The 53,115-nt window shown below is 52.4% G+C and carries 50 protein-coding genes, 5 tRNA genes and 1 pseudogene; 17 read left to right on the top strand and 39 right to left on the bottom strand.

Features of this window, described 5'->3' with window-relative positions; all coding sequences use genetic code 11:
* A partial coding sequence (locus Q0Z71_RS12155; RefSeq protein WP_298022992.1) for a hypothetical protein occupies positions 1 to 2,523 on the bottom strand: 2,523 nt, incomplete at its 3' end.
* A 969-nt stretch (positions 2,524 to 3,492) separates the two neighbouring features.
* Here Q0Z71_RS12155 and rd point away from each other — a divergent pair.
* Both rd and Q0Z71_RS12165 read left to right on the top strand, forming a co-directional pair.
* The gene (gene rd / locus Q0Z71_RS12160; protein WP_298022996.1) at positions 3,493 to 3,654 is read left to right on the top strand and encodes a rubredoxin; all 162 of its coding nucleotides are present in this window, start codon (positions 3,493 to 3,495) and stop codon (positions 3,652 to 3,654) included.
* 61 nt (positions 3,655 to 3,715) lie between these two features.
* Positions 3,716 to 4,579 carry a nitroreductase family protein gene (locus Q0Z71_RS12165; RefSeq protein ID WP_298022999.1) on the top strand — a complete coding sequence of 288 codons (864 nt, stop codon included), beginning with the start codon at positions 3,716 to 3,718 and terminating at the stop codon, positions 4,577 to 4,579.
* Positions 4,580 to 5,044: 465 nt separating this feature from the next.
* On the opposite strand, the gene Q0Z71_RS12170 is transcribed toward Q0Z71_RS12165, so the two are convergent.
* Positions 5,045 to 5,926, bottom strand: a complete 882-nt coding sequence (locus tag Q0Z71_RS12170) for a LysR family transcriptional regulator (protein ID WP_298023002.1) — start codon at positions 5,924 to 5,926, stop codon at positions 5,045 to 5,047.
* A gap of 126 nt (positions 5,927 to 6,052) precedes the next feature.
* Between Q0Z71_RS12170 and Q0Z71_RS12175 the strand changes: the two genes are divergently transcribed.
* Genes Q0Z71_RS12175 through Q0Z71_RS12195 form a run of 5 tightly spaced genes read left to right on the top strand, consistent with a single transcriptional unit; the run spans position 6,053 to position 10,080 of the window.
* A complete protein-coding gene (locus Q0Z71_RS12175) occupies positions 6,053 to 6,301 on the top strand; it encodes a hypothetical protein (RefSeq protein ID WP_298023004.1) in 249 nt (82 codons plus the stop codon).
* Between the two features lie 16 nt (positions 6,302 to 6,317).
* On the top strand, positions 6,318 to 7,286 hold the full coding sequence (locus Q0Z71_RS12180) for an alpha/beta hydrolase (RefSeq protein WP_298023007.1): 969 nt from the start codon (positions 6,318 to 6,320) through the stop codon (positions 7,284 to 7,286).
* 13 nt (positions 7,287 to 7,299) lie between these two features.
* Positions 7,300 to 7,839 (top strand): flavodoxin family protein, encoded by a 540-nt coding sequence (locus Q0Z71_RS12185; protein WP_298023010.1) that lies wholly within the window; start codon positions 7,300 to 7,302, stop codon positions 7,837 to 7,839.
* A 16-nt stretch (positions 7,840 to 7,855) separates the two neighbouring features.
* Positions 7,856 to 8,614, top strand: coding sequence for a carboxymuconolactone decarboxylase family protein (locus Q0Z71_RS12190; RefSeq protein ID WP_298023013.1), 759 nt, complete (start codon positions 7,856 to 7,858; stop codon positions 8,612 to 8,614).
* 14 nt (positions 8,615 to 8,628) lie between these two features.
* A complete protein-coding gene (locus Q0Z71_RS12195; protein ID WP_298023016.1) occupies positions 8,629 to 10,080 on the top strand; it encodes a flavodoxin in 1,452 nt (483 codons plus the stop codon).
* Positions 10,081 to 10,682: 602 nt separating this feature from the next.
* On the opposite strand, the gene Q0Z71_RS12200 is transcribed toward Q0Z71_RS12195, so the two are convergent.
* Genes Q0Z71_RS12200 through Q0Z71_RS12210 form a run of 3 tightly spaced genes read right to left on the bottom strand, consistent with a single transcriptional unit; the run spans position 10,683 to position 13,561 of the window.
* Complete coding sequence (locus tag Q0Z71_RS12200) at positions 10,683 to 11,348, bottom strand: DUF6320 domain-containing protein (protein WP_363316712.1); 666 nt, start codon at positions 11,346 to 11,348, stop codon at positions 10,683 to 10,685.
* A gap of 11 nt (positions 11,349 to 11,359) precedes the next feature.
* Positions 11,360 to 12,631, bottom strand: a complete 1,272-nt coding sequence (locus Q0Z71_RS12205) for a hypothetical protein (protein WP_298023019.1) — start codon at positions 12,629 to 12,631, stop codon at positions 11,360 to 11,362.
* Positions 12,632 to 12,637: 6 nt separating this feature from the next.
* Positions 12,638 to 13,561 carry an alpha/beta hydrolase gene (locus tag Q0Z71_RS12210; protein ID WP_298023022.1) on the bottom strand — a complete coding sequence of 308 codons (924 nt, stop codon included), beginning with the start codon at positions 13,559 to 13,561 and terminating at the stop codon, positions 12,638 to 12,640.
* A 415-nt stretch (positions 13,562 to 13,976) separates the two neighbouring features.
* On the opposite strand from Q0Z71_RS12210, the gene Q0Z71_RS12215 reads away from it, so the two are divergent.
* A complete protein-coding gene (locus Q0Z71_RS12215; RefSeq protein WP_298023025.1) occupies positions 13,977 to 14,141 on the top strand; it encodes a hypothetical protein in 165 nt (54 codons plus the stop codon).
* A gap of 106 nt (positions 14,142 to 14,247) precedes the next feature.
* Here Q0Z71_RS12215 and Q0Z71_RS12220 read toward each other — a convergent pair whose 3' ends face one another.
* From Q0Z71_RS12220 to Q0Z71_RS17150, 29 genes and pseudogenes are all read right to left on the bottom strand, one after another.
* A complete protein-coding gene (locus Q0Z71_RS12220) occupies positions 14,248 to 14,499 on the bottom strand; it encodes a type II toxin-antitoxin system RelE/ParE family toxin (protein ID WP_298023028.1) in 252 nt (83 codons plus the stop codon).
* Complete coding sequence (locus tag Q0Z71_RS12225) at positions 14,499 to 14,714, bottom strand: hypothetical protein (RefSeq protein WP_298023031.1); 216 nt, start codon at positions 14,712 to 14,714, stop codon at positions 14,499 to 14,501. Before Q0Z71_RS12225 ends, Q0Z71_RS12220 begins: the two co-directional genes overlap by 1 nt.
* Positions 14,715 to 14,730: 16 nt before the next feature.
* Positions 14,731 to 14,943, bottom strand: coding sequence for an Arc family DNA-binding protein (locus Q0Z71_RS12230; protein WP_298023033.1), 213 nt, complete (start codon positions 14,941 to 14,943; stop codon positions 14,731 to 14,733).
* Positions 14,944 to 16,204: 1,261 nt separating this feature from the next.
* Entirely contained in the window at positions 16,205 to 16,642 is a 438-nt protein-coding gene (rhuM, locus tag Q0Z71_RS12235; protein ID WP_298023035.1) for a RhuM family protein, read from the bottom strand.
* A 326-nt stretch (positions 16,643 to 16,968) separates the two neighbouring features.
* Positions 16,969 to 17,880, bottom strand: a pseudogene (locus Q0Z71_RS12240) (NAD-dependent epimerase/dehydratase family protein).
* 141 nt (positions 17,881 to 18,021) lie between these two features.
* Entirely contained in the window at positions 18,022 to 18,288 is a 267-nt protein-coding gene (locus tag Q0Z71_RS12245; RefSeq protein ID WP_298023038.1) for a death-on-curing protein, read from the bottom strand.
* A 211-nt stretch (positions 18,289 to 18,499) separates the two neighbouring features.
* Entirely contained in the window at positions 18,500 to 19,693 is a 1,194-nt protein-coding gene (locus tag Q0Z71_RS12250) for an NAD-dependent epimerase/dehydratase family protein (RefSeq protein WP_298023041.1), read from the bottom strand.
* Between the two features lie 30 nt (positions 19,694 to 19,723).
* Positions 19,724 to 20,893, bottom strand: a complete 1,170-nt coding sequence (gene wecB / locus Q0Z71_RS12255) for a non-hydrolyzing UDP-N-acetylglucosamine 2-epimerase (protein WP_298023044.1) — start codon at positions 20,891 to 20,893, stop codon at positions 19,724 to 19,726.
* A 10-nt stretch (positions 20,894 to 20,903) separates the two neighbouring features.
* Positions 20,904 to 21,962, bottom strand: coding sequence for a polysaccharide biosynthesis protein (locus Q0Z71_RS12260; protein ID WP_298023046.1), 1,059 nt, complete (start codon positions 21,960 to 21,962; stop codon positions 20,904 to 20,906).
* Between the two features lie 41 nt (positions 21,963 to 22,003).
* On the bottom strand, positions 22,004 to 23,302 hold the full coding sequence (locus Q0Z71_RS12265) for a flippase (RefSeq protein WP_298023047.1): 1,299 nt from the start codon (positions 23,300 to 23,302) through the stop codon (positions 22,004 to 22,006).
* A gap of 157 nt (positions 23,303 to 23,459) precedes the next feature.
* Positions 23,460 to 24,647: a glycosyltransferase gene (locus tag Q0Z71_RS12270; RefSeq protein ID WP_298023050.1), complete on the bottom strand. Its 1,188-nt coding sequence runs from the start codon at positions 24,645 to 24,647 to the stop codon at positions 23,460 to 23,462.
* An 11-nt stretch (positions 24,648 to 24,658) separates the two neighbouring features.
* On the bottom strand, positions 24,659 to 25,765 hold the full coding sequence (locus tag Q0Z71_RS12275) for an EpsG family protein (protein WP_298023052.1): 1,107 nt from the start codon (positions 25,763 to 25,765) through the stop codon (positions 24,659 to 24,661).
* Positions 25,766 to 25,791: 26 nt separating this feature from the next.
* Entirely contained in the window at positions 25,792 to 26,757 is a 966-nt protein-coding gene (locus tag Q0Z71_RS12280) for a glycosyltransferase (protein ID WP_298023055.1), read from the bottom strand.
* Positions 26,744 to 27,868, bottom strand: coding sequence for a glycosyltransferase family 4 protein (locus Q0Z71_RS12285; protein WP_298023058.1), 1,125 nt, complete (start codon positions 27,866 to 27,868; stop codon positions 26,744 to 26,746). Before Q0Z71_RS12285 ends, Q0Z71_RS12280 begins: the two co-directional genes overlap by 14 nt.
* Before the next feature lie 471 nt (positions 27,869 to 28,339).
* On the bottom strand, positions 28,340 to 29,371 hold the full coding sequence (locus Q0Z71_RS12290) for a GNAT family N-acetyltransferase (RefSeq protein ID WP_298023060.1): 1,032 nt from the start codon (positions 29,369 to 29,371) through the stop codon (positions 28,340 to 28,342).
* The gene (locus tag Q0Z71_RS12295; RefSeq protein ID WP_298023063.1) at positions 29,364 to 30,407 is read right to left on the bottom strand and encodes a hypothetical protein; all 1,044 of its coding nucleotides are present in this window, start codon (positions 30,405 to 30,407) and stop codon (positions 29,364 to 29,366) included. Before Q0Z71_RS12295 ends, Q0Z71_RS12290 begins: the two co-directional genes overlap by 8 nt.
* A gap of 33 nt (positions 30,408 to 30,440) precedes the next feature.
* On the bottom strand, positions 30,441 to 31,001 hold the full coding sequence (locus Q0Z71_RS12300) for a sugar transferase (RefSeq protein ID WP_298023128.1): 561 nt from the start codon (positions 30,999 to 31,001) through the stop codon (positions 30,441 to 30,443).
* A 104-nt stretch (positions 31,002 to 31,105) separates the two neighbouring features.
* The gene (locus Q0Z71_RS12305; RefSeq protein WP_298023066.1) at positions 31,106 to 32,197 is read right to left on the bottom strand and encodes an NAD/NADP-dependent octopine/nopaline dehydrogenase family protein; all 1,092 of its coding nucleotides are present in this window, start codon (positions 32,195 to 32,197) and stop codon (positions 31,106 to 31,108) included.
* A 61-nt stretch (positions 32,198 to 32,258) separates the two neighbouring features.
* The gene (locus Q0Z71_RS12310; protein ID WP_298023070.1) at positions 32,259 to 33,551 is read right to left on the bottom strand and encodes a hypothetical protein; all 1,293 of its coding nucleotides are present in this window, start codon (positions 33,549 to 33,551) and stop codon (positions 32,259 to 32,261) included.
* Between the two features lie 511 nt (positions 33,552 to 34,062).
* Positions 34,063 to 34,761, bottom strand: a complete 699-nt coding sequence (locus tag Q0Z71_RS12315; RefSeq protein WP_298023130.1) for a sugar transferase — start codon at positions 34,759 to 34,761, stop codon at positions 34,063 to 34,065.
* Positions 34,762 to 34,900: 139 nt separating this feature from the next.
* Positions 34,901 to 36,181, bottom strand: coding sequence for a DegT/DnrJ/EryC1/StrS aminotransferase family protein (locus tag Q0Z71_RS12320; protein ID WP_298023073.1), 1,281 nt, complete (start codon positions 36,179 to 36,181; stop codon positions 34,901 to 34,903).
* Between the two features lie 49 nt (positions 36,182 to 36,230).
* Entirely contained in the window at positions 36,231 to 38,234 is a 2,004-nt protein-coding gene (locus tag Q0Z71_RS12325) for a nucleoside-diphosphate sugar epimerase/dehydratase (RefSeq protein WP_298023075.1), read from the bottom strand.
* A gap of 220 nt (positions 38,235 to 38,454) precedes the next feature.
* Positions 38,455 to 39,477, bottom strand: a complete 1,023-nt coding sequence (locus Q0Z71_RS12330) for an LCP family protein (RefSeq protein WP_298023078.1) — start codon at positions 39,475 to 39,477, stop codon at positions 38,455 to 38,457.
* A 1-nt stretch (position 39,478) separates the two neighbouring features.
* Positions 39,479 to 39,754 (bottom strand): hypothetical protein, encoded by a 276-nt coding sequence (locus tag Q0Z71_RS12335; RefSeq protein ID WP_298023081.1) that lies wholly within the window; start codon positions 39,752 to 39,754, stop codon positions 39,479 to 39,481.
* A gap of 33 nt (positions 39,755 to 39,787) precedes the next feature.
* Positions 39,788 to 40,576: a class B sortase gene (locus Q0Z71_RS12340; RefSeq protein WP_298023084.1), complete on the bottom strand. Its 789-nt coding sequence runs from the start codon at positions 40,574 to 40,576 to the stop codon at positions 39,788 to 39,790.
* Positions 40,573 to 41,271: a CpsB/CapC family capsule biosynthesis tyrosine phosphatase gene (locus tag Q0Z71_RS12345; protein ID WP_298023087.1), complete on the bottom strand. Its 699-nt coding sequence runs from the start codon at positions 41,269 to 41,271 to the stop codon at positions 40,573 to 40,575. The genes Q0Z71_RS12340 and Q0Z71_RS12345 overlap by 4 nt, the downstream gene beginning before the upstream one ends.
* Positions 41,268 to 42,044: a CpsD/CapB family tyrosine-protein kinase gene (locus tag Q0Z71_RS12350; protein ID WP_298023091.1), complete on the bottom strand. Its 777-nt coding sequence runs from the start codon at positions 42,042 to 42,044 to the stop codon at positions 41,268 to 41,270. The genes Q0Z71_RS12345 and Q0Z71_RS12350 overlap by 4 nt, the downstream gene beginning before the upstream one ends.
* On the bottom strand, positions 42,041 to 42,802 hold the full coding sequence (locus Q0Z71_RS12355) for a YveK family protein (RefSeq protein ID WP_298023095.1): 762 nt from the start codon (positions 42,800 to 42,802) through the stop codon (positions 42,041 to 42,043). Before Q0Z71_RS12355 ends, Q0Z71_RS12350 begins: the two co-directional genes overlap by 4 nt.
* A gap of 1,269 nt (positions 42,803 to 44,071) precedes the next feature.
* Entirely contained in the window at positions 44,072 to 44,281 is a 210-nt protein-coding gene (locus Q0Z71_RS17150; protein WP_363316713.1) for a nucleotidyl transferase AbiEii/AbiGii toxin family protein, read from the bottom strand.
* A gap of 476 nt (positions 44,282 to 44,757) precedes the next feature.
* Here Q0Z71_RS17150 and Q0Z71_RS12365 point away from each other — a divergent pair, with 476 nt between their 5' ends.
* The 9 genes from Q0Z71_RS12365 to Q0Z71_RS12405 all read left to right on the top strand — a co-directional run bounded on the left by Q0Z71_RS12365 (position 44,758) and on the right by Q0Z71_RS12405 (position 52,299).
* The gene (locus tag Q0Z71_RS12365) at positions 44,758 to 45,147 is read left to right on the top strand and encodes a sigma-70 family RNA polymerase sigma factor (RefSeq protein ID WP_298023100.1); all 390 of its coding nucleotides are present in this window, start codon (positions 44,758 to 44,760) and stop codon (positions 45,145 to 45,147) included.
* Between the two features lie 274 nt (positions 45,148 to 45,421).
* The gene (locus tag Q0Z71_RS12370) at positions 45,422 to 45,769 is read left to right on the top strand and encodes a hypothetical protein (protein WP_298023103.1); all 348 of its coding nucleotides are present in this window, start codon (positions 45,422 to 45,424) and stop codon (positions 45,767 to 45,769) included.
* Positions 45,766 to 45,981 (top strand): AlpA family transcriptional regulator, encoded by a 216-nt coding sequence (locus Q0Z71_RS12375; RefSeq protein ID WP_298023106.1) that lies wholly within the window; start codon positions 45,766 to 45,768, stop codon positions 45,979 to 45,981. Before Q0Z71_RS12370 ends, Q0Z71_RS12375 begins: the two co-directional genes overlap by 4 nt.
* On the top strand, positions 45,978 to 46,718 hold the full coding sequence (locus tag Q0Z71_RS12380; protein ID WP_298023109.1) for a helix-turn-helix domain-containing protein: 741 nt from the start codon (positions 45,978 to 45,980) through the stop codon (positions 46,716 to 46,718). The genes Q0Z71_RS12375 and Q0Z71_RS12380 overlap by 4 nt, the downstream gene beginning before the upstream one ends.
* Positions 46,719 to 47,087: 369 nt before the next feature.
* On the top strand, positions 47,088 to 47,513 hold the full coding sequence (locus Q0Z71_RS12385; protein ID WP_298023112.1) for a hypothetical protein: 426 nt from the start codon (positions 47,088 to 47,090) through the stop codon (positions 47,511 to 47,513).
* Complete coding sequence (mobP3, locus tag Q0Z71_RS12390) at positions 47,501 to 49,144, top strand: MobP3 family relaxase (RefSeq protein WP_363316714.1); 1,644 nt, start codon at positions 47,501 to 47,503, stop codon at positions 49,142 to 49,144. Before Q0Z71_RS12385 ends, mobP3 begins: the two co-directional genes overlap by 13 nt.
* A gap of 262 nt (positions 49,145 to 49,406) precedes the next feature.
* Positions 49,407 to 49,700 carry a DUF6809 family protein gene (locus Q0Z71_RS12395; RefSeq protein ID WP_363316715.1) on the top strand — a complete coding sequence of 98 codons (294 nt, stop codon included), beginning with the start codon at positions 49,407 to 49,409 and terminating at the stop codon, positions 49,698 to 49,700.
* A 2-nt stretch (positions 49,701 to 49,702) separates the two neighbouring features.
* Positions 49,703 to 50,908: a site-specific integrase gene (locus tag Q0Z71_RS12400; protein ID WP_298023118.1), complete on the top strand. Its 1,206-nt coding sequence runs from the start codon at positions 49,703 to 49,705 to the stop codon at positions 50,906 to 50,908.
* Positions 50,866 to 52,299: a site-specific integrase gene (locus Q0Z71_RS12405; RefSeq protein WP_298023122.1), complete on the top strand. Its 1,434-nt coding sequence runs from the start codon at positions 50,866 to 50,868 to the stop codon at positions 52,297 to 52,299. Before Q0Z71_RS12400 ends, Q0Z71_RS12405 begins: the two co-directional genes overlap by 43 nt.
* Before the next feature lie 163 nt (positions 52,300 to 52,462).
* Here Q0Z71_RS12405 and Q0Z71_RS12410 read toward each other — a convergent pair.
* The 5 genes from Q0Z71_RS12410 to Q0Z71_RS12430 form a co-directional block, all read right to left on the bottom strand.
* A tRNA-Thr gene (locus tag Q0Z71_RS12410) sits at positions 52,463 to 52,538 on the bottom strand.
* A gap of 6 nt (positions 52,539 to 52,544) precedes the next feature.
* Positions 52,545 to 52,621, bottom strand: a tRNA-Asp gene (locus Q0Z71_RS12415).
* 59 nt (positions 52,622 to 52,680) lie between these two features.
* Positions 52,681 to 52,756 (bottom strand) — tRNA-Trp (locus Q0Z71_RS12420).
* A gap of 38 nt (positions 52,757 to 52,794) precedes the next feature.
* Positions 52,795 to 52,871, bottom strand: a tRNA-Ile gene (locus Q0Z71_RS12425).
* 56 nt (positions 52,872 to 52,927) lie between these two features.
* Positions 52,928 to 53,003: transfer RNA gene (locus Q0Z71_RS12430), tRNA-Asn, on the bottom strand.
* Positions 53,004 to 53,115 lie beyond the last annotated feature (112 nt).

The raw sequence follows: 53,115 nt of genomic DNA on the forward strand, positions 1-53,115 counted from the left end.
ATCGCTCCAAACATCCAGGGATTGCTGTGCCATTTTCTCTCTTTGACTTCCTTTAACTGCGTGTTTGGACACTCCCACGGTGAGCGTCTTCGGGTTCTTGTACTCCACAGTGATGGTCTTGCCGTCCTGGACATAGGTAGCGGTCTTCTTGGCAGTATCCACCGTTACGGTAACGCCGTCACCGAGGCCATACTGCTCCTTGACCATTGCCTGGACCTCGGCCTCTTTCAAAGTGGTCTCCGTGGTCTCGATGGTGTAGGTGGTGTCGCCTTCGGTGTGGCTCGTCTCGCCCTTATTGAAGTGGATCGTCTTGCTGCCGTCCCGATAGTCATAGCCGCCGTCCGCAGCCTGCGTCAGGCCGTCCACCTTGATGATGGTCTCGACTTCTTTACCTTCCGGCGCTGTGACTTCGGTTTTCACATCAATGGTCCAGGTGACCTTGGTCAGGCCCTCGAGTTCAGCGCCCGCGGCGTCCTGATTTTCCAAGAACGCATCCATTTCCTGGGGAGTCAATGGCACGCCGGTGGTGAAGGTGTAGACCTTGGTGGTGATGGTATCGTTGCCGTTCTTGTCCTTGCCCGTGCCCTCGGTGGTTATTGTGGTAACATTGCCATTTACAACGACAGTCTTGACCGTTGCGCCGTCAAACTGAGCCCCCTCATGGGTGGTGACGTTGATATCAACGCCCCCTTCGTCAGTGTACGTAAAGTAAGCCTCATACGTCTTGCTGGGGTCCTCGCTGCCGCTCCACACCACGGTCTCGCCGCTGACATAGGCGCTGCCGTTGACGGTGTGGGTCGTGCCGCCGGCGATCGTCTCGGGATCAACGCCCGCGACTTCCTTATTCACGGTCCAGGGAGTCTCTCCGCCGTCGGTGGTCTCCTTGGCCTGAACGGTATAGGTATAGGTCCTGCCGTCGGTCCCTGTCACGGCCACCGTCCAGCTGTCGCCGGAATCGCTCGGCTGAAGAAGCGTCTTGATATACGCCTTATACGCCTCATCAGTCTGTTCCACTCCGGCCACAGTGACTTCGTCCGCCTTGATCGCCGTCAGCGCCGCGTCGATGACCGCCTTATTCGTGGCATCCGCCGCGGCCTGGTCCTTTTCCGCCTGCGTCGCGTCGTGGTTCTCTTTATCGCCATGGGGATCAGGCACTGTCACGGTCACCTTCACGGCCTTCTTGACCAGCGCGCTCTGGGTCTCCGCAAGGGTCAGCTCATATTTCTCCCCGTCAACGATCTTGTAGATCTTGCCGTCGGTCTCATGATACTCATAGCCGGTGTCGGGCAGCAGTTCAAAAAGCTGCGCATTGCTCAGTTTCGCGATCTCACCGTCCGTCAGGTCCTCATATTTGACGGTATAGGTCTGGCCGTCCTTGACCACCGTCTTTGTGCCGTCCGGGTTTTCGGTGACCGTGGAGTTGCTGAAAAGCGCCTCGATCTTCGCGGCATCGCCGGTGTTCGTACTGTCATAGATGATGACGCCGCCGGTCTGGATCTGGACGTTATCCTCCTTGTCCTCCGCGGCCACCGTGGTGGTGGTCTGGCTGACCTGGATGCTGTAGGTGGTGGTGGAGCTCTCGCTGCTCTTGTCGCTGGTCACCCGAACGGTCACGTCAGCGCCGTCTTTGACGTAAGTGTAGTAGACAGCGCCTTGCTCGTCCCGGTGCTCGTTCAGCGTCACGCCCAGGATCACGCCCAGCTCGCTGGAGCTCAAAGGCGCGCTTCCTTCCTCGCCCTGTTCCTCCACGACCTTCTCAAAGGTGACGGTGGTGGTTTTGACCGTGGTTTTTTCGTCGGGCTTAGACTCGTTTTCCTTCTTCTCCTTCACTGTAAAGCCGCCGACCTCTTGATTCTCCTCGAGGTCGGACAGGTTTTTGTCGCCGAGTCCCGCAGTGAGGGCACCACCCTGCTCCGTCTGCTCCTCTTCGGTCAGTCCGCCGGTGACGGGATCAGACGTGACCTGGCCGGTGACATCGGTGGTGGAGCTGGAGGTGGTGGTCTCGGTGGTGGAGGTCTGGGTGGTCTGGACCGTGTCGCCGTTCTCGTTGGTGCCGGTGGTGACCGTGGTGGTGGTCTCGGTGGTGGTGGCGCTGCCGTCCTCGTTGACCTCGGTCTTTTCGGTCACGGTGGTCTGGACGGTGCTGCCGTCCTCCTTGGTTTCGGTGGTCTGGCCGGTGGTGTGCTCGGCCTCGGGCTGCTGGCCGGTGGGCGCGGGGCTCTCCACCTTCGTGACGCTGCCGTCATCGGTCGTCTCGACCGCGCCGTCCTCCGTCTCCTTCGTGTCAGGATTGACGGTCATGTCGGTGGTCGTGGCCCCGGTCTGCGGGTCGGTCTCGGGCGTGCCGACGGCCGACTTGATCTCCGTGGAAGGGGCGGCGGTCTCCTTCTGCTGATCCACCGTGTTGATGTCGTCCGGGGTGTTGGGGTCCACATTTTCCACAGCTTGGGCCTCCATGGTGCCCGCGCTGGCGATGACCAAACCTGCGACTGCCGCTGGTACCAGTTTTTCTAGTTTATTCATAGTTACAATCCCTCTCTCATCCTGTTCCACGGATCGGTTCTGATTTTGAAGAATCCCGCATCATTTCAGGCCTTCCCTCCATAGATGCAGGCCCGCTTATGTGGTTCATGCTTCGGGAGCGTCCACCGCAGGCACCGCGTCATAGGCGGGGTCTGCCGCAGCCGCTGCTGTCAGCGCATTGGCCGGAAGCGTTCCAACAAACATGGTCAATGTGCCGAGAGAAAATGCTTTATCCGCTGCTTCGTTCTTGCAAATTTTCCTCCTTTTTCACCCAGCCGACACATACGAACATCCCACTTTAGGGATGCGGAGTTCTTCCCTTTGCCAATGTCATCCACTCATCCATATTCCGCCCCGCGCCGCGATAGACGAAATTAAAATTTTGTCTATCTCCGACAGGCAAAGTTACAAATATGTTCCTAATATAGCTATATGAAATATACCACACTCCGGTTCCCGGTGCAAGAGCTTTCCCCCAAATTTTGTAAGAAAAAACTGTACTGAAATCCTGCAGGATTTGAGGATTTTTGCAGCTTTTGAGCCAATGTCCGCACACGGTCCCCCAAAAGGGCGGCGGGGCGTGAGCCGCCTGCCGCAGTCCGGTCAGGTGTAAGACGAATTTTTAATTTTGTCTATCTTTTGGGGAAGCCGGGGCGGCATCCGCACGGGCGGATGCCGCCCTCATGAAAGCAGAGCCGCGCCGGCCGTCTGCGTGGTCAGAAGATGCCTCTCAAGCCCGTTTTTCCCAGTAGTTGCGATTATGATATAATATATGATATAATATATTTATACTCCCTCCAAATTTTGTATTCTGTCGTTTTTGCAACATGTGCTTTCAAAGAAGTATATTATAATATACTTATAAACAAATCATTCGCTCAAACACCTGTAACTTCTACTGCGCAAAATCGTTGGACAGAAAGCAGAAAGATTCCATAAATGCCACACTATGATGAGGAGATAAAAACGATGAAAAAGTATGTATGCGACGTTTGCGGCTGGATCTATGACGAGGCCCTGGGCGACCCCGATAACGGCATTGCTCCCGGCACGAAGTTCGACGCCCTCCCCGACGACTTTGTCTGCCCCCTTTGCAGCGTCGGCAAGGACGAGTTCTCTGAGGTGCAATAATCCGCAGTCACAAAACAACGGACAAACCCCCATTTCTTTATTCAACTTTAGGAGGTTTCTTATGAATTACAGCGCATTGATTCAAAACAGAAAATCCGTCCGTGAGTTTACGGATCAGAAGGTTTCCGCAGACGTACTGGCGGAGATCACGGCATATCATCAGAAGTCCTGCCAGCGCCTGATCCCTGATTTGAAAACGGAGCTGCGTGTTTTCGGCGAAGATGCCGGCGAGGCTCTGCTCGGCGCCGCGGGCTACCAGTCCTTTTTGATTGGCGCGCCGCAGTATCTGGTCCTGCTGTCCGCCCAAGATCCCCACGCGGGTGAAAACGCCGGTTACATCATGGAGGATCTGATCCTGAAGCTGACCGATATGAATCTGAGCTGCTGCTGGCTTACCTTCACCGACAGCGCACAGGTGAAGCTGGCGCTGCATATCACCTCCGATATGGATGTAGCCGCCATCGTCGCTTTCGGCTATGGCGCAAAGACCACCAAGCGCCTGCGCTTGAATATTCTGAGCATGTCCAATGTGGATATCTGTGCGCAGCGGCAGTACTTCGCGCCGAAGAACAGCATCCATGATATGGTGTTTATGAACACCTGGGGAAACCGTGATGGCGTGGATGAGTTCATCGGCTTCTACGATGACATGCTGTGGGAGGCATTCTATGCCGCCAGCCTCTCCCCCAGCTATCTGAACAGACAGCCCTATGGCTTCGTGATCCGCGACGGCAAGCTCATTCTGGTGCGAAAGCCTGACAGCTACACTACGGAAATTGACGGCAAGCTGGATCTGGGTATCGTGCTGCTGCACTTCGCCAGTGTAGCCTCCCAGTGGGCCGGCAAAATCACCTGGAGCTTTGCGGATGACGAACAGCTTCAGCTTCCGGAAGGCCACACGGCCGTTGCTTCCTGCGCTCTGTAAGAAAACAGCCGGTTATCAGGAACCCCCTTGGAGACACTGTTCTCCAAGGGGGTTCTGCATTCGGTCACCGATTAGAGACATTCAGTTGGTACAGGAGGCCGCAGGTCACGCCACCTCCGCCATGGCTTTGCAATCCTATCGGAAAGGCCGCTTCTGTTGTGGAGCGGGTCTATTCTGCACAGGCTGTAAAGTTCAAAGCCCGCCATCCATTCGCCGCAAGGCTTTGATGGTCCCGCGCGGTCTAGAAGTCACGCAATGAGCTGCAAAACGGCTATTTCCATTGTCCTTGCTCTTTGGCACTTCTCAGAAGCGGGTCCCGTTGTTCCCATGGCCGTCCTTGGCAGGTCATGTGGTCAAGAAAGCCGCTCCCCGCCTATGGTATGAGCCATAAACGAGGAGCGGCTTTGCCTTTGTGTTGCCCCGGTTCTGATCTGCCGCGCCCTATCAAAGCGTATCGGCTGCGCGTTACACCCGGCCGAACTGCTCCCGCACCTCCTCCAGCAGAACCTCCGCCGCGGGGGAAAAGACCTGGTACTTTTTCCAGATCATATACATCTTCGTTTCCAGCGGCGGCGTCAGGGGGCGGAAAGTCAACTCGCTCTCCGGACTGGTATCCGCCAGCTTGTCGAAGGTGAGGGCGTAGCCCACTCCCTCCCGCACCAGGACGCTGGCGTTGTAGGCCAGATTGAAGGTGGCGACGATGCGAAGGGCGTCCATCTTCTCTTGAAACACCTTGGGGTAATCCTCCGTGATGCCCTGGCGGGAACAGATCAAGGGCAGATCCAATAGATCATCCACCCGGACAGCCTCCTTACCCGCAAGGGGGCTGTCCTTTCGCATAAGGACCCCGTAGCGGTCGGTGGCGGGCAGCTCCAGATAATTGTACTTGGACAGGTCTACCTCATGGACGATGATGGCGAAATCCAAAAGCCCCCGGTCCAGCCGCTCGGTCACGTCGGCGGAATTGCCGCTTTGCAGGTGGAGCCGCAGGCCGGGATACCGCTCCAACAGGGCCATGTAACACCGGGCCAGGTGCTTGATGCCGTCGGACTCGGCGCAGCCCACCCAAATATCCCCGCCGGTGAACTCGCCCAAGGACTTGAACTCATCCAGCGTCTTGTCCGCCATGTTCAGGATATCCTCCGCCCGTTTGCGGAGCAGCATCCCCTCATCGGTCAGTTTCACGTCATGGCTGCCCCGGACAAAGAGCTTCTTGCCCAGTTCCCCCTCCAGATCCTTAAGCTGCTTGGAAAGGGTGGGCTGGGAGATGTGCAGCCGCTCCGCCGCCCGCGTGACGCTCCCCTCACGGGCCACTTCCAGAAAATAGCGCAAAACCCGAAGTTCCATATGACCGCCTCCTAAGGACAGTATAGCAGTCCATGTTATTCCATTCAAGAATAACATGAAATAGAAAACGAGTATTTGCTATTTTGAGAGGGGGAAAATATAATCAAATCATCAGGAGGTGGTCCTATGCCGCATATCGCGGACACCCGGGGTATTCTGCGTGAAAACCTCTCGGATGCCGGATGTGATCTGGAGATGATCGAGCAATTTATGACGCTAGTCGAGCAGGGAAACAGAGAAGAAGGGCTGGCGCTCCTTGCCAAACACCGGAAGCGCCTGCTGGATTGCTGCCACGCTGAGCAGAAGAAGCTGGACTGCTTGGACTACTTGGTTTATCAAATGAACAAACAAGGGAAGAAACCCTCTCGATTTTGAAAGGACGGGAACGCATATGGAATTGAAATTGACGGCTGAATGGGACAAAACTTTCCCCCAGAGCGACAAGGTGGAGCACCGCAAGGTGACGTTCCGCAACCGCTACGGCATCACCCTGGCGGCGGACCTGTACCAACCCAAGGGCGCAGCGGGCAAGCTGGCCGCCATCGCCGTGTGCGGCCCCTTTGGGGCGGTGAAGGAGCAGTGCTCCGGACTGTACGCCCAGGCCATGGCGGAACGGGGGTTCCTGACCATCGCCTTTGACCCCTCCTTTACCGGCGAGAGCGGCGGCACGCCCCGCTACATGGCCTCTCCCGACATCAACACCGAGGACTTTCAGGCGGCTGTGGACTTTCTCTCGGTGCAGGACGACGTGGACCCTGAGAAGATCGGCATCATCGGCATCTGCGGCTGGGGCGGCATGGCCCTGAACGCGGCGGCGCTGGACACCCGGATCAAGGCCGCCGTGGCCTCCACCATGTACGACATGAGCCGGGTCAACGCCAAGGGCTACTTTGACGCCGAGGACAGCGCCGACGCCCGCTATGAAAAGCGGAAAGCCCTGAACGCCCAACGCACCGCCGACTACAAGAGCGGCAGTTATGAGCTGGGCGGCGGCGTGGTGGACCCCCTGCCCGATGACGCCCCCTTCTTTGTGAAGGATTACTACGCCTACTACAAGACCGCCAGAGGCTACCACCCCCGGTCCCTCAACTCCAACGGCGGCTGGAACAAGACCGGCTGTATGTCCTTCCTCAACCAGCCCATTCTGTGCTATGCGGATGAGATTCGCTCCGCCGTGCTGGTCATCCACGGGGAGAAGGCCCACTCCTGCTATTTCAGCCGGGACGCCTTCCAAAAGCTCAAGGGGGACAACAAGGAGCTGCTCATCATTCCCGGCGCGGTGCACACCGACCTCTACGACAGGACGGAGATCATTCCCTTTGATAAAATGGCTGACTTTTTCCGCAAAAATTTGACATAAGGAGAGACCAAGCATGAGCAAGAACGTACTGATCATCACCGCCAGCCTGCGCCCCAACAGCAATTCCGACGCCCTGGCCACCTCTTTTGCCCAGGGGGCCAAAGAGGCCGGGAACAACCTGGAGACCGTCAGCCTGAAAGGCAAGTCCATCGGCTTCTGCGTGGGCTGTCTGGCCTGCCAGAAAACCCAGAAATGCGTCATCCGGGACGACGCCGCAACCCTGGCCGAAAAAGTAAAGAACGCCGACGCGGTGGTTTTCGCCACCCCGGTCTACTACTACGGCCCCTCCGGCCTGCTCAAGGCCTTCCTGGACCGCTGTAATCCCATCTATCCCTCGGACTACGCCTTCCGGGACGTATATTTCCTGGCCACGGCGGCGGACACCGACGAGAGCGCCATGGACGGCCCCGTCAAGGCCATGGAGGGCTGGGTGGACTGCTTTGGGAAGGCCCGCCTTGCCGGGACGGTCTTCGGCGGCGGTGTGGACGCCCCCGGCCAGATCGCTGGCCATGAGGCCCTCCAAAGGGCCTATGAAATGGGCAGACAGGTGTAAAGGAGGAGGGAGCAATATGGCAATCAGGCAGACGGCAGGCCGGGAGGCCCTGGGGAGCTTTGCCCCGGAGTTCGCCCATTACAACGATGATATTTTGTTCGGGGAGAACTGGAACAACGGGGACATTTCCCACAAGACCCGCTGTATCATCACCGTGGTGGCGCTGATGTCCTCCGGCGTGACAGACTCCTCGCTGAAATATCATCTGGAAAACGCAAAAAAGGCGGGCGTGACCAGAGCGGAAATCGCCGCGGTCATTACCCACACGGCGTTCTACGCCGGCTGGCCCAAGGGCTGGGCGGTGTTCAACATGGCGAAAGAGGTGTGGGCGGAGGCTGTCCCCGCCGGAGACGCCAAAGCCGCCCACGCCGCCGAGATGCCCTTCCCCATCGGCGCGCCCAACGACGGCTTTGCCCAGTATTTCATCGGGCAGAGCTATCTGGCTCCCCTGTCCACAGAGCAGGTGGGCATTTATAATGTGACCTTTGAGCCGGGCTGCCGGAACAACTGGCACATCCATCACGCCAAAAGCGGCGGCGGGCAGATTTTGATCTGCGTGGCCGGTCACGGCTGGTATCAGGAGTGGGGCAAGCAGGCCCAGCCGCTCCGCCCCGGCGACGTGGTAAAGATCCCCGCCGGGGTCAAGCACTGGCACGGCGCGGCGGCAGAGAGCTGGTTCTCCCATCTGGCGTTGGAGGTCCCCGGAGAGGGGACTTCCAACCAGTGGTGCGAACCGGTGGCGGATGCGGACTACCATGCGCTGACGGACCTGTAAGGGAGAAATTCAATATGAAGAAAAGAGCGCTATCCATTTTGCTGGCTCTTATGCTGACGCTGACCGCCTGCGGCACCAATTCTTCGGCGGCAAGCATGGGGACAGCAGAGTCTGTGAAAGAGATCGGGTCCGCGGCCCCTGCCGCGGAAGCAGGCGGTTTTTCCGACGTTCCCGCGGACGCCGACTACGCCCAGGCGGCAGCTTGGTGCCGGGAAAACGGCGTCTTGAACGGTGTGGGAGGCGGCCGCTTCGACCCGGAGGGGACCCTGACCCGCACCATGCTGGTCGTGGCTCTCTATCGGGCGGCAGGGGAGCCTGCCGTCAACGGTGCGCCCCCTTTCACCGACACCCAGGCTGGGACATGGTACGCCAATGCTGTTACCTGGGCCAGTGAGAAAGGGCTTGTGCAAGGCTACGGCAACGGCTCGTTTGGGACAAACAACCCAGTGAGCGTGGAGCAGTTAGAGGTGATCATAGGCCGCTGCACCGGCAATGGCCCAGAGTGGACCGGTGACCCGGCCAAGGCGCACGCCGCCACCCGCGCCCAAGCAGCCATGGCGCTCTATACCGCCTTGCGCGATGGGAACACGGAGGAGACCGGCAGGGTCCTGGTGGCCTACTTCTCCGCCACCGGCGCCACCCGTCCCCTAGCGGAGTATGCAGCGGATACTCTGCATGCCGACCTGTTTGAAATCGTGCCGAAGGAGCCTTACACCCAGGCCGATCTAGCCTATTATACCGACTGCCGGGCCGACCGGGAGCAGAACGACCCCGCTGCCCGGCCCGCTATCGCCGATACCTGCAAGATAACAGATATGGCGGGCTATGATGTGGTGTTCCTGGGTTATCCCATCTGGCACGGTCAAGCCCCCAAAATCATCTATACCTTCCTGGAGAGCTATGACTTCACAGGGAAAACCATCGTGCCCTTCTGCACCTCCCATTCCAGCGGCATCGGCTCCAGCGATACCAATCTTCACGCCCTGGCCGCTGGTGCGAACTGGCTGTCCGGCAGACGCTTTGCCGCCGGAACCTCCAGGGACTCCATAGAGAAGTGGATCGACACTCTGGCACTGCCGAAACAGGAGGCGCGTACCATGAACCAAATCACCCTTTCCTTCAATGGGCACACTTACACCGCTGCCTTGGCGGACAATTCCTCAGCAGAGGCATTTGCCGAGCTGCTGAAAAGCGGGCCGCTGACTGTTTCCGCCCATGACTACGGGAATTTTGAAAAGGTGGGGGAACTGGGAGCGGAACTGCCCCGGAACGATGAACCAATCACCACCTCCGCTGGAGACATCATCCTCTATCAGGGGAATCAAATCACCGTCTACTACGCCCAAAACGCCTGGAACTTCACCCGCCTGGGACACATCAATGACCCCAGCGGCCTGCGGGAAGCGTTGGGCAGCGGAGATGTGGAAATCACCTTTCAACTTGCGGACAGCGGGACACCGGCTTGAACGACAGGAGCCCCCCGCTCCGCTTCCGTACCGCTGATTGAACCGTCCCTTGCAATCAGACAGTGTACAGCAACCCCGCACAGGCGGCGCCTCCGCCATGACTTTGAAGCACTATGCCAGCGGCAGTGAGACCTCTGTACAGGCAGCCGCCGCAGGGCGGGCTTACACCGCTTAAACAGCAAAAGCTGCAGGCTCAGCCGCACATCGTCAAGCTTGCGGCCAACTGCGGCGCAATGGATACGAGATTTTTTCGACCCGAGATCTGCACAAGCAGCTGCAAAAATACCGGACAGGAAAGCGGCATTTCCTGTCCGGTATTCTTTTAACCTTTCCACACACTGCGTGGCCTGCGGTGCAGGGCAGCTCCCGCGCAATATGCGCCGGTTGCTCAAAATCGATACGCCATAAACTGCTCCTTGGCATTTGTGTGGGGCGAATCGCTTATCTAGTCCATTAACTTAAAAAATCGCAAGCGATTTTTCAAGCGGGCGATGCCCGCTGTGCGGAAAGCGCACAGTGATTGACTATGAAATTCAAATCAAGGCCGCGGCCCGCGGCCTGTCACAGCGCACATGCGCTGTGACACTTGAAAAGTGAATTGATTACAGATGCAGTCTTCGAAGCAGCTCGTCTTTCAGCGCGGGGCCCTCAAATAAGATCAATATTGCCAGAAATATCACGCTGACAGCGGCACAGATCACCGCGGGATACACGGCCCGCAGTACGCCGCGCAGCAGCAGGACCAGCGGGATCAGCCCCAGCAGGATATTCAGCAGCAGATACAGCAGGTAGTCCGGAGAACGCAGGTGCAAAAGCCGGGCGATCACGGCCATGGCCAGCATCGTGCAGGTATATAGAATCGGCAGGGCATAATTCAGCGACCAGCCCCGCCACCCCATCCCACAGTCCCAGGCCAGTACAAGGATGGAGAGCACGCAGACCTGCCAGAATACCGCCTTCAGCGGCCTGCCCCGTTTTTTGACAGCGATCCCCACCGTGAGCCAGCCGCTGGCCAGGCCGGCGATCCCGGAGAGGGCCGCCACCCCGTGCCTTGGCAGGCAGAGAAGTACCGCGATACATACGACCACAGCGACCACCGTCCCCAGGGTAAGCAGGCGGAACAGCATCTGATGGGGCCCTCCGGCGAACGGGATATCCGGATATACGTCCCCGGTCCCATCCGTTTCGCCGGTCAATGGGCCTTGACAGAGGGGGCAGCAGAACGGCGACCCGATCACATGCACCCCGCATTTTTCACAATAGCGCACGCCGCCACCCCCTATTCCACATAAGGCAGATTCGCCGCGATCTCCACATCAATTCCCATCTGGACTAAGCTCCGGAAAAAAGCCCGCTCCACATCGTGGCTGCGAAACGGCCCGGCAAAGCTGATCACATAGCGGTTCTGGAAGGAGCAAACACTGGCCTGTATCTTATCAGGGGAGGTGAACGCGCCGAACAGATGGATGTACCGCTCTATCTCCGCCGGCATAGTGATTTTGCCCACATTGGAAAAAGAAGCGGTCGTCTGCCGGTCAGCCAGCTGGGCTGCCGTATGCAGAATCCGGTCCTTCAGCAGCAGCGGGACCAGCCGCAATGGAATATTGTGCTCCAAGAAGCACAGCGCATTGATCCGTTCGTGAAGCCGCTTTTCTGTCAGATTTTCGCGGAAGCACCGGTGGACATGAGCCGTGACAGCATCCAGGTCATCCGGCTGCCGGCTGAAATCATACCCGACATGGATGGTCGTGAAAAAATTGCGGGCAGATTCTGATGGAAAATAATTGCGCAGATTGACCGGCACCGTAATGACCACGGGCCGGGCATTGTCCCGCAGGCGCATCTGCGCGTGGATGGCGCGGATCAGCACAGCTGTCAATAATTCCGTCACCGTCGCGCCTCTGGCGCGGGAACAGTCCAGCAGCGCGTCCACCGGCATGTGCCCCTCCACAATGGACAGGCGGTGCTCCGGCAGCCGTTCGCCCCGCAGACGGTACGCACTTCTCCTTAGGACAGGCTTCGGCAGGGGCGGCTTCTCATAGTATTTTTGAAAGCTGTCGTCCCAGAGCTGGGAGTGGGACGCGGTATAGGCCAGCTTAGGCAATGGCTCGGAGAACTCCTCCGAGTGCTTTTCCAGCAAATAGCGGTAGACCAACGTGCACAAAAACTGCATCGCCCCGGTGCCGTCGGTCAGTACATGGTAAATTTCCAGGTTGATCCGCCTGCCGTAATAAAAAACGCGGAACAGCAAGCTTTTGCGGTTGGGGGAATAGAGGGCCAAGCAAGGCGGTGTGCTTTCCGGGCTGACCGTGGGGCGCAGGCTGCTGTCCTCCAGGTAATTCCAGAAAAGCCCCCGCTTCATCACCGAACAGTAAAATGGAAACTGCCGGACAGTTTCATCAAGGGCGGATTGCAAAATCTGCGGGTCCACCGGCTCCCGCAGTTCACAGAAAAAGCGAAATACCTTGGAATCCTTCGCACTGCTGTTGGATGGAAAAATCTTGGCCGCGTTATCCAGGCGGCTCCATCTGGGAAAACCTGTATATTTCATAAGCATTTAGTCTTCCAAAAAACGATTAATGATCTCGTAAGTCTGCCTCACCAGCTTGAAGCTGGCGGGCAGGGAAAAGTATCCATGCAGCGCGTCCGGCATCCGAAGGATCTCCACCCGGTTCCCCGCTGCCCTCAGTTTTTCGCCGTAGGCCTCCGCCTCATCCCGCAGGGGGCAGTATTCCGCTGTGATGATCAGTGTGTCAGGCTGGCGGGAGAAATCCTTGGCGATCAGCGGTGCGAAATATGGGTCCCCCAGATCCGCCTCTGAAGCGCGGTAAAGCTCCATATAATCCCGGATGCGTTTGGCAGTCAGCAGATATCCGCTTCCATTTTCCCGCACAGAGGGAAATGGAGAACTGTCCGAATAGTCGTTTCCCACAGCGGGATAGATCAATATCTGGCGGGTGGGAAGAAATTCGCCGCGGTCACGGGCCATTAGGGAGACGGCCGCCGCCAGATTGCCGCCGGCGCTGTCCCCGATCAGGACGATCTCCTCCGGCCTGGTGCCCAACAGACCATCCTGCAGAAAGATCTCCCGCGCCACTGCGTAACAGTCCTCCGGGGCCGCGGGAAAGGGATGCTCCGGCGCCAGCTGATAGTCCACCGAAATTACCATCCGGCCTGTCAACGCCGCCATGTCGGCACAGACGCCGTCATAGCTGTCAATATTCCCCGTTACCCAGCCGCCGCCATGAAAGAATAAAAGCACGAGGTGCCGTTTGTCTTCGGATGGTGTGAAGATACGAACAGGGACCTTGTGGTCCCCACACGGCACCTCGTGTTCCCAAATGCGGTATAAGTGTGGCTTTTTGATCCTCCACGAGGCAATTCTTTTCAGTTCTCGTTCCAAAGGATAGGTCTTTTTGACGTCGATCTCCGGATAAGACAGGGCGCTCAGCGCCGCCCGCATCGCCTTACTAATTGCCATAGCAACGATTGGTATCTGCGATTTTGGGGCGGTCATCCGGCCAGATACCCCGTCGGCTATTTCTTTTTTCTTCCATAAAGGCTCCTTTCCCAAGTGCGAAAACAGCAAAATTGTAATACGCGGTTTTCTATACTATATCACAAGATGGCCGAAAAAAGATATAGTAAAACAAAACTTTTATATATTTTGAGGCATATAAAGTACAATGTAAACCCCTTACAACCGCTGTTTGCCCTGCGATAATCGGTCCCAAGAGAAAATAATCCGTGCGGCCCAGATTTGCTGCAAAAGTATCCGGCCGGAAAGGAGCAGGAGAGGTGTATTATCCCAACTCCATAGTAAGCCTCCACAGGAAGATTCTGAAGGTCACTGAGCTGGAATATATCAGATCCATGATCTGCGGCACTCCTACGCTGTGGCCTCCATCCGCTCCGGGGACGATATCAAGACAGTACAGGAGAACCTCGGCCACGCCACAGCATCCTTCACGCTGGATATCTACGGCCATGTGACAAAGCAAATGAGACAGGCCAGCGCGGACCGCATGGAGGAATATATCAAAAGCGTTTCTGGCAAATAGACAGTGCCGCCTCTGTGCCCGAATCGGGCACAGAGGTGGCTTTCGTGTATCCCTCCGCGCGGCGGCGGTGGAAAAGCAGAGCCGGACAAATCGTCCGGCGCTCTTGTCAATATCGGTTATATATCTGTCCTCTGTTTCCGGCGTCAATGACGTATACGATCAGCTCTCCATTGTCCACCGTGTAGATAATGCGGTATTCGCCCACACGCAGGCGAAGCAGCCCCGCATGGCCTTTCAGCTGCTTGATATCCTCACCGTTCGGCAGCTGCTCAATGGCCGCGACAACCCGCCTTTTTTCATTCATGGGCAGTTTGTCAATAAACTTTTTTGCTTTCTTCTTAACGATGATCCGGTACATCAGTCAAGCCCCCACGCCTTTTTGCACTCTTCCAGAGAATAACTCTCATCCTTTTCCGGGTCAGGGTCATTTTCATAGTTTTCAATCATCCGCTCGCAAAAGGCGTTATCTGCCTCCTCATCGGCGGTGATGCCCTGCACATAGGCCAGCACATAGCCCATCTTGTATTCCGGCACATTATCCAGTAATTCAATGATTCTCTCGCGGTTGCTCATATAGTTTTCCTCCTGTTCACTGGCCCGCTGCGGGCCGCTGTGCGGCGTTGTCACGCTCCATGGCCTCCATAATCGCTCGGTTGATAAAGGCGTTTACGCTCTCTCCCTGGGCCGCTGCGTGGGTCTTTATAGTACCCTTCTGTCCTTTTGGCATGGTTACATTGATGCGGTCATAATTGGATTTTACGTATTTATTAACAGATGCCTGCTGTGCTTTTGAAACTGCCATAGTTTCCTCCACCTGGGGGAAGCTGTTTTTTGATGCTTCCTCTCTCATTGTACCCTAATTATAACGCAAAAGTCTATTGGTGTAAATATGTAATCTTCACAAATGTATTGGTGTAAATATGGTTATTTTATCAACAGACTATTGGTGTAAATAGTGATATATTATAATCACAGCAAGGGAACAGAGAGCTGCGACGGACGGGCCGGGGACGTTCCGGATATTCCCTCTACAATCTCTCTGATTCCAAACAAGGGCGGGCCTGCTTAGTGAAGGCCGGGGACGTTCCGGAGAGCACCAAACCAGCCGCCAGACGAAACAAGGAGGAAAACAGTATGAGTATCAACGAACTGGAAGCCAAGGCGCGGGAGCTGCGTCAGCTCCTGGCCCTCATCGACGAGGCCCAGGCAGAGGCTGACGCCTTGAAGGATGCCATCAAGGCCGCTATGGGGACCGTGAGGCCGTCCAGGCCGGGGAGTACCGTATCACCTGGAAGCCTGTTACCGCCTCTAGAATCGACACCACCGCCCTACGGAAGGCCTTGCCGGATGTGGCGGAGCGCTTCACCAAGGAAACCACCACCCGCCGTTTCTGCGTGGCGTGAGAAATTACCCTCTGGCGCGGCGGAGGCCCTGGCAAATCGGAAGGCGCCTTCCGATTTGGAAGTCAAGCGAGAGAGTACCGGCGCGGCGGCTTTGGACCCTCTGTGTCCGCTGCGGTCCTTGTATCCGAATCGGGCACCAGGACCGCGTTTGCTTTTCCTAGATAACCGTTGTCGGAAAACCCGACAACGGTTGAACACATCCCCCAAATCTGACAGCGCTGTCGTTTTTCCCTTCCCGGAAATCCGTAGGCGCTTGCGGATTTGACACTCCAAACCCCCTTCCGAATGCTGAAAAGGGAAAAAATAAGGGAAAATAATCCCAAAAACAGCAAGAAAAAACCTTGTAGGCATTGAAACTACAAGGTTTTCCTATGGAGCTGCTGGGCGGATTCGAACCGCCGACCTCATCCTTACCAACGCGGGTTTTGATTTTTTTGCAATAATTTCTGCTTGTTTACCGTTGTTTCCGCTCCGAAAGCTCTGCTTTTTAACACTTTCTAATAATGGTGGTTCCGTTGTTTCCGCACCTGTCTGTGGCCGATTATGTGGTCAAGAAAGCCGGCCCTTGCCTGCGGGATACACCCAACAAGTTGAGGAACGGCTTTCTGTGTTGTCTGCATATTGCTCTATTCTGATACACCTTATCAAAGAGAGAGCTGCTCAGCCTTGGCATCCACTATTTCGGCTCTTCTTGTCCGCCGCCCTCCAGCAGCCGCTTGACTTCCCGGTCAAAGTCGGAGGTAGTAGGGGAATCTCGATCATAGTCAATGCTGCACTCGGCGAAAGTGTCGGTGTTCTGCTGATGCGCCGCTCGCTGGCCCGAATGGAGTGCACTCGCTCCAACAATTCCCGGAAGTAGTCGGTACCAAAGACGGTCTTGCCCTGTTCCCGCCGTTCGTCATCCATGGCAAAGTCCTTAGTCATGTACTCTCTCAGTACACTGGTGGCCCAGATACGGAAGCGGGTGGCTCGGCGGAAGTTGAACCGGTAGCCCACCAAGATGATGGCATCAAGGTTATAGAACTGCGAATCGGTAGTCTGCGCTTTCCCTGCAATAGTGCCATAGGAAATGGTTGTTGCGATTTTTGCAACAACCACTTTTTCGCCCAGTTCACCTTCCAGGAAGATATTTTTCAGGCGTCAGCTGATGGCGTTTTTATCCACATTAAACAATTCCGCCATAAAAGACTTCCTCGTTGCCAAAGGGAAAAAACACCAAAGGGAATAGCATAACAATATTTAATAGTATTTCGATTCCTAATCCATTTGAACCTCTTGTCGAATTAAGAATCACAATATTTTGAGAATTGATTTTTCCCTCTTGGAGCAGTACTCATCGCCTTCGTCCTCCCATGGTCACTTACAAATTCTCTTTGTACCACTCAATAGCGGCCTTGATTCCGCGATCAAAACTCCAGTCCGGATCATAAACCCAGCAGTTCTTTCGCTTTGCTTATATCCGCATTTCTATGCTTAATATCACCGGCGCGATCCGGGCCAAAATTCGGCTCAACTTCCACTCCGAGGGCTTCTGTGAGTCCGTAGTAAATATCAAGCAGATACTCACGCCCACCGTATGCGATGTTAAAGGCTTCTCCTGCAGCTTCATGGCTTGCCAAGCACACTTTCAGGTTGGCTTCGATAACATTTTCAATGTAGGTAAAATCCCGACTCTGGCGTCCATCACCATTGATGGTAGGCACCTCACCATGGAGGAGTTGACGGATGAACTTCGGAATAACCGCAGCATATGCGCCGTTAGGGTCTTGACAACGTCCGAACACGTTAAAATACCGAAGGCCATAAGTATCTAACCCGTAGTGCCGAGTATACTGCTTGCCCTATTCTTCATCGCACATCTTGCACACGGCATAAGGTGGCAGGAGATTGCCTTCCCGTCCTTCTTTTTTCGGGAGGTTCGGCTCATCACCATAGACAGAGCTAGAACTGGCATACACAAATTTTTTCAAACCATTCTGACGCGCTGCTTCCATCATGTTCAAAGTCCCCATGATATTATTGGCGCAGTAGAGCAGCGACATCTCGATGCTCTGCGGAACAGAGCCCCAAGCAGCCTGATTAAGAACATAGTCAACCCCGTCACAGGCTTTCATGCATGTATCAAAGTCTTTGATGTCACCCTTGATGAACTCATAGTTTGGATTATCCATGAGCATATCTATATTTGTCTGCTTGCCTGTGGAGAGGTCATCCAGACAACGAACCTTATAGCCCATTTTCAGAATGGCTTCACAAAGATTCGATCCAATAAATCCTGCGCCGCCGGTAACCAGGAACAGGCTGTTCTCTGGGAAACTTACATTTTGATAGCCCATTTCTTTTCCTCCAATAGCTCTATGTGAAGAGGCAGGAAAGGCTCGCTCTCCGTCAATTGTTCTTAAAGCCTCCAAAACAGGAAGAATGTCTTACCGGCGGAAAATGATCTGGCAGCCCACCGAAATGATGGCGTCCGGCTTTTAAAACCGCAAATTGGTCGTTTGCGGTTTGCCCTCAATGGTGTCATGAAGAGTGGTTGTTGCAGATTTTGCAACAGCCGCTCTTTTATCCAACTCGCCTTCTCGGAAAATGTTTTTCAGATGCCGCCTGATGGTGGATTTGTCCACATTAAACAGTTCCGCCATGGCCTTTTGGGTAAGCCAAATAGTCTCGTCCTTGATGACGGCATTGACCGCCACATCCTTCTCGGCGGAGCGGCACATCAAAAGGCGGAAGCCATTGTCCATGAAGGCTTTCTCCCCCTTCGAAAGGAACAGCTTAACCATTAAACGCAAAATTTGTATACCACAAATCGGTGTGAAAAGGACGCGCTTTGTCCGTCCTCTCCCCGGCGTTCATCAATCAGCACAATATAGCAGATGTGCGAAAGCTGAAACTGACCAGTAAGCGAATGTTGGCAATAAAGTTCTTCCTTATAATTTATAAGGAAGAAGCGTACTACACTTTCTCAGAGAATGTATCCGGCTTTTTGGGGTCAAAAATTTCATTGCACGTTATCACCGTCACCAGATTATCCGACTCACTCAGATTGATGATGTTGTGCGTCCAGCCAGGTATCATGTGAATCGCTTCTATTTTGTCACCGCTGACTTCAAATTCCACTATCTCGCCAGTATTGATGTTGCGCTCCTGAACGAGCCCGTGACCGGCAACCACGATAATCAACTCCCACTTGGAGCTATGCCAGTGCTGCCCCTTCGTGACACCCGGCTTGCTGATATTAATTGCAACCTGACCACAGTCCTCAGTATGCACCAATTCGGTAAAGCTGCCGCGGGTGTCTACATTCATTTTCAAGGCGTACTTGAATTTTTCCTTTGGAAGATAGGTTAAGTAGAGTGAATACAGTTTTTTCGCAAAAGATTCATCTGGCATCTTCGGCATCATCAGCGTAGCCGGCTGCTGCTTAAATTCCTGCAGCAGGTCTACGATCTCGCCCAGTGTGACCTTGTGCGTGGCCGGAACGATGCAGTAGCAGCCATCCTCCTTCATGACCGGCGTGAGGCCGGCGTACTCACAACGCCGCTCTTTGCCCTCCAGCAGGTCAAACATCCCTTCCACCAGATCGTCAATATACAGCAGCTCCAACTCGTTAGAGCGGTCATCCACGGTAAAGGGTTCATCGTTCGCCACTGCCCAACAAAAGGTCGAAACAGCACTATTGTACTTTGGGCGGCTGTGGCCCATCAGATTCGGGAAACGGTACACCGCCACCTTTGCGCCTGTCTCTTCTGCATAGGAGAATACCAGCGCTTCCCCCGACTTTTTGCTCTTGCCATACTCATTGTCATATCTGCCGATACAGGTTGCCTGGATTGAAGAGCTCAGCATGACCGTTGCTTTATTGTTGTGTTTTTTTAACGCATCTAGCAACCGCGCTGTAAAACAGACGTTACTATTCAAGAAGGCTTTTGGATCTGTCGAACGATTCACACCTGCAAGGTTGAACACAAAATCAGCCTTCCGGCAATATTCATCCAGCTCATCCAAAGAGGAATCCACATCATATTCGTAAATATTGTCAACATGGATGCCCGGGCGGGTATGGTTCTTATGGTCCCTGATGTTTTTCAAATTGTTCACAAGTGCGGTACCTACCATGCCCTTGGAGCCGGTCACCAATATGTTCATCCATCCACTTCCTTTCAAGGCCCTATGGCCCTACTGATCCTTGCGCCAAACCATCTTGTTGACTATATTGACATAGCTTTGAATAATACGAACTACTTTCATACTGACACACTCATCCGTATAGTCTAAACAGGGGTGGCCCAACACACCGCTCCGCTTCATCCTGATTGCCATATCAGTCGCCTGCAGCAGTTCTTTTGTGGAAATGCCCGCCAGGATAAAGTCACCGGCTTCCATCGCTTCCGGGCGTTCGGTAGAAGTTCGGATGCAGACTGCCGCTATGGGATATCCGATAGAAAGATAAAAACTGCTTTCCTCCGGCAACGTACCCGAATCAGAGACGATTGCCAGTGCGTTCATTTGCAGGCAGTTGTAGTCATTGAATCCAAGCGGCTCATTGACGCGCACACGGGGATCGAGTTGGAAGCCCGATGCTTCGAGCTTTTTCCGTGAACGCGGATGGCAGGAGTACAAAACCGGCATGTCATACTTCCCAGCCAGTGCATTGATCGAGTTGAACAACGAGGTGAAATTCCTGTCAGTGTCGATGTTCTCCTCGCGGTGGGCGGAGAGAAGAATGTAGTGTTCCTTCTCCAAGCCAAGGCGCTCCAGCACATCGGACGCCTTGATTTTATCGAGATTGCCGCGCAGTACTTCCGCCATTGGGGAACCGGTCACATAGGTGCGCTCCTTGGGCATCCCCATCTCGTACAGATATTGGCGGGCACGCTCAGAGTACGGCAGGTTCACATCGGAGATCACATCGACAATGCGGCGGTTGGTCTCCTCCGGCAGGCACTCGTCCTTGCAGCGGTTCCCGGCCTCCATGTGGAAGATGGGAATATGCAGGCGCTTTGCAGAGATAGCAGATAGGCAGGAGTTTGTGTCACCCAACACCAGCAGGGCATCTGGCTTAATTTCCGCCATCAGCTCGTAGGAGCGGGCAATCACGTTGCCGCAGGTCTGGCCGAGGTTATCCCCAACGACGTTCAGATAGACGTCTGGCCCGCCCAGGTCAAAGTCCGCCCAGAATACAGCGTTCAGATTTTTGTCATAGTTCTGGCCAGTGTGTGCGACACAGCAGTCGAAGTATTCGCGGCAACGTTTGATCGTCGCCGCCAGCCGGATGATCTCCGGACGGGTGCCGACAATGATCAGAAGCTTGATTCCTCCATTTTCTTTCCAGCGGAAGTCATACATAGTCTTTTCCTCACTTCTTCTCTGACAATCGCTCCTGAATATATGTAAGGCTTGCAATCTTCGCCTTGGTTTCCTCCACAGATAAGAGGCGTGTGTTGTTGCTGTTGAATTCGGTCAACGTATTGCGCTGCGCATCGCCCTCGCTGAAATATTTGTCATAGTTCAGGCCACGCTTATCGCAGGGGACGCGGTAGTAACTGCCCAAATCAATGGCATGGGCGCATTCCTCATTGGTCAGCAGGGTTTCATACATCTTCTCGCCATGGCGGATGCCAATGGTGTTGATATTTGCTTTGTCCCCGCCAAAGAGCTCGCAGACGGCTTCCGCCAGAGTCTGAATGGTGCAGGCGGGAGCCTTTTGGACCAGAATGTCGCCGGGATCCCCATGCTCAAAGGCAAAGAGCACCAAATCCACTGCCTCCTCCAGACTCATGATGAACCGGGTCATCTTGCCATCCGTAATGGTGATTGGACTCCCGGAACGAATCTGGTCGATCCACAGGGGAATGACAGAGCCGCGAGAACACATAACATTGCCATAGCGGACACAGCAGATCTTCGTGGTCTTGGTGGTTCGGGACTTGGCCACAACGACCTTCTCCATCATGGCCTTCGATGTGCCCATAGCGTTGACCGGATAAGCGGCCTTGTCCGTAGACAGGCAGACGACAGACTTCACGCCTTCGTCGATAGCCGCTGTCAACACATTTTCCGTACCGAGCACATTGGTCTTGACCGCCTCGATGGGGAAGAACTCGCAGGACGGCACCTGCTTGAGGGCCGCAGCGTGGAATATGTAGTCCACGCCGTGCATGGCGTTTTTCACAGACTGCAAGTCGCGGACATCCCCGATATAAAAGCTGATTTTATCCGCTGCTTCTGGCATCCTAGACTGGAACTCGTGGCGCATGTCGTCCTGCTTTTTCTCATCACGAGAGAAGATGCGGATCTCGCCGATATCGGTGGAAAGGAAGCGGTTTAGGACGGCGGTGCCGAAGGAGCCGGTGCCGCCAGTGATGAGCAATGTTTTCCCTTCAAATGATCCTGTATCATGTTTGCTGGAAGACATATAGTACCTCCTATCTAAAAATCAGCCATCAAATCGTGATACTATTTTCGCTCCCTGCTGATCATACGCCTTAATAAACCAATAATGAGCCTTGGATCTAATCCGTTGATCATAAGGAAGTTGTTTGGCCTGATCTGTTTCATAATAAATCCAGTCACAACGTTTGTAAAGAATTGCGTAATAATCGATGCAGCAGAAGCACCATATATTCCGAATCGGGGTATGAGCAGCCAGTTAATGATGACATTAGCTATAGCTCCAGACATATTTATCTTCCATAAAACATTCTGCTTATTATTGGCCAAGATCCATACGTCCCTTATTGCCCCCATATAAGAAAAAGTAGTATACCATACTACAGCTTGAAGAGCCCCAATCGAGGCTTCGTAGGCAGGCCCATATAAAACAATAATAAAGGACCGGGCAAAAATCGTCATGATGATGCTTTGAGATAGTGATAAATAAATGATAATCGAATATAGAAGTGTAAGTCTGTATTCAAACGCCTTGGTATCCTCTTCATAAGCTTCCAATATTGAAGGGCGAAATGAATCAATTATTGCAGTAAAAATAAAACTCGTCAAGCCGGCACACGCCACAGCTGCTCCATAAAATCCAGTAGCTGTTTCGCCAAGCATAGATTTAATCATGATTTTATCTGTCTGAGCAAATATAGTAACCATCATACTTGATAAGATATAATGCTTACTTCGAGAAAATAGCTCTTTGCCCAATCCCAAGGAAAACTCCAGTTTTTGCCCTCCTAGTTTTCGATAGATAACGATTAAGCTTATTCCTATCAGGCAGTAATCAAATGCATTTGATATTGCAAACCAATATACACTTTTTTGTGTCACCAGTAAAAAAACCTTATATGCTGAAACGACTAAATAGGCGCATAGGGTAACAATAGAAGTGTATTTTGACAAATACTTAGCCTGAAACCAGTATTGTATCAACTCCAAAGCCTGAAAAATGAGCAGCAGACTATACAGAAAACAAACTATTATTGTGGAAAATTCATTCTGATTGGCAATATATGCAAAAGTCGTAATACCTGATATGCAAAAAACAGCTGAAATAAGGCTCAGCAGAATCGTAGTTCCTACTGTCTTCCCTTCCCGCTCCGGGTTATTTATGATATCTTGTACCAGAATATTATTGAACCCCAGGTTCATGATCGGTGCAACAAACGCCACCAAAGAGGAGGCATAGATGATTATCCCAAAATTTGATGGTCCTAAAAACCTTGCCGTCAGCATGTATATCGCCAATGCAAAAAAAGCTTGGGCGATCCGACATGCAATTATCCATGTCGCGTTTTTTGCAACCTTACCCATTTCATGCCACGTACTTTCATACATTAATCTTTGCAGGTGATGATCAATGAAGCCTCATGTCCGAGCTTCGTTTGATACTTTGGCAGAAGATTCTCTTGGTAACTCCACCCTTCATTGCATGGTGAGCTTGGAGCTATATGAACAATTCGCATCGTTGTCACCTTAACACATCTTCGTACAGTTCAACATATTCCTGAAACTTATCCTGCTGATCAAAGCGCCTTGCCCTTGCAAGACACGCCTCCCGCGAGAAGGGCTTGTCCGCGCAGACATACCGGACGGCCTTTTCCATGGCGTCCACATCATCGCATGGTACGACGATCCCGCAGGTTTCATCTATACATTCCGGGCTTCCACCCGTCTTAAAGGTTATAACCGATGTTCCGCAAGACAAAGCTTCTATATTAACCATTCCCAAAACTTCTTCCCTCGTGGGACTCACAAACACATCCGCTGCCGAATAGATCTCGGCTAATTCATGCTGATCTTGTGTTCTGTGAATAGAAATGATATGATTCGGAAGCTGCTTATCAATTACACTGTCTGTACCGACAAGTACGATCTGATATCTCTCATCCAATCGTTCCGCCAAATCAAGGAAAACATCAAGCCCTTTACGCTTGTCCCAGCCAAATGCGACGCCCAACAATATATACTTTTCTTCCAATCCATATCTCTGCCGGAACACGCTTTCTGTTGGAGTAAACACAGACAGGTCGATTCCGTTATTTATCGTGTATATAGGATAGTCCTTAAGGAATGATTGCCGCACCAGATCCGCTAACCAAATGGAAGGGGTGACGATCGTAAGGTCCAGTCCTTTTAACAACTCCTTCTTTTTACATAACAGTTTACTGCTGGAGTCAATAAACCAACTGAATTCACGAGGCCTGATACAGCCGGTACAATCGTTTAACCACCCCCTGCACTTGGGATCTGTAAAATAGCAGCAATGACCGGTAAAAGCCCAGCAATCGTGAAACGTCCAAATGATTTTTTTATGATTGGTTTTCAGATAGTCAAACAAAATGGACAAATTACAATTGTGCCCATGAATATTATGCAAATGAATAATATCAGCATCATATTTTTCCAGGATACCGACCAGCCTTTTCGTTGCCTTACTGGAATTGAAGCCGTAATTACCTCTGATCCTCGCTTCTATGGCTCCAAGCCTGACCTCACGATCGGTCATGTACTTGATCCCACACTGATATTGTGACGTACCTGAGGAATAGCATATATAATTTTCTATGTTGTGCTTGTTCAACCGCTCACTGATCGCAACGCAGATCTTTCCTGTGCTTCCTGTTCCGCATGTTGCATTAATCTGAATCACTTTCATATGGGATGCCCCTATTCCTGCCAAAATGGAATATATGGAAAGACTTGCAGTATATCTGCCGATGTATACATGCTTTTAATAAAGTTTGCCAGAAAAAACATGGTCATTACAACATATATAAGTCTTGCTGCATCCCAATGCCTCTTTGAGCTGCTATTTAATAATTTGGGAATAATCATCGGTATAAAAATCATATAATAATAATTCATGCGCATAGCTACTGTACTAAGTGGTACAAAAAACTGCAAGCATGTTGATAGCAGCAGTATGTTTCTTTGTCCAATGATCTCATCTGAGAGTGCTTTGTCAGAATCTGAAGTAACGAATATAGCTATAGCAGAAAAAGCAGCTAAAAGCAGGAGCATGCCGTAAGCCCCTGTCCTGGCCATCGTATATGTTTCATATCTTGTTCCGACGAGAAAACGCAGGAGCCAGTTGAATATTGGTTCATTAAATACATATACGACTATCATGAATGGCACAACAGCATATAGCCATTTTTTGGTTATTTTTGCTCTATAGACTGGATACAGCAAGAGCATGATGAACGCAGACTGATGAAACAATGTGGCTAATAACACAGACAGGATAAAGCCTGTTTTTTTTCTTTTTTTTGAAAACTGATAAGCAGGAACTGCAAAGGCCATAGCAAGTACTTGCCTAATTCCGGAGAAATAAAGCGAAAATGGCGCGACCGATAAAAACAGGACGATGGTAAGCGCTGACGCAGCGTTGTTCTTTTTATAAAGCCACCAAATAGGGAGAACCGATAAGACCGCTGTTGCCGCGATAAACCATTGGAAGTCATTCGAAACGACCTGTAGGACCTTTACAAATAGCCTAAACCCTATCTCGACATCATAATTCCTGTTCACATCAACAAGCTCTCGGAACGACATGTTTCCGTAGCTATTGAAATAGTACTTATAGTTTTTTAAGTCTACTCCGCAATCAATACTACGCAACGCAAGCAACAGAGTAAGTATAAAGAAAAAGAAAGAAAGGCCAAGTGCATTCGTCGTTTTTCTGTCGTCATTCATCTTTATGACAATACCATGATTTTGTTCAAGCCCGCACACCACAAGCGGCAATAGACATAAAATATAGTATGCAAGCATTGTCAGGTTCCCCCTATGGTACTAGATCAAACTCTTTTTACTGCTCTATAATACACTTTTCTGATCGCCGGTCTAATTTTCCCGTACAACAGACAGCTCTTAATGGCCAGGCAGTCACTGCGCGTCAGCAGATCTCTGCTTTTCCCTTCCTGAATACAATCTCGCACAACAGTTGGATTGTCGTATTTCGCATTATATATTGCATAGCTTTTAAGGAAGTTATACTCTTTAGACGCTGCTTCACCCAAGCTTTTGATCAGCATATTGCCAAGACTGATACTGTCCTTATGAAAGATATCTTTCCCGATAACTGTCAACTGCCCGTTATGGACTCTTCCGCAGACATGTACACCTGGTGTATGAACTAAACTGTACTTGTTTAAAAAGATACGGATCCACATCAAAAAATCTTGACAATATCGAAGGGACTCGTCAAACATCCCGCAATCATCAAATGCTGTTTTGGGTATCAATAACGCGCAGCCATTGTAGGAACCATCATCAATCACGTCTTTTAATGCAGCTTCCCACGGAATGATCTCTCCGATTTGATACGTCTGCCTCGCTGACCTCTTTACATTGAAGGAAATAAGATCCTTTGAGTCCTTATCGATTTGTTTTGATCCACAGACTGCGATCACATGCTTTTCCCCAATACTTTGTAAAGCATTGATCTGTGACTCTACCTTTTCTGGAAGGTATTTATCATCGTGCGATAGCCAGGAAAAGTATTCTCCCCGCATCGCTTTGATACCTACATTGAGCGCTGAGGATACTCCGCCATTGCTTTTTTTCACATACCTGATCTTATCGCCATAACTTCTGGCAATGGATTCCGTGGCACCATGATCTGTCGACCCGTCATTGACGACAATGACCTCAATATTCCTGTACGTCTGTGCAAGCGCGCTGTCAATGGCCTCTCTCATAAAGTTGCTTCCGTTATAAACAGGAATAATAATAGAGACTAATGGGGCATTACTTCCTGGCATCCTCATAGATCTCCTTCATTTTTGAAGTGATGATATCGATATGAAACTGTTTAGAAAGCGTTCTGTTTCTATTCCCCATATCCGCTCTGATTTTCTCGTTTTGCGCTAAAAACGCGATCCCCTCAGCAAATGCTGAAACATCGTTGTATTTGCTCACGATTCCATTTTCTCCATTATGAATGAATCCCCTTGTTCCTCTGTGATCTGAGATCAATAATGGCAGTCCCGCGGCCATACCTTCAATCGCCGCTATCCCCTGCCCTTCTCTTATTGACGGAAAAGCACAGATATCAGAAGCATGGTACAAGTCCGCAATATCGCTTCTATGGCCTAAAAGAATGACTTGATCTTGTAACCCTCTATTGTTGATTTCATTTTGTAAAAATGTTCTTTGCCTTCCCTCTCCCGCGATTAGGTACCGTACATTTTTATCATTTATGATTGACAAGGCTCTTATGACAACGATGTGATTCTTGTTGGCGTTTAATTCCCCTACAGAAGTAATAACGATTGCGTTTAGGGGAATTTTCAACGCGGCCCTTTTTTCTTCACGAGAAACGATAGGTTTTGAAAACTTATCTATATCAACGCCTACACCAGAAACATAATGAGTCTTTTTCGCATGTAAATGTCTTTTTGCTCTCTCGTAATCCTCCTGGTTAATTGTAATAAGATCGTCCGTGATCCATGAACACAGCCATTCTATAGGATAATACAACAGCCAATTCTTCAGCGGCGCGCCGGTGTAGAAGTGGAAGCCGTGGGCGGTGTAGAACACCTTCGTCCCGGCCCTCCGCAGCTTCCGGCAGGCCAGCCGTACCAGGGCCGAGGCATTGGGGGTGTGGGTATGTACAATATCATAGCGATTCTCGGAGAGCAGCTTTTTCAGCGCTCGGTAGGCTGCTAAATTATCCTTGCAGAACGGTGAGCGTGAAAACGGAATATGGTGCTGGGAACAGGCCAGGGAGACAATTTCCCCCGGCAGAGGCTTATCCAAATTACAGGCCAGCTCTACCGTGTGCCCCTCTCCCTGGAGCATTTTGATATGCTCCGGGAAAAAGCCCATCGTGCTGGACACTGTGGTCACATACAAGATATTCAGTCTGCTCATCTCCTCAAAGGCTATTTGTTCCTTTTGGTCGGGATACCAACAAAGAGTAAGCCGCTTGTGGCGTTCGGTCCAATCATTTAAAAATCTTTTTAGTCTATTCCGACATAAATATTGGTATAGTAGTCCCTGTCCTTATCGTATAATTGTTTTTTTAGTTGAAAACGCCCCGTATCCAGGACCAATTGGTGGCAAGTCGGATTGTGGTAAATCATGGTTGTCCCATGTGACGGAAGCTTTTTTATCACATTCTGAAAAACTTCCGGGCCAAATGGGTTAAAGAAATAAAATGTGTCATAGCTTTTATAGTCCTCAAACTCCCGCGCGTCGCCTATCCATACCGTCACATCATCCAGGCCCAGCCGATGCATATTCCGCACACAAATGTCCGCTGTTTTTCCTGTCCTCCGGTACAGCAGTTCCTTCGGCTTGCAGATCGCAACACTGTCATACATCGTCATATTATCGCAGGCATTATGCTCTATACCTGGGAAAGAATGGACCTTCACTTACGTTTCTTATTCCCATAAGCTCATCATACTTTTCTTGATTATATATCTTCTTTCCAATGAAGAACTGGTTTAGTTCTCCTTTAAAAAAACTCCTCTTAAACTGAAAGAGGCTATCTTCTTCTGAGCCAACGCCACCGCCGAGATACAGACTCTTGTAGCTATTTGCCGTTCCCCATAGTGCCACCGTATAAAGAAGAAGGTTGGTGGCGGCAAGGCTGCTATACTCTCTCATGCTTCCAGACAAGTGATAGTTCATCATCCCATTAGTGGCAAGTATAATAGAGGCGGCAATGACTATTCCATCTTTTACTGCGTAAAACACCTGCGCATTCTGCGGCAGATCATTCAAAACAGATGTATAAAACTCCGGCTCAAAATAGTAATAGTTCTCTGCGTCAACCTTTTCCATTGTGGAGTTATATATCTTTCGGAATGTCGCATAGATTTCCGGGTATCGTCCGTTGTAGATCTTCACGCCATCTTTAATTGCTTTGCGAATGTGTCTCCGATTGCTTCCTGTAAGGTTGCTCCAAATTGTTTCCTGCGATTCCAGATTCATATGTACAACCTTACCAAGCTGAATGATTTCATAGAAGCAGCTTGCTTTTTCATGGTTCTTCACCATCGGATGGAATCGCACAAACTCCGAGATGATACCGTTTCTTTCGCACCAGTCTTGGTAGGCGTCAAACAGTCCTTCCGTTTCTTCTCCCTCGATCAGCCATCCGCCGTAACCATAAGGTGTAGTGAAATCAAAGTACTTACCTTCTTCGAGTATCCCAGCAAAGCGGCGATCCTTTGCTACATCGCGTTTCATGACAACATTGATACCTCTGGTTTTCTCGCTCTCATATGAGAACAGAAGAGGATCGCCATCGCCATGAATCTGGAAAGCCTTAACGTAGCCATTAAGCCAGTAGGCATCATATTTTTTAAAGGAGCGGACGAGCGAATCCCACCGATCTCTCTGTTCAAAAGTCAAAACTTCAAGCATCGTTCATCCCTCCTTTTAAAAATTGCTCTATTGTATCTATCATTCGATACATATCCTCTTCCGTATATCGCTGATCACAAACGAGACTCAATTCGTTCTGATAAATGTTCAATTCTCTTTCACATAGCCTGTGATATGCGCTCACAGTCCAATGAACCGGACAGTAAATGTCATGCTGAGTCAGGTAACGCCGAAGTATGTCCCGTTTTCCATCTGGGACCAGGACAGGCACGAACATTGGGCAGTCGGAATCTTTCAATTCAGGGAAGATTATCATCTCGTGGAAAGCTTTTCGCAGTATTTCCGCATTCTCCCGTCTTCTGGCTTTTATCGTTTCAACATCCAACCTCTTCGCCAGCAAAACGTCTCGCTCTGCTGCCGGTGCTATACCGACCTTCTCCAAACAGTCTTCTGCCGTATCAAAAATCTTCAAATATCCCTTATCCGTTACCCTGCGCCCTTTGTTATCCATAAAACCATTTATGAAGCTGTTCTTTAGCTTCATGGCCTGTTCCCGCAGAAATGTATATCCAAGATCATCCGAATCTTCCATCGCCAGCCTATGCCCATCTTCCGCCCACGCATAGCCTCCGGTCCAGATGCCACACCATTTTCGAAGAGAACCAAAATAGTAATCAGCATCCATGTATGCAGATGAGAAGATTGAATGCGTTACGTCACGGATAATGACACCACTATAAGCAGGCAAGTCGAGAGAGGATGGGGTATATCCGAAGTAATCCATGAGGAATAGCACATCGCAATCCAACTTTATCTCTTGGATCAGTCCATTCTTCCAATAAACCGGATAAAAATGGACATCGATTTCTTCTTTTAAAAACGGTACAATCATACTGTCACAACACCATGACGGCATGGCAACAGTATGAACTTCCGTTTCATGTCTTATATCCTTAATAATTGCTTGTAATGCGCTTCTGCCTGAGAGAAACCATTGCGTGGTTTCCGGGAACAGCTTGCATCCCTGCTCGGCTGTTGGCACATTCCAAAACTCACTGCCAATTTCTCTTATCATTTTTGCCTCTTTGAGCGCTCACAATTATCAGCTTCACTTGACCGTCTCTCCCCCCATGAACTCGTCTTCTATTCCATAGTCCTCCGAGGAAATGCTTTCCCTTCTCAGCACCGTTTTAACTGTGGCAAAAAAGATGCTCATATCCGTCTTAAAGGTTATATGTTGCGTATACCATACATCCATCTTAAATTTTTCGTCCCAGGAAACTGCATTCCGCCCATGTACCTGTGCATACCCTGTCAGCCCTGGGAGTACATCGTGCCTGTGATGCTGTTCTTCGTTGTAGCGAGGCAGATACTTTACCAACAATGGACGCGGGCCAATTATGCTCATCTCTCCCACAAGGATATTGAACAGTTCCGGCAGTTCATCAAGGCTGGTTGAACGCAGACGTTTTCCGTATTCATTAAGCCTGACAGCATCCGGCAGCGAATCTCCATTCTCATCCTTTTCATTAGTCATTGTTCGAAATTTGATGAGCTTGAATATCTTCTCATCCTTTCCGGGCTTCTCCTGAATGAAGAACGGATTGCCCTTCATTTTAACCGCTCCAAGGATCGTGAGAACCAAGAGTAACGGAGAGAGAACAATGATAGGTCAACATTTATATCTCCCAAGTTATGTCTTGTCGCGATAGCATATTATCCATGACATACCACCGCCACAGACCATACAGATTTTCTTAACTGATCAATTTTCTAACCATAGATAAACGAAATCAACTCATCCTTTGTGTATTTATCAATTCCAAGGTGCTCCGCAGTCCTGCCCTCATTCAAGTCAGATCCGATCATAATTCGACCAAGTTTAATAATCGTGTCAATCACAGGAGTAGGAACACCTGCAATCTGGCCCAGCGCACTGATTGGTACAAGTGAAAACGGAATGTCCTCCATGATATAGCGGGTCCTGAGAGTTTTCTGAGCCAGCAGACCATCATAGGCATTGCAATTCTGAATCAACTCATAAAGTGTATTTTTGGATGTCCCGCAGGAATACATGTCGATGTACTCTTGTCTCAGTGTTCTCTGTTCAAATCCAAGAGCTGCAGCTACTGCAATTCTTTCCTTGTCCATCTGTTCAAGTACCTCGCAGATGGTCGGGGTAATCCCTTCCCTGTAGTATTCATAATCCTGGGAAGGAACTGCTTCAATACGTGCCACATTCAAAAGGGAGGGGGCACCATGCACCATAGCATTAATGTTGTCTATGCTGGTTTTGAGGACGCTATGAACCAATTTGAACACAGGCTCAGAAATTGTGAAGGCCTCTTTAAGCTTTCCATTATCTGCAGCGGGAATAGCCGCAATCTCCACTTCATTTTTCATCTGGGAAACATAAACATCGCCGTCTTTTTTCAACCGTGTTGCATAGGGTAACGTTGCGCCTGCACCAACTACTACATCCGCTGTGCAGCCCATATCCCTCATATATTTGCGGAAGGCTATTGCACCACAGGATGCCTCGGGAAGAAGCATGACATTCTGCCCATCTACAAGGTTTGGAATAATTAGCCTTGCAGTCATTTCATGCCATGTTGAAGGTAGAACAACGACTATGTTGTCTGCTCCATCCATAGCACATTTCATATCGGTAGTAGCAAATTCTAAATGTCCCTCACCCTTTATGTCATGATGGAGAACAATCGTGTTTGTTTTACTGATCTCATCAATTTTGCTTTGGGATTTTGAAAAAAGCCTAACCTTCTCACCCTGCATAGCAAGATGCCCAGCAAAGGTCTGACCACCATTCCCGCCGCCGATAATTGCCCATGTTCTGTTTGTCTTCAATAAAGCACCTTCTCAGTTAATTTTTACTGCTTGTGTTGAATACTTTCTTACTCTCTAATTGTTATTTTGAATACCCTTTAATGGAATCGATATCAATCACTGGTGCGATAAGAGAATTTCTGTTTTCATCAAATATCTTTAAGGTTGAATACACATAGTTTGTCTTTTCTTTCATCTCTTCATAGGATCTGAAAGCCATGTGAACCGCAATCAAAAGAACATCATTTAAGTTGTGTGCGTTAATGACGTCTCCTTCATGGTAATATTCCAGCACACTTACAACCTCGGGCATGCTTTTGATCTCATTCAGCCCTTCAATTTTGGAAATCTTTCCTTCCTTTGCATTACTGAGGAAATAAATAATGGAGGAACAACCATCAAATCTCGCGTCTATGGTTAATTCGGTGCCCGGGTCGATCATATGTCCTGTAATTGTCTGATTAAACATCATGTCCAGCGGATTCACTTTGTGGAAATACTCATCTACGAATGGCCAGGTTCCACCTAGACGCCCCTCCATTTCATAGAAGCTGATGTAATTCTCATTTACATAGCCCTGTAGGAAAATGATGCCGTCCTTATACTTTTCCCCTTCAAACATAGCCTTGACTTTTGGGTCTACAGTTTCTAAATATCTGTCAATGTTTTTCGAAGGAAGAAGCATGAGATTAGAGTTGTTGATTGCCTTACCTCTGTCTGATGTTGAATATCTATCAGCCATCGACATCAGCTGGGCTTTGCCATCAATGATTATGTAGTCCAGAATGAATTCCGTACCTTCCAAGAATTCCTCAACCGTAATCACTTTCCGTTTGGAGAATGAAAGTGCAAAATCCACTGCTCCTTTTAAGTCCTCAGCTTTGTAGCAGACGCTGGCACCACGGGCTCCGCTTGCATCACGCGGCTTAACGAAGACAGGATAACTAAGCTTTTTAGCACTGGATTCAATATTTTTCAAATCAATCTCATACGTTTTAGGAACTGGCACCCCGTATTTTTCACATGTTCTTTTGAAATATAATTTATCAGTAGATTGAAGGATCATGCCTTCAGTCGCGTAGTAGGGAATGCCGGTCCTATCAGAGAGTTCTCGGCACACTGGAAGCAGAAAATCGATATAGCCTGTGGCGATGCCGTCAATTTTCTTTTCTTTGCAAAGATCAACCAGCCAGTCTACATCTTTTGCATTGTGATAAATCGCTTCATCTGCTGCAGCCTTTGCTGGACTATTTTCTGCTTCTAAGTCGACAACAATTACATAGATGCCTAGTTTTTTTGCCCTGTCAACGACATATCTTGCTCTTGGGACACCACCCAGATATAAGAGCCTTTTTCCGGCTAATCCTTCAAACATACTCATTTCTCCTTTTTATTGGTGTTTAAAAAGAGTAATCAGCCAAGTTATTCTATACATATCCTCTTCTGTATATCTCTGATCACGAACAAGACTCAATTCTTTTTCACCAAGCTTGTGATATGTGCTCACAGGCCAGTGAATCGGACAGTATATGTCTCTTTAAATAGCACTTTATCTTTTGAAAATCTAACTGATGACGGGTACAATAACAAGGGAACCCCAGTCGTTCACACAATTCGGTGCACTTTTCGACAGGCGTTTCGCTGTATCCTGTAGTGATACCATCAACGCCAGCTTTATGGCATATATGTTCCAGTGCGTCAAGATCAGCCCAACTAATATCCCAGTATTCATCCGCGACCAATTTTGCAGGGCTGGCATCGGTATCGTAAAAATCCGATACTATCGTATACACACCTAATTCCTTCGCCCGTTTCACAAGCGTTACCAGATTAGGTCCGCTTGCAAGGATAAGCAGTTTTTTCCTTTGAGTACCTGCTTTTCCATATTAATAAAAATCCCTTCTTTGTCGCTCATCATACAAGTTTCCTGGCCTTTCTTCGCCTTGACCTATTCCCTCTTTTTTTAGGACCTTTCCTACTGTTTTGAAAAGGATGCGAACATCTAAGCTAAAAGAAAGGTTGTTAACATACTTGATATCATAGGCAAACCTCTCATTCCAGTTTAAATCATTTCTTCCATTGACCTGCGCCAATCCAGTCAGGCCTGGACGTACATCATGACGATGTCGTTCCTCTTCTGTATAATATGGTAAATAAGAAACAACCAATGGCCGCGGCCCTACGATGCTCATATCCCCCTTCAGGATATTAAAAGTTTCCGGCAGCTCGTCAAGTGATGTAGCCCTTAAAGCCCTGCCGAATTTTCCGAGTCGTACCTCATCGGGCAGAAAATCCCCGTTTTCATCCCTCTCGTCTGACATGGAGCGGAACTTGTACAAGGTGAAGATCTTCTCTTTCCCTGTTTTCGGATCAATCTTGCCCGGACGCGGCTGTTTGAACAAAACCGGCGAACCCAGCTTTATCCGCACTAGGACCGCTATAATAATGTAAAGCCATCCAAACACGACGATCGCCGTCAGAGAACAAATGATATCCAGCAGCCGTTTTATGTACCGTCCATAAAGCCCACTTCTTATTGATCCATGCCGGGATGTCACGGGCTTGTTCACCTGTGCCTGCTGCATCATTTTCCCCCAATCACGCAAAGCATCTCCTAATTACCTCTTGAGGTACCAAGTCCCCATAGGGGGCACACATATACGTCATTTCCCTTGACAAGTGCCTCGATGACTTCCTTTGGGAGAGTGATAAAGGCCTCCATCCTTATTCAAAGCAAGCTTTGATTACTTTTATAATGGCATCCTGCTGCTCCCCAGTCATCTTATTATCGCTGGGCAGGCATAGCCCCCTCGCGAAAATATCCGCACCGACATCCTCGACCCCGCCGGCAATATACGCGTTGGTTTTTGCTCTGCCGGAGTCGCTCCGAGTTATGAATGCGTCCATCCGGTAGATCGGCTGCAGATGCATCGGCTTCCAAATAGGTCTTCCCTCGGCGTTGATGCCGCTGAGCGCCTCTAATATCTCCGTGGGGCAGCTCTTTCCATGCTCCGGCTGATACCTTGCGGCGCTGTCATCCCGCACCTGCCTGCACATCGCGCCCTCGTCGATGATCATGGCGCTGAGCCAGTAGTTCGGCTCGCAGCCCTCAATAATCGGATTCATGGAAACCGGCAGATCCCGCAAGCCCGCCTGATATCGTTCATAGATCGATTTCTTCTGGGCAATATGCTCCTCCAAATGCGGAAATTGTCCGCGGATCACACCAGCGATGACATTGCTCATGCGGTAGTTATAGCCTACCTCCTCATGCTGGTACCAAGGAACGCTTTCGCGGGCCTGTGTGGACCATTTTCTCGCTTTGTCCGCCGCCTCCAAATCATTTGTCAGCAGACACCCTCCGGCGCTGCCTGTTATGATCTTATTCCCGTTATAGGAGATCGCCGCATAGTCGCCAAAGGAGCCGCACGGCCTGCCCTCCCATGCGGCGCCCAGTGCCTCCGCCGCATCCTCAATCAACAGCGCACCGTGCTTTTCGCAGATCTCCCTGATCCGGCGAATATCGCCGGAGAAGCCGTACAGCTCGGCGCAGACAACAAGCTTCACATCCGGGTAAACCGCAAAAGCCTTTTCCAGCGCCGCGGGGTCCATGTTCCAGGAATCGCGCTGGGTGTCAATGAACACCGGGATGCCGCCCTCGTACACGACGGGGTTTACCGTTGCGCCAAAGGTCATGTCCGAGCAAAACACCCGCCTGCCTTCCACCGCGCCATGTCCGACGGCCGGCCTGCCGTACAGCCTTTCGCCTGCAAGCTTCACGCAGAGATGCAGGGCGGCCGTACCGCAGGACAGCCCGACGGCATACTTCACGCCCGCTTTTTCCGCTGCGATGCGCTCCACCTCGTTGATGTTTGCCCCTACTGTGGACATCCAGTTGGTTTCATATGCTTCGGTTATGTATCTCAATTCATCGCCGTGCATGGTCGGGCTGGCCAGCCAGACTTTTGATTCGAACGGTTTCAGATCGTTCCTTTTGGTAAGCATATCCCTATTTTTCGGCCCTTGCCGCTGGCAGGGGTCGCTCTCCTTCCGCTCACGCTTTTTCCCGCGCAAGTATCGTGTCCCGGTTCACTTCCTCCGGATCCCGATAGGTGGGCACGGTAGCCTGGATGGCCTCGATCACTCTCTCATAGTGTCCCGCTTCGCCGCTGGACACACCCGAAACGGCACGGGCCAAAATTTCCAGCTTGGCGTCTACCTCCGCCCGGCTGTATCCCTTGTCCCGCTCAATGAAAACCAGCTTATTTTCGGTCCTCTCCAGACCCTCTGTCTGCACCAGCAGCTCTTCATAGAGCTTTTCTCCAGGACGCAGGCCGATTTCCACGATGTCCACATCCTCATACGGCCGCAGCCCGGAAAGCCGGATCATGTTCTCCGCCAGGTCCAGGATCCTCACCGGTTTTCCCATGTCCAGCACAAACAGTTCCCCGTTCTTTGCCATTGCCCCGGCCTCCATCACCAGTCCCACTGCCTCCGGGATGGTCATGAAGTATCGGATGGCTCGCTTGTCGGTGATGGTCACCGGCCCGCCCGCCGTGATCTGCTTCTTAAAAAGCGGAATGACCGAACCGTTGGACCCCAGCACGTTGCCGAACCGCACCGCGGCAAATGCCGTGGCGCTGTCCCTCCGGCACTGGACCACCATCTCACACAGCCGTTTGCTCGCCCCCATAATATTCGTGGGGTTGACCGCCTTGTCAGTGGAGATCAGCACAAACTTTTTCGTGCCGTACTTCTCCGCCAGATTTGCCACGTTATAAGTCCCGAACACGTTGTTTTTGATGGCCTCACAGCCGCTGTGCTCCATCAGCGGCACGTGCTTGTGCGCCGCCGCGTGAAACACGATGTCCGGCCTCACCTCAGCGAAGATCTCCTCCATCCGCTTCTCATCCCGCACAGAGGCGATCACCGTTTCCAGCGTCAAGTCTTTGCCATACTTGTGCGTCAGCTCCTGCTGGATGTCATAGGCGTTATTCTCATAGATATCCAGGATCACCAGCCGCCGGGGACTCAGCGCCGCGATCTGACGGCACAGCTCGCTGCCGATGGAGCCGCCACCTCCCGTCACCAGGACCGTCTTGTCCCGGTAATAGTCCTTGGCCTTGGTGGACGCAATACTCAGTTCGTCCCGGAACAGCAGATCGTTGATGCTGAATCTCCGCAGCTCCCGCTTGCCGTATCCCACATTCCGCTCTCCGGACTTGTCGCCCAGCGGGTAGTCAAACAGCATGACCTGGCACCCTGTCTGCCGGTACAAGTCGTATAGTCTGCTCTTCTCTTCCGGCGCGGCATCCGGCAGGGCGATCACCACTCCCTGCACCGGCATCGTCTTAATGATTTCCACGATCCGCTCATTCTCCGCATACACCGGGATTCCGTTGATGCTGCTGCCGATCTTGGCCGGATCCGTGTCGATGAAACAGTAGGGGTTGTGATGGGACCGGGGATTCCTCCGAAGCTCTCCCGCCAGCATCGCCCCGATATTGCCCGCGCCCACAATGGCGATATTCACCTGGTGCATATGCCCCGGCGTACCCTGCAGCAATTCCCGCATCGCCCTCAGATCGCTGGCCGTTCCAGCACGGGCATACAGGTACTGGTACACAAACCTGCTGGCCAAGGTACCCAGCATGACCAGCAGTACCGTGACCAGCGTATAGGCCGCTCCCAGGCTTACTGCCGGACTCACCCGTCCAATCAGGAAGAAAACGCACCCACTGGCCGCGTCCGCAGTCATCAGTTTCAGATATATGGATACATTCGCGTACCGCCACACGGTGGCGTACACTCTGAAGCACAGCCGCGCCGCCATTACGCAAAGGTACAGTACCAGGGCCTTCCCCAGCGTAAACCTGCCGTTCACTGACAGGGAGTTGATATCCAGCATTGTCAGGACACTCATCAGGAAGCATACCGTCAGAAAGATCGCCGTGTCGATCCCCATCAGCTCCAGCCGCCGTTTGGGCAGCAGGCTTCTGGTACTGCGCAGCGCCAGTTCTCGTTTTTTTCTCCTGAACACCTGAAAATCGGAACGCATGGTACTTAGTCCCACCTCTATCTTCATGGATGGTCCTGCATTTTTGTTAACACAGACCCATCCTGTCTGTACAAACGGTATGGGGTTTCTCAGAACAAGTCCCCACCCCGGAGAAAACCTTTGGTGGAATTCATCAGGCGGGGCAAACTCCCCTCCCGGCACGGCCACCACCAACGCCGCCGGGACTACAAATCCTTTTCCTTTTTCCAGTCATCAACTGTCAAGGTTCCTCCATCAGCTCATAAAATTCCTCGATCACCAAACGCTGCAGGGCCTCTTCATCGGGGTAGAATTCTATATACTTCTCCGTCTCCACCGCCTCGCCCTCCAGGACCGTATAGCTTTCCATATGATATTCCCGGAGGCTTTCCGCAAGCTCGGAGAGCTTCTGCGCGGTGCAGTCTGAGCCCATATGTTCGGCTAACTCCAGCAGGGAGGCTGAGATGAACCCATCGTCCTCTGCCGCCAGGGTGGACAGCTTCTCCTGCAATCCAGACAAATACTCCTTCTGACGTTCCATCCGCTCCAGGTTGGTGCCCTCGCCCACATCCATCCGGGCCCGCACATAGTTCAGCGCATGTTTGCCCAGCAGCGTCACGGTCTCTCCTTGGACAAGCGCCGGGTCTGCCGCGGAGAAGTCGTCCCGGATCTCCACCGTCACCCCGCCCGCCAAATCGTTGAGTACCATCAGTCCGTCCATAGTCAGCGTTACATAGTGGTCGATCTCCACCCCGTACATCAGCCCGGAGACCGCGTCCATCGCCGCCATGCCCGCGGTCCGGTCGTTCTGGGTATACGCCTGGGCATGGGCATAAGCCAAAGCCAGCTGCGCCGTATAGGTCCCGCTGGGCCTGCCGTACTGGTCAAAATCCTGTATCGCCGCCATGGTGTCACGGTTGATCTGGAATACTTGGTACGTCTCATTTGTCCGGTCGATTTTCAACAGCAGGAACAGGTCGGACTGGGCGTATGAGCCCGATACACCGATTTCCTCCTGCTCAGAACGGTCCAGCCCCAGCACCAGCACCGTCTCCACATCATCCCGGGGCGCATACCACGCTCCATTGTAAAAAAGCAGCGCCCCGTCATCCTCCAAGGTGTGGGATGGTGCATCGGTCTCTCCTGTTGGAAAGCTGCCCTCTTTCCAGAGAAAGAGCCCCAATGCTCCCACCAGGAAAAGGGCCAGCGCCGTCAAGAGGACCGCAGCCGTCCGAATCAACTTCCGGTCAACGCGGAATTTCATCTCAGCGTGCGGAACCAGCCTGTTTTTTAGCCTTGACCAGCGTCACCGCGCCGCACACCGTGGAAGCTGCGGCCGCCAGTGTCAGGGCCTCTATCCCGCCCAGTCCAGTCTCACCAGTCTGGGGAGCGGGAACGATTGACGAATCTGTGTCTGTTCCACCAACCTCTGTTGCGGGACGATCAGGTTCCATGGGGGACAGCTTATCCGCATACGCCACAGGCGCAGACAGCATCGTCACCATCATGGCGGCTACCGTAAACAGCAGGAACTTCTTCATCTTGGTTCATCCTTCCTTTTTCGAAATGATGGTTCATGGCGCGGCGCTTTCCGCCGTCCTTTTTGCCAGCACCAGATAGCGCTGGTCCCGGTCGCCCCTTAAGCAGGTGGACAGGATCAAAAGCTGATCCTCCGCCGTGACCTCTGCGTTCTCATCGATGTTGGCGTTGATGGACCGGACAGACAGTGCCTGCTCCAGAAACTTCTGAAATACCTCCGGGTCCGTAAAGTCGTTGTAGTACAGGATATGCCGCATATCGTGGGGCACCGCCGCGAACACCTCGTAATGCAGCTCCTGCTCCGGCAGATAAACCACAATATCCCGGTATGCCTCCAGCCCGCCCTGGCTGGAATAGGTCTCCTGAAGATTTCCAAACATGGCCCCGGAGCGCATATTATGGCCGTAGACCAACGTCACCGGGTCGGAAAAATCTTTTTTCGTGTAGGTCTCCTCTGTGAAGAGAGCCCCCTCCTGGCTGGACTTGCCCTCGCTGTTGTGATCCAGATAAAAGCTGTCGTCCCCCTCCCTCTGAAGGATGGGGTAGTTCACATCGGTGCCGGGGATGTACAGCCAAGCGTAGATATCCGGGTTCATGTCCCACAGCTCTTCAAAATCCACCGGGCTGACATAGGCCGGGGCGGCCTCCGCCGGGGCCTGGGCCTCCTCCTGGGGTTGGATGGTCTCCGCCCGCTCCTCGACAGCAGCCTGGACCCGGCTCTCCGCTATATGATGCGGGTTTATGCGCAAATAGGCGGCCGCCCCGAACAGGGTGCAGCCGATCACCAGCAGCAGTCCGCCGCAGATCAGTCCCCGACGCTTCATTTCCCGTTCTCCTCCCAGCCCGGCAGGAACCTCTTGACGTTTTCCTTCAAAATCTCACGTTCCTTCTGTCCCAGCACCGCCCAAGCCGCTTCCAGCCGGGGCGAGCGGTCGTCCATGTCGTGGCTGTCCGTACCCAACAGATGGATCCTCCCCTCCCGCAGCATTCGGATGGCTTTGCGTTTCGTCTGCCAGCGCAGGAAAAACGAAGCGTTGCACTGATTCAGCACCCCCCACTCCAGCAGGGCCTCCCAGGTTTCTGGCTGCAGCCAGTGCAGGTAGCGTTCAGTGTGGGCCAGCAGCACTCTCATCCCAGGCCGCAGCTGAAGATCAAAAATCTCCTGAAGCATCCGCCGGCTCCAGCGGCAGTAGGGCATTTCAAGCAAAAGCAACCCAGTGTCCTCAATTTGCAGGGCGTCCAGCCCCTTACATTGGCTGATCCCCTCAAAATAGCATACCTCGGCCCCCAGCTTCAGGGCGGGCAGACCGGGGTGCCAGACCTCTGCAAGTTTTTCCGCGGCGGCGGCCCGCCGGTCCAAAAACTCCTCCGGGCTGTTCTCATCCGCATAGAAGTGCGGCGTAGCGGCCGCGCAGTCCACGCCTTGGGCAGCCAGCGCCTCCAGCATGGCCAGACTCTCTTCTGCGCTCCGGCTCCCGTCGTCCATTTGGGGCAGCACATGGCAGTGGATATCCGTCATACAGCAGGCTCCGCTTTGTCCTTGCCTTCCTTCGCATAGGCATACTTACCTTTATAGTAACTCTTATACTTCGTGCCCTGTCTTTCCGAGTGGGTCATGACAAAGCCCAACACCTTGACGCCCACATTTTCCATCTCCCGCATGGCCTCTCCCACCGATGACCGGGTGGCGTAGCCCTGCCGCACCACCATGATCATTCCGTGGATCAGCCGGGAAGCAACCAGCGCATCCGATACCTCGTTCACCGGCGGCAGGTCCAGGATGATGAAGTCACAAGCCCCGGCAAGGTTCCTGAGCGTCGTCTTCATCCGCTCCGACCCAAGCAGCTCCGTTGGATTGGGCGGAATAGGGCCTGCGTTCATAATCCAAAGCCTCTCCTGGATGCCCGAGGGCTGAATGGTCTCCCCTTCTGTACACAGCCCCGCCAGCAGGCTGGACAGCCCCACGCGCCGCTCCAGCTTCAGCCAGCCGGAAATGGTGGGCAGGCGCATATCCGCCTCCACCACCAGCACCTTTTTCCCAGACTCCGCCAGCACATAACCCAGGTTCAGCGCCGTGGTGCTCTTACCCTCGCCGCTCATAGAACTGGTAACGCCTACCACCCGGCATGTCTCCCCACTGTGCAAAGAGGAGATGGGCAGAGCAAACAGCAGGTTGGTCCTCAGCAGGCGGTACGCCTCAGAAGCCGCGAAGTTCAGCCCCGCCCCAAAGGTCTTTTTTTCTTCGTCCGGGCGGAGCAACCGATCCTTTTTGCCTTTCTTAAACGTAATCATGTCTTCTTTTTCCTCTCCGCCGCCTTTGCGTAATATGAACCGTAGTCCTTTCCGACCTGGGTTGCCAGCACATCGGGGATGGCGGCCAGCACCGGCAGGTCATAAGATTGAAGCAGGTCATCCTCGCTCATGATCTGCTCGCCCAGCAAGTCCCGCATGATCACGATGCCGTAGCTAAACAGCAGCCCGATCAGGGCGCCTAATATCGTATATTTTTGCAGGCTGGGGCTGCACCGTTTTTCGGGCACCACCGCCAGATCCACTGTCCGCACCGAAGATCCATCCATGACCTGGGCAATTTTGTCCGGCAGCACCTTCACGATGGTGTTAGCGACACGCTCCGCCTCCTCCGGGTCTTTGCTGGTGACGGTGACCTCAAAGATCTCGGTGCCGTTCACTGACTTCGCCTCAATCATCTTCTCCAGTTCCTCGAAGGTGTAATCTACCTTTGCCTGCTTGATGACGTCGTTTAACGTCAGGCGGGTATTCAAAATGGCGATGTAGGTGTCCACCAGCGTCTGGGAAGCAGAGAGATCGGACAGGCTGATGGACGTATTGCCCACCGAGAAGGAGCTGTTGTTCACGTACAGCAAGGCGCTGGCCTGGTACTTGGCAGGTATCACCCAATAGGCCAGGGAAAACCCTATCCCTGCGCACAGGATCATTGCCAGCGAGATGGCTATTGCATGCCGCCACAGCGCCTTCATCAGCCGAAGCAAGTCGATTTCCAAGTATTCTTCGTTGTCCTGCTTTTTCATGTTCCGTACTCCTGCCACCATTTTTATCCACTTGGCCCAACCCGCAAACCGCCGCAATCGCGTCAGCCATCGTTGGCAGGACGCCGATGCCCATGCACATTGCAAGAAGGCTGGCCCATATTCGTCTTTCCATACATCTTTTTTTCTCGTTCACAAGCCCCATTCTGTTATGCTTCCGCATAACAGAACAAAAGGGGTCCCCTTTTGTGGCCTGGCTTCCCGACCGATTTTTGGATATTTTATCACAAAATATGTACTTTGTATAGGTCCTATTTGATGGGAAAAATGTTCCCAATCTAGGCACTATCCGCAGCGGTCACAATAAGCCATAAATTCGCGCTCCATGGTGGTTTTGTATCGCGGGCTGCCCCCTTTCAAAATCGAATACCCAATAACTCAGCCATTCTGCAATACTGGGGGATCAGCCTCTTTCAGCCATTGCTGCAAATTCCCCGAGGTCAAACAGATCACAGAATATGAATGACGCCATGGTTGCCTCTGCCTATGGGATACTCTCCATAAGCGAGGAGCGGTTTCGCCTTTGTGCCCTTACAATTTAGCTCTGATTTGCAACACCATAACAAAGAGAGAAACTCCCAAATCCAGCGTCCCTTATTTCGGCTCCCCTTGTCCGCCGCCCCCCAGCAGCCGCTTGACTTCCCGGTCAAAGTCGAATGGAATCGCACCAACATTTGAATACCAGCAAGAAAGCTTGCGCACTCGAACAGAGAATGATTTTGCATGAGAACACAGCCTCTTTCAAGCGTCTCGATTTTCCCCCAAAGATAAACGCCAAGGCGCAAGTGCGACACTTGACTTGCGCCCTGGCCTCATTATTTTCCACGATGATTCTTGGCCATCACCGCTCCGGAGCACATGATTTGGCACACCCCTGAGTGGAAACATTTTGAGCTGCTGAAATCAATAAAAGGTCTGTTCTCCAGCGCATCCGCCGCCTTTATTGTCATTCCCCAATTTCTGTCACCCTTGCACTGATCTGCTCAAAGGTTTTGACTGCAATATCAAACTCCTGCTTCTCATCGGTATAGAGGAGCGTGGTATGCAGGCTTTCATAGGTCAACCGAATCCCGGAATCAAGGTACTGCTACCACGATGCAAAGTCATATGCACCTGTCGGATCATATTCAGCGGAAATATTTCGCCGGCCAATGCAGAAGGACTCGGTATCCTCTGTCAGCCTCACCAGCCGTTTGAGTTTCTCCGTTTCAGAAAGGAATGTCTGAATCTCCGGCATCTGGTACAGGCGGGTTACATCGTAGATGTAGCGCACCTTGCGGCCCAGTGTGCTGCAAATGGCATGGTGCCGACGGACATGACGTTTTCGATTTTCTTGATGGCTTTGTCGCAGGCATTGTCTGATAGCTCCATCCCAAGAAAGGTAAGGTCAATGTCCTCAGAGAACCGGTCAATGGAGCCTGGGTAGCATTTGCTGAGAGAAGTGCCCCCTTGAACACGCACCGATCGGCATAAGGGCTGTCGGCCAGCGCCTTCAGCATCATGACGATATAATAGTCGCGCTCAACAGCGGACTCAGGAATATGCTTTTCGTTGGCAACAACGGTGATCAGCTCACGAAATTCTTCAGGATGAGTATGCAGCTTCATATTTACTTGACGATATGATCTACATTTTCCCTGTACCTTATTCACAAAAGTTATTTGGATACAGGTCCTCTTCAACTCCGGTATTTCTGCGCTGCTCCTCTGCATATTGACAACGGCGCAAAATTCCATTACTCTGAAATTGGGTCAAGGCCCAAATCTCGCAGCTTTCCGGTGAGGTTCACACCCATGTGTGACCTCAGACATTCATGGGCCTCGTAGGGCAACCATAACCACCCTGTACGAAGGAAACTTCCATGAAGGTCTACAGTTTTTGGCGCTGTGCCGGCAGCGCGGGTGTGCGCCTTTCCGTTGAGAGCGGAAAGGACACAAATGAACGACTATGTCGTGATCGAATACAACAGTGAGCAAGTATCGGTGCCAAAGGGGATCGCAGACTTCCTGGAACAGGATCGGATGCGGGAACAGGCGCAGAAAAGGCAGGACGCAAGGCATCTGAGTAAAAGTGAGTTTGAAACGGTGCTGTCCGGCTCGGACTGTGTCAGGCGTCCCGTGGAGGATGCCGTGCTCCGGGACCTCCGACTTGAAAATCTGCGGGGAGCCATTGAAAAACTGGATGCCAGGGATCAGAAGTTGATCTCGCTTCGATACAGCGGTGAGCTGACTATGGAGGAGATCGGTCAGGTCTACGACATTTCCAAAATGGCGGTATCAAAGCGGCTGAAAAAGCTTCACGAAAAGCTGGGGCGCTCTGTCTTTTGACAGGGCTCCCCAGCTTTTTATTTGAAGAATTTTTTTGTTTCTGGTTTACAAATGCGCTCTGAGTGTCCTTATAAGTGAGGGGATATTTTTGCTGTGCAAAAATACATGATGTGCCATTTCCTCGCCCCTTTCGGGGCAACCGGAAATGATGCACAAAACTTCATGCGCATTATTTTTCCCTTATTCGTGGTGCAGTGCAAACGCATGAAGTTTATATGACTGATGGGCCGCAGTCATAAATGCCCTATTTAAAATTACAAGGGAGCGTGCAAGCATGGATGAATTTGAAACGAGCAAGCGACGGCTGTTGGCTCTGCTGACCGCGAACATAGAACAGGAAACCATTGATTATGTCCATCAGGAGATGCGGCAGGCCGCGCCGGAGATCGTGCCAACAGCGAGTGAGCTTCGCGCATTTTTCCAGTCGCTGGATGGGCAGACTGAGCTGAGTGCATATCAACAGGTGCTCGCCATGGATAAACTGCTGGAGTATGCGGAGGTCAGCCTGCGGACGCTCTGCGATCTGATCCGCTACCAACAACTGAAACAGTTCGGTATCGTTCATTCAGTCGAAGAGTTTGCTGAGCTGTTCCATCCCGATGAACAGGAGGATCAAAAATGAAAAAGTCTGAGTACAACTCTTATGACAACCTGCCCCTGTTTCTCAATGCCGAGTTGGTGGCAAAAGTCCTGGGGGTATCGCCCAGCAGTGGCTATGAGCTGATGCATGAGCCAGGCTTTCCGGTTCTGAAAATCGGCAGAAGGATGGTTGTCCCCAAGGAGAAGTTCATCCAGTGGGTAGAGGAACACACGGCGAGAGGTGACAGAGCATGAGAAAACACCGTGTCCCTCTGGGATGGCCCCGGCGTGATCCTCGGCACCATCGGTTCGCTGTTCCCAATGAGGTGTGGAAGTACAAGCTCAAGCCCCTCGAGTTCGTGATCCTCTCCTACCTCTGCTACCGGCAGGCTCACGACAGAGGGGAAAAGAAACTCTGTGTGCAGGTGGTGGCGGATAGTCTCCGGCTGACCGCCACCACGGTGGAGAGGCACCTCGCCATGCTGGTAAGCAAGGTTCTCGTCACTGAGAACGGTGCTCTCACGCTCAAGTGTGAGGCCGGAAAGTTCTTCACACTCCCCAACGAGGTCTTCCTCCTGGCCCTGCCGCCCTCCGCCTTCCTGGTCTACGCCTACCTGCTCTACTGCGAGGACCGCCACACTCACCAGTGCCATCCCAGCTACCGCACCATCGCCGGAGCAACAGGCCTGTCGCTGAACACAGTGGTGAAGTCGGTGGGCATTCTTGCAGACAAAGGCCTCATCGCTGTGGAGCAAAGCTGCTGGTTCAACGAGGTGGGTCTGAAGCGGAACGGCAACAACGTCTATACCATCCTGCCGACCAGAGCGGCGGTGGAGGACTACCACCAGCGGCAGCTATGCCAACTGGAGTTGGATACGGAGCGCAGTCGCATCCGCAAGCGGCAAGCAAAACTCAACCGCCGACGCCCCGCAACGGCCCTGTGTGCCCCGGCTCCAGCCCAGGCAACATCTGACCCATCCCCAGTTACATAAACCGCTGTGCGCCCGCTATCGGCGGATTTACGAGGGGCTATCCGGGGCCACCGCCGGAGCCCAGCGAAGCGGGTCCGGTGGGGAGAGGAGGAACAGCGGAAGAAGTGAGTTTTCGCCCATTTGGGCGAAAACGAGGGATCTGGAGCTTGTGACGACGACAAGCAGGATAAAGGCAAGGAGTCAAATGTGACTCCTTTGCCAATCACAACTGCCCGCAGTGCGGGCAGTTGACGGGGATTTCCGTGATATCAAAGGTGACGTCTGTTTCAGCAACAAAAATGGCCTCTGGCGTCTATGCCCCTCAACTCCGCTGTTTCCAAGGGATTGAGCGGCGTCTGAGGCCCATATTTCAAGAATTTCGGAGGTATTATGAGCAAAGACACACGAGAGAGGCTGAGCCTGCGGGTCTCATCGGTAACCAGTTATCGACTGCATGCTGCATACAAGAGATCCGGCTGCCGCAGCATGAACGAACTGGCTGAGCAGGCAATCAATTTTTATCTGGACTATCTGGATACTGGCAGCGCCGGAGATTTTCTCCCCACGGCGCTGAAGTCCTACGTGGATGGTCGCTTGGGAAAGATGGAGGACCGATTGGCGGCGCTGTTTTTCAAGCAGGCGGTGGAGTTGGATATGCTCTCCGGCATTATTGCGGACAGTGTTCAGCTCAACGAAGATAATCTGCGCCGCCGGCGCGCGGAGAGCGTCAAAAATGTGAAGCGCACCAACGGGCGTATCTCGTTCGAGCAGCGAGTGCGGGAAAGCTGGGAGGACGGAGACCCGTGGCAAGACTGATTGTGAAGAGTCCCTACATCCAGGGCAAGGGTGCGGGAGGTTACCTGAAGTATATCGGTACCCGTGACGGTGTGGAGCTGCTGCCCTCCGGCTACATGGCGTACATGGCGGAGCGTCCCTGGTCCCACGGGTTGTTCGGTGACGAAGAAATCGTGGACATGAATGCCGCCATGGAGGAACTGAACAACTACCCCGGCAACATCTGGACGCACATCATCTCGCTCAAGCGGGAGGATGCGGAGCGGCTGGGATACGATCACGCTCTACAGTGGTGCAATCTCCTCCGCACCCACCGCAACGACATCGCCGCGGCGATGCATATCCCGCCCAAGGACTTCCGCTGGTACGCCGCCGTCCACAACGAGGGCGCGCACCCCCATGTCCACATGATGGCGTGGTCCATGAAACCAGGGCAGGCGTATCTCAATAAAGATGGCATCCGCAAGATCAAATCAGAGTTAACCAACGACATCTTCCACATGGAGATGCTCCACCTCTATGAACAAAAGTCGGTGTCTCAGGATGAACTGGTGCACCAGGCCCGCAAAACCATGCGGGAACTGACCAGACAGATGCAAAACAGCATCTGCGATCTCCCGGATGTCGAGCGACTCATGCAGGAGCTGGCGGCGCAACTGGAAACGGTCAAAGGGAAAAAGTCCTATGGCTACCTGCTAAAGTCTATCAAGAAAACCGTGGACGAGATCGTGGATCAGATGGAGCGGCTCCCGGTGGTCAATGACTGCTACGAAGCATGGTGGACGCTCCAGTGCCAGGTAGATGACTACTATGCAGAGCGAGAACGTCAGCGGCCGCCGCTGTCACAGCAGAAGGAATTCCGTCAGATCAAGAACGCGGTCATCCGAGAGGCAGAGCGCATCCGTCTAGGCGCGATTACCTTCGAGGACGGTAGTATTGCGACGGAAGATGAGCCGGAGCCCTCTGAGGGTATGTCTTATGACTTCTGGGCGCTGCGGGATGTCGTTCAGAATGATGATCTGCCCATGGCGGAGCGAGACGAGTCCGTGGCGCAGCTACAGCGTCTGGCGGAGGACGGTGACTCGCACGCGCAGTACCTCATGGGCAAGCTTTGGCGGGACGGTCCTCTGCTGATTCCAGATATCCAAAAGGCAAAGTACTGGTTCACACAAGCAGCAAACATAGGGCTGCCAGAGGCCCAATACGATTTGGGCAAACTGCTTCTCTCCAACGATCCAGAGGTCCGGGACCCAGACGAGGGTATCCGCTGGCTGAAGCAGGCCGCCCAGAGCGGCAACCAGTACGCCGCCTACCGGCTAGGGAAAATGTACCTCCAAGGAGGACAGGTCCCGAAGGATGTGCCCAGAGCGCTGGAGTACCTGACTGCCTCTGCCGAACAGAGAAACCAGTACGCCCAGTACATCCTGGGGAAGCTGTATCTTATGGGAAAGGATGTGAAACAGGACCGTGAACAGGCATACGGCTGGCTCTGTGAGGCGGCGGCACAGGGTAATGCGTACGCCCAATTCTTCCTGGAGAGGTTCGATGAGATCCGCAGGCCCAATGTTCTCCTGGCCGCCACAAAACTGCTCCATCACATGGGACAGATCTTTCGGGAGAACTCCGTACCGCCCGCCACTCCAGTGGGCTAGCGGATGGACCGCAAGCTGCGCAGAAGGATTCGGGAGAAGAAGATCGCCATGGGCCATAAGCCGGACGACCATGAGGAACCGGTGCAGAGCGGGCCAACGATGTCCATGTGACAAGCGTAAAATCTGCGTCGCTATACAAAGAAAGAAGCGTTTCCTGCTGTGACCGAAAAAGTTATCAGTTTGTACACCTTTGGCTTCCGTTTCTCTGGTATGTGTTGTGGCTGCCAAAACACGAAGGGAACTGATACGAATGAGGAAAACGTTGGAGGATATCTACTATGGCAACATCATCCCGTGCGATAGGCAGATAGCGCCTGGCTCAAATCTGGAGCGGGCTATGGATCAGGCGCAGAAGTGCGAGGAAAAACTGGTGAGCCAACTTGAAGGAACACAAGAATCCTTGCTGTTGAACCTGATAAATGCTCAAGACGATATCTACAGCACAATGGTGTTGGAAAATTTCATTCTGGGCCTTCGGCTGGGGATGCGGCTGGCCATGGAAGTTATGGACGAGGATGATGGGGATCTGACCGCGGTGAAAGATGGGAGGCAATGATTGTGGCAAAACGCAGGCCATCCGGCGATGGCATGGTGCGAAAGCGTGATGATGGCCGTTGGGAAGGTCGCATCGTGGTAGGTCACAAAGCTAACGGCGACTCTATCTTCCGCTACATCTACGCCGATACGCAAAAAGAGCTAACCGCCAGGCTGCGGCAAAACATCGAATTCTACCAAGGCGTAGACCTCACCGAACAAAGCAGAATAACACTCGCGGAGTGGCTGGATCAATGGCTGGAGCAGATGACCCCTGTCCTCCGCCCCTCCACCTTAGTCAGCTATCGCAGCGATATGGATCACCATGTCAAACCCTATCTTGGAGAAAAGCGAATCACCCAAGTAACTGCATCAGACCTCCGAAAGCTCTATGACACGCTGAAAAAGTCCGGCAAAGTGAAGCCACGCCCCGGTCAGAGCCGTGGCCTTTCAAGTACTACCGTTCATGGCATCCATACCACCCTCCACCATGCGCTAAAATCCGCCCAGGAGCAAGGCCTCCTCCCCGCCAACCCCGCCGATGAAGTGGAGCCACCCAAAATCGTCCGCAAGTCTATGGGCATCCTGAACGATGAACAGTTGGAGCGATTCAAAGAGGAAATCAAAAAAGATGATATATGGCACGACTTCTTCTACACAGAGCTGACCACGGGCCTGCGTCTGGGTGAGATCTGCGGCCTCATGTGGACCGACTTTGATGAGCGAAGCGGCACCCTCAAGGTCAGCCGTACCCTCCACAAAGAAAAGGGCGGCAGGCTGGTGGTCGGCGATACCAAAACCTATACCAGTACGAGGAAAATCGTCCTGCCCAATTCAACGGCACAACTTCTCCGGGAGAGAAAGAAGAAATCCTTCTCCCCCTGGATCTTTCATGACCCTCTTCGCCCGGAGGCCCCTGTGAATCCCAGCAGCGCCTATCGGCAGTTGAAGGCGATCCTGAAACAAGCGGATCTCCCCGACATTCGCTTCCATGACCTTCGTCACACCTTTGCAACCCACGCCTTGGCCAGCGGTGTGGATGCCAAAACCCTGGCGGGCATTCTGGGCCACACCAAGGCGTCCTTCACTCTGGACACCTACACCCACACCACCGGGGATATGCAGAAACGGGCTGCTGAGATCATAGGCGGATTTCTAACTGATTACCTTGGAGAGGAGATGGCCCCATGGCAAAACGCAGAAAACGCGGCGATGGCAGCATCCACCTGAGAAAAGACGGGCGGTGGGAAGGCCGGTATGTTGTGGGCTATAATGAAAAGGGTCTTCCTGTGACGAAAAATGTACTGGCAAAAACCAAGACGGAATGTACTGCAAAGCTGAAGCAGCTGCGAGATGGTATTCAAGCACCCGCGCCCGACCAGCCAAAGCCCAGCATCCTTTTGGGCGATTGGCTGGACCTCTGGTACCAGCGTCACAAGAAGCCCAATCTCCGCCCCAACACCCAGATGTCCTATGAGCAGCGCATCTATCAGCACATCATCCCAACTCTTGGAAGCACTCAGCTGAACAAGCTGACCACCGCGGACATCCAGAAATTCTACGCCGACCTCAAACAGGGCGGCAGGCTCCTTCGAGCAGAGCTCTACGGCGAGGGTCTGTCCGACCAGACCGTTCGGGGCATCCATACCACCCTCCACGCCGCTCTGGACAAAGCCGTGACTGAGAAACTGATCTTCCGCAACCCTGCCGACGGGTGCCGCCTTCCTTCCGCCAAGGCCAGGGAGATGCAAGTCCTGACCCCGGAGGAGATCCAGCGGTTGCTCATTCAAGCCAAAGAGGACGGCTGCTACGAATTGCTCCTGCTGGAACTCTCCACGGGCCTGCGCCGTGGAGAAATCTGTGCCCTCCAATGGGATGACCTCAATTTCAAGACAGGCGCCCTTCGTGTAGGGCGGCAGGTCCACCGGGTCAAAGGTGAACTGGTAATCTCTCAACCCAAAACCAAGAGCTCCATGCGGAGCGTTATCCTTCCTTCCCCTGTTCTGAATGTCCTCAAAGAATATAAGAAAACCGTTACCTCTCGTTGGATGTTCCCCTCCCCAGTCAGCGAGGACTCCCCCAGGGACCCCACCGCCGTTCGAAAACGGCTCCGCACCATCCTGGAGCGGGCCCAGTGCAAGCACGTCCGTTTCCACGACCTCAGACATACCTTTGCCACCGCCTCCCTGGAACACGGCATGGACATCAAGACCTTATCCACAATCATCGGCCATGTGTCCAGCAGCACAACGCTGAACATATACGCCCATGTCACCGACGAGATGCGTCGGACAGCGGCGGCGAAAATCGACCAGGGCATTGGCAAGGCCGAGCCCCAAGCCGAAATTGAAACCACACCTCGAAAACCCGCTCCCAGCGCCTTCCAGCCTCGCAAAGGCCAGCGGCGTAAATCGGGCACAGGCTGTATCTCCCAAATCAATGACCATCTATGGGAAGGCCGCTACTCCCCCATTTGGCCGGACGGGAAGAAACACCCACGCAACGTATACGCCAAGACTTACGAGGAATGCGAGGAAAAGTTGACCGAGCTGATCACGCAGATGAAAGCCGAAATCGCCACCGAAAAGGAGCGTCTGAAGAACGAAGGAAAAGCGAGCTGACGCAGAACAGCGGCCCACCGGGGAACAAATCTCCAGTGGGCCGTTTTTTTGCTGTCTGTGGCTTGTTATGTGGTCAGTACCAAATTTGCAAAATTGAAGTGGCTAAAAAAGTTCCAAAAAGTGAAGAAAAGTCAGCCTTTTCTGCGGAAAAGGCCGACTTTTGTGGAGCTGCTGGGCGGATTCGAACCGCCGACCTCATCCTTACCAAGGATGCGCTCTACCGACTGAGCTACAGCAGCATAAAATGGCGACCCGGAACGGGCTCGAACCGTCGACCTCTAGCGTGACAGGCTAGCGTTCTAACCAACTGAACTACCGGGCCATTTATGGCTCGTGACTGAGTTATTATATCACATACAACCAAGGTTGTAAAGACTTTTATGGCAGGGGCAGAAGGATTCGAACCCTCGGCACGCGGTTTTGGAGACCGCTGCTCTACCAGCTGAGCTATACCCCTATCTCGCTTGAGGAATTCCCCGTGGCGAACGACCATAATGGTGGGCCTTCGGGGACTCGAACCCGGGACCGGCCGGTTATGAGCCGGCTGCTCTAACCAACTGAGCTAAAGGCCCGTGTCGGCGTTGCTTTTAGAGAAGTATTGCCGCCACGCCGAGTGACGGCAATACCTTGGCTCCCCCAGTTGGACTCGAACCAACGACACCGCGGTTAACAGCCGCGTGCTCTACCGACTGAGCTATGGAGGAATATTTCAGGCCCCGGCTCTATTGAACCAAGACCTGTGTTGGCGTTACCTATCTTCCCGGGCCGTCGCCAGCCAAGTATTGTGGGCAGAAATGAGCTTAACTACCGTGTTCG

Source organism: uncultured Dysosmobacter sp. (genome assembly GCF_947631635.1).
Taxonomy (GTDB): Bacteria; Bacillota; Clostridia; order Oscillospirales; family Oscillospiraceae; genus Oscillibacter.

What these genes read in the sequence shown, in the direction of transcription:
- rd (WP_298022996.1), top strand. Translation starts at nt 3,493, where the DNA reads ATGAAAAAGTATGTATGCGACGTTTGCGGCTGGATCTATGACGAGGCC.
- Q0Z71_RS12165 (WP_298022999.1), top strand. Translation starts at nt 3,716, where the DNA reads ATGAATTACAGCGCATTGATTCAAAACAGAAAATCCGTCCGTGAGTTT.
- Q0Z71_RS12170 (WP_298023002.1), bottom strand. Translation starts at nt 5,926, where the DNA reads ATGGAACTTCGGGTTTTGCGCTATTTTCTGGAAGTGGCCCGTGAGGGG.
- Q0Z71_RS12175 (WP_298023004.1), top strand. Translation starts at nt 6,053, where the DNA reads ATGCCGCATATCGCGGACACCCGGGGTATTCTGCGTGAAAACCTCTCG.
- Q0Z71_RS12180 (WP_298023007.1), top strand. Translation starts at nt 6,318, where the DNA reads ATGGAATTGAAATTGACGGCTGAATGGGACAAAACTTTCCCCCAGAGC.
- Q0Z71_RS12185 (WP_298023010.1), top strand. Translation starts at nt 7,300, where the DNA reads ATGAGCAAGAACGTACTGATCATCACCGCCAGCCTGCGCCCCAACAGC.
- Q0Z71_RS12190 (WP_298023013.1), top strand. Translation starts at nt 7,856, where the DNA reads ATGGCAATCAGGCAGACGGCAGGCCGGGAGGCCCTGGGGAGCTTTGCC.
- Q0Z71_RS12195 (WP_298023016.1), top strand. Translation starts at nt 8,629, where the DNA reads ATGAAGAAAAGAGCGCTATCCATTTTGCTGGCTCTTATGCTGACGCTG.
- Q0Z71_RS12205 (WP_298023019.1), bottom strand. Translation starts at nt 12,631, where the DNA reads ATGAAATATACAGGTTTTCCCAGATGGAGCCGCCTGGATAACGCGGCC.
- Q0Z71_RS12210 (WP_298023022.1), bottom strand. Translation starts at nt 13,561, where the DNA reads ATGGCAATTAGTAAGGCGATGCGGGCGGCGCTGAGCGCCCTGTCTTAT.
- Q0Z71_RS12220 (WP_298023028.1), bottom strand. Translation starts at nt 14,499, where the DNA reads ATGTACCGGATCATCGTTAAGAAGAAAGCAAAAAAGTTTATTGACAAA.
- Q0Z71_RS12225 (WP_298023031.1), bottom strand. Translation starts at nt 14,714, where the DNA reads ATGAGCAACCGCGAGAGAATCATTGAATTACTGGATAATGTGCCGGAA.
- Q0Z71_RS12230 (WP_298023033.1), bottom strand. Translation starts at nt 14,943, where the DNA reads ATGGCAGTTTCAAAAGCACAGCAGGCATCTGTTAATAAATACGTAAAA.
- Q0Z71_RS12245 (WP_298023038.1), bottom strand. Translation starts at nt 18,288, where the DNA reads ATGGACAATGGCTTCCGCCTTTTGATGTGCCGCTCCGCCGAGAAGGAT.
- Q0Z71_RS12250 (WP_298023041.1), bottom strand. Translation starts at nt 19,693, where the DNA reads ATGAACATATTGGTGACCGGCTCCAAGGGCATGGTAGGTACCGCACTT.
- wecB (WP_298023044.1), bottom strand. Translation starts at nt 20,893, where the DNA reads ATGTATGACTTCCGCTGGAAAGAAAATGGAGGAATCAAGCTTCTGATC.
- Q0Z71_RS12260 (WP_298023046.1), bottom strand. Translation starts at nt 21,962, where the DNA reads ATGTCTTCCAGCAAACATGATACAGGATCATTTGAAGGGAAAACATTG.
- Q0Z71_RS12265 (WP_298023047.1), bottom strand. Translation starts at nt 23,302, where the DNA reads ATGGGTAAGGTTGCAAAAAACGCGACATGGATAATTGCATGTCGGATC.
- Q0Z71_RS12270 (WP_298023050.1), bottom strand. Translation starts at nt 24,647, where the DNA reads ATGAAAGTGATTCAGATTAATGCAACATGCGGAACAGGAAGCACAGGA.
- Q0Z71_RS12275 (WP_298023052.1), bottom strand. Translation starts at nt 25,765, where the DNA reads ATGCTTGCATACTATATTTTATGTCTATTGCCGCTTGTGGTGTGCGGG.
- Q0Z71_RS12280 (WP_298023055.1), bottom strand. Translation starts at nt 26,757, where the DNA reads ATGCCAGGAAGTAATGCCCCATTAGTCTCTATTATTATTCCTGTTTAT.
- Q0Z71_RS12285 (WP_298023058.1), bottom strand. Translation starts at nt 27,868, where the DNA reads ATGAGCAGACTGAATATCTTGTATGTGACCACAGTGTCCAGCACGATG.
- Q0Z71_RS12290 (WP_298023060.1), bottom strand. Translation starts at nt 29,371, where the DNA reads ATGCTTGAAGTTTTGACTTTTGAACAGAGAGATCGGTGGGATTCGCTC.
- Q0Z71_RS12295 (WP_298023063.1), bottom strand. Translation starts at nt 30,407, where the DNA reads ATGATAAGAGAAATTGGCAGTGAGTTTTGGAATGTGCCAACAGCCGAG.
- Q0Z71_RS12310 (WP_298023070.1), bottom strand. Translation starts at nt 33,551, where the DNA reads ATGTTTGAAGGATTAGCCGGAAAAAGGCTCTTATATCTGGGTGGTGTC.
- Q0Z71_RS12315 (WP_298023130.1), bottom strand. Translation starts at nt 34,761, where the DNA reads ATGCAGCAGGCACAGGTGAACAAGCCCGTGACATCCCGGCATGGATCA.
- Q0Z71_RS12320 (WP_298023073.1), bottom strand. Translation starts at nt 36,181, where the DNA reads ATGCTTACCAAAAGGAACGATCTGAAACCGTTCGAATCAAAAGTCTGG.
- Q0Z71_RS12325 (WP_298023075.1), bottom strand. Translation starts at nt 38,234, where the DNA reads ATGCGTTCCGATTTTCAGGTGTTCAGGAGAAAAAAACGAGAACTGGCG.
- Q0Z71_RS12330 (WP_298023078.1), bottom strand. Translation starts at nt 39,477, where the DNA reads ATGAAATTCCGCGTTGACCGGAAGTTGATTCGGACGGCTGCGGTCCTC.
- Q0Z71_RS12335 (WP_298023081.1), bottom strand. Translation starts at nt 39,754, where the DNA reads ATGAAGAAGTTCCTGCTGTTTACGGTAGCCGCCATGATGGTGACGATG.
- Q0Z71_RS12340 (WP_298023084.1), bottom strand. Translation starts at nt 40,576, where the DNA reads ATGAAGCGTCGGGGACTGATCTGCGGCGGACTGCTGCTGGTGATCGGC.
- Q0Z71_RS12345 (WP_298023087.1), bottom strand. Translation starts at nt 41,271, where the DNA reads ATGACGGATATCCACTGCCATGTGCTGCCCCAAATGGACGACGGGAGC.
- Q0Z71_RS12350 (WP_298023091.1), bottom strand. Translation starts at nt 42,044, where the DNA reads ATGATTACGTTTAAGAAAGGCAAAAAGGATCGGTTGCTCCGCCCGGAC.
- Q0Z71_RS12355 (WP_298023095.1), bottom strand. Translation starts at nt 42,802, where the DNA reads ATGAAAAAGCAGGACAACGAAGAATACTTGGAAATCGACTTGCTTCGG.
- Q0Z71_RS12365 (WP_298023100.1), top strand. Translation starts at nt 44,758, where the DNA reads ATGAACGACTATGTCGTGATCGAATACAACAGTGAGCAAGTATCGGTG.
- Q0Z71_RS12370 (WP_298023103.1), top strand. Translation starts at nt 45,422, where the DNA reads ATGGATGAATTTGAAACGAGCAAGCGACGGCTGTTGGCTCTGCTGACC.
- Q0Z71_RS12375 (WP_298023106.1), top strand. Translation starts at nt 45,766, where the DNA reads ATGAAAAAGTCTGAGTACAACTCTTATGACAACCTGCCCCTGTTTCTC.
- Q0Z71_RS12380 (WP_298023109.1), top strand. Translation starts at nt 45,978, where the DNA reads ATGAGAAAACACCGTGTCCCTCTGGGATGGCCCCGGCGTGATCCTCGG.
- Q0Z71_RS12385 (WP_298023112.1), top strand. Translation starts at nt 47,088, where the DNA reads ATGAGCAAAGACACACGAGAGAGGCTGAGCCTGCGGGTCTCATCGGTA.
- Q0Z71_RS12405 (WP_298023122.1), top strand. Translation starts at nt 50,866, where the DNA reads ATGGCAAAACGCAGAAAACGCGGCGATGGCAGCATCCACCTGAGAAAA.